Origin of the sequence: Lysobacter enzymogenes (assembly GCF_017168095.1) — a bacterium.
GTDB lineage: Bacteria > Pseudomonadota > Gammaproteobacteria > Xanthomonadales > Xanthomonadaceae > Lysobacter > Lysobacter enzymogenes_D.
Window position 1 is genome coordinate 1 of sequence record NZ_LXSD01000448.1, and the last position, 41,499, is coordinate 41,499.

The window sequence follows — 41,499 nt, forward strand, 5'->3', positions numbered from 1 at the left end:
CGCAAGGCGGCCGGGTCGAACAGGGCCAGCACCTCGGCGTCGCCGGGTTCGCGCCGGGCGGCGCGCAGCAGATTGCGCAGCAGCGCATCGTCGGCGCCCTGCCCGCGCTCGGCCGAGGCCGGCGGGGCACGCCGGCCGGCATCGCCGCGCACGTTTTCAGCGTTTTCGGATGCTGGGGAACGCACGGCTTCGCCACGCACGGGGGGCTCGGCGGCGCCCGTCGCGGCGCCCTCCTCGCCGGCCAGCGCCAGCACCGAGTAGCCCATCGCCTGCAGCCACTGGCGCTGCTGCGCGTCCCACAGCCCGCTCATGCCGCCCCCGCTCCGCCGGCCGGCGGCGGCTCGGGCGCGCGCCGCAGCCGGCGCCAGACCGCCTGGGCCGGGCCGGACAGCGCATACGGGGCGAAGATCGCCAGCAGCACCCGCGGCGGGTCGATGGCGATGGCCACCAGCACCGCCACCACCACCAGGATCGCCAGGAACGGCACCCGGTCGTTGCGCGGGCCGCTGCCCTTGAAGCTGACGTAGCGCATCCGGCTGACCATCAGCAGGCCGGCGACCACGGTCACCGCCAGCGCGGCGTAGCGCAGCTCCTCGCCGGACAGGTCGAAGCTGTGACAGGTCCAGACGAAGCTGGCGACCAGGCCGGCCGCGGCCGGGCTGGCCAGACCGATGAACCAGCGCTTGTCGACCTGGCCGACCTGGGAATTGAAGCGCGCCAGGCGCAGCGCCGCGCACGCGGCGTAGAGGAAGGCGCCGACCCAGCCGATCTTGCCGGGGATCACCCCGTCGAGCTTGGTCGCCTCCAGCGCCCAGTGGTACATCACCAGCGCCGGCGCCAGACCGAAACTGATCAGGTCGGCCAGCGAGTCGTACTGCACGCCGAACTCGCTCTGGGTGTTGGTCAGCCGGGCGACCCGGCCGTCGACGCCGTCGAGGATGGCGGCGACGAAGATCGCCATGCAGGCCTCGTCGAAGCGGCCCTGGGTGGCGGCGATGATCGCGTAGAAACCGGCGAACATGCCGCCGGTGGTGAACAGATTGGGCAGCAGGTAAATGCCGCGTCCGCGCGGGCGGGGCGAGGGTTGGGGTTCCATAACTGGGAAGTGTAGCGCTTGCCGTCGTCATGGCAGGATGCTGCAATTCCGTTTCCCCCCGCCGTACCGCGGCCTGGTCCGCGTTTTCCGACGTTCCGCTGCCCCGCTTCCGGAGCCATCCATGTCCCGCACCTCCCGCATTTCCGCCCGACGCGCCCTGCCGGCGCTGGGCCTGGGCGCCGTCCTGGCCGCCCTGGCGGCCTTCCCGGCCGCCGCCACCGACCTGTACCAGTGGAAGGACGCCCAGGGCGTCACCCACTACTCCGATTCGCCCCCGCCCGGCCAGTCCGGCAGCGGCCAGGTCAAGAACCGGGTGATCCGCAACAAGACCGGCACCGCGACCCAGACCGCCTCGGTGGCCGCCCCGGGCGAAAGCGCGCCGTGCGTGAACGCGCGCGCCAACCTCAAGCAGTTGCAGAGCTCGGCCCAGGTCGGCGTGGACAGCAACGGCGACGGCAAGCCCGACAACGTGCTCGACGCGCAGCAGCGCGCCGCCCAGGTGCAACTGGCCGAAGCCTCGATCCGCGCCTACTGCAACCCCGCGCCGACCACGCCTCCGGTCAACAACACCAATCCCAACCCCAACGCCGGCGGCGGCCAGAAGCAAGCCGACAGCTGAGGCCGGCGGCCGCGCCGCCGCGAGGACCGCCGCCCGTCCGCGGCGGTCTTTTTTTTTCCGCGCTTTATCGCGGCCTTGTCCGCGCGAGCGCGGCCGGCGCCGCGTTCGCCGCGCTCTACCCGCCGCTTGCGGAACCCGCCGCGCCAGCGCGCCGCCCCCGCATGGCACACTGTCGCCCTTTCCAGCCCACGAATCCCGACCGATGCGCCTGTCGCAGTTCCATCTCCATACCAGCAAGGAAACGCCCGCCGAAGCCGAGATCGTCAGCCACAAGCTGATGCTCAAGGCCGGCATGATCCGCAAGCTCGCCGCCGGCCTGTACACCTGGTCGCCGCTGGGCCTGCGCGTGTTGCGCAAGGTCGAGCGCGCGGTGCGCGAGGAGATGACGGCCGCCGGCGCGATCGAAGTGCTGATGCCGGCGGTGCAGCCCAAGGAACTGTGGGAAGAGACCGGACGCTGGGAGAAGTTCGGCGGCCAGTTGCTGAAGATGCAGGACCGCAAGGAAGCCTGGTATTGCTACGGCCCCACCCATGAGGAAGTCATCACCGACTTCGCCCGCAACGAGCTGGCCAGCTACAAGCAGCTGCCGGTCAACTTCTTCCAGATCCAGACCAAGTTCCGCGACGAAATCCGCCCGCGCTTCGGGGTGATGCGCGCGCGCGAGTTCCTGATGAAGGACGCTTACTCCTTCCACGTCAGCGACGAAGACCTCGGCCGCGAATACCGCAACATGTACGACACCTACGGCCGCATCTTCACCCGCCTGGGGCTGAAGTTCCGCGCCGTGTTCGCCGACACCGGCGCGATCGGCGGCAGCGCCTCGCACGAGTTCCACGTGCTGGCCGATTCGGGCGAGGACGCGATCGCCTTCTCCGACGGCTCCGACTACGCCGCCAACGTCGAGCTGGCCGAAGCGGTTTCGCCGGGCCCGCGCGCGGCCGCGGGCGAAGACCTGCGCAAGGTCGAGACCCCGACCCAGAAGACCTGCGAGGACGTCGCCGCGCTGCTCGGCATCGCGCTGCAGCGCACGGTCAAGTCGGTGGCGATTGTCGGCAGCGACGCCGACGGCGCCGCGCAGTTCGCGCTGGCGCTGGTGCGCGGCGACCACACGGTCAACGAGATCAAGCTGTCCAAGCTCGCCGGCCTGGGCGAATACCGCCTGGCCACCGAAGCCGAAATCCTCGAACACCTCGGCGCGCAGCCGGGCTTCCTGGGCCCGGTCAAGCCGGCCAAGGCGATCCGAGTGATCGCCGACCGCAGCGTCGCCGCGCTGGCCGACTTCGTGGTCGGCGCCAACGAAAACGGCTACCACCTCGCCGGCGTCAACTGGGGCCGCGACCTGGCCGAGCCGGCCGAGGTCGCCGACATCCGCAACGCGGTCGCCGGCGATCCCTCGCCGGACGGCCACGGCACCCTGAGCATCGCCCGCGGCATCGAGGTCGGCCACGTGTTCCAGCTCGGCCGCAAGTACGCCGAGGCGATGAAGCTGAGCGTGCTCGACGAGACCGGCAAGGCCGCGACCCCGGCGATGGGCTGCTACGGCATCGGCGTGTCGCGCATCGTCGCCGCCGCGATCGAGCAGAACCACGACGACGCCGGCATCGCCTGGCCCGAGGCGATGGCGCCGTGGCAGGCGGTGGTGTGCGTGATCAATCCCAAGAACGACGCGGCCGTGGCCGACGCGGCGCAGGCGCTGTACCAGGACCTGATCAAGGCCGGCGTCGACGCCGCCCTGGACGACCGCGGCCTGCGCCCGGGCGCGATGTTCGCCGACATGGAGCTGATCGGCGTGCCGCACCGCGTGGTGGTGTCCGAGCGCGGCCTGGCCGCGGGCAGTTTCGAATACCGCCACCGCCGCAGCGACGCGGCGGAGAATCTCGACCGCGCCGCGGTGCTGGCGCGCATCGCCGCCGCCTGAGCCGGCCCCGCAGGCCGCAAGGATTCGCCGGTGCCGCCCCGCTGCGGGGCGGCGTCGGCGTCCCGGCCGAACCGCGGCAAGCAGGTTTCGTGCCCGGTTTAGATAACCGCCGTCGCGTTGCGCGATATTCGCGCCGGTATTCCCTCGGCGCACCGGCGCCGCGCCCGCCGTCCCGCGCCCGCCTTGTTTCGCGCCCGCCTTGTTTCCGGCCGCCCGGCGGCGGCGCGACGCCCGCCTGCGCCGATTCGTGTCGATACGCGCCGGTTTATCCCGTCGCCCGCCCCTGCCGCCGCGCCGATTACCGCCGCGGCCTGTTAAATATGCGGGGGATATACCGTCGCGGCATTTACGCCGCGCGACGCTGCCCTTACTATGCTGCCGCGTGCCAGGGACTGGCCGTTATTCCGACCATACTCCCGGAGGCCCCATGACGATCGATATCTCTGCGTTGTCCGCGAAAGAACTCGAAAATCTCATCAGCCAGGCGAAAAAGCGCAAGACCACGCTGAACAAGCGCAAGCCGATCGCCGCGGTGCGCAAGAAAGTCGTCGCCCTGCTCAAGGCCGAAGGCTACGCGCTGGAAGAACTGTTCGGCGGCGCCGCTCCCGCCGCGCGCGCCGGCCGTCCGGCCAAGGCCGCCAAGAGCGCCGCGTCCGCCACCGCCGGCGCGCGCAAGGCGCGCAAGCCGCTGGGCAAGGTCGCGCCGAAGTACCGCAACCCGGCCAACACCGGCGAAACCTGGACCGGCCGCGGCAAGCAGCCGCGCTGGCTGGCCGCCTACACCGCCGGCGGCCGCAAGCTGGACGAATTCCTGATCAAGTAATCGGGACGAAAAAGCAAAATCCCCCGAAACCGCCGGCCTTGAGCCGGCGTTTTCATTTAGCTTTCCCGCTTTTATCCAATCGGGCAATTCCCCGCGCACCCGGAATCCCGCGCGGACGAATCAAAGCGCCCGATCCCCCATCCCGCGCCTTTACAGATTCCGCCGCGACGGCAACAGCAGATTGCCGAATATCAACCCGGCGATCAGCGCCAGCAGGATATTCACCACCGCCAGCACCGCGTCCTGCCCGACCTGCACGTCCTGCTGCTGCAGCATGTTGAGCAGGCCGCGCAGGCTGACGCTGCCGGGCACCAGCAGGATGATCCCGGGCACGCGGATGATCGCGCCCGGCCGGTTGCCCCAGCGCGCATACGCATTGCCCAGCGCGGTCATCACCAGCGCCGCCAGGAAGATTCCCGCCGGGCTGCCCCAGGCCAGGCCGACGAAACGCGAGATCAGATAACCGCCGGCGGCCGCCGCCATCACCTTGGGATAATCGGCGCGGTGGGCGCGGAACAGCACGGCGAAGGCATAGGAGGCCACCGCCAGCCCGCCCCATTCCACCCACGATTCCTGCGGCCGCCACGCCCGCACCACCGGCTCCAGCCCGACCAGGTCGGCCAGGTACAGCCCGATCACCGTGCCCACCGCGAGTTTCACCACCGTGGTCACCGCGCCGGCGAAACGCGCCGTGCCCGAGACCAGATGCTGGCTGGTCAGTTCGTTGACCGCGTTGGTCAGCGCCATACCCGGCAGCAGCACGATCAGCGAGGCGATGATGACCGTGTTCTGGTTCAGCGGCGCGACGAAGTTGGCCACCAGCACCACCACCGCGGCGGCGAACATGCCGGCGATGGCCTCCAGCGCCTCGCGCAGGCGCGGGCGCTGGCCGGACACGTCGACCAGCAGGCCGATCATCAGGCCGTTGATCGCGGCCACGCCGATGTCCAGCCACGGCAGCCGCAGCAGCGCCGCCACCGCGCCCGCGGCCAGGCCGTAGCCGAACACCTGCATCGCCCGCCAGCGGCGCGTGCGCGGGCGGTCCAGCGCCTCCAGCGCGGCGTGGCCGGCGGCCAGGTCCAGGCGCCCGGCCATCACGTCCTCGGCGATGCGGTCGGTCTCGCTGAGCCGGTACAGATCGTTCTCGCCCGGCGGCAAACGGATGACCCGGGTGGTGTCGCTTTCGCCGAGAGGGCGCTGCGGATCGCTGAAGGTCAGGATCAGGCCGGTCGGGTTCGACCAGGGTTCGCATTCCAGGCGCAGCCGCGAGGCGACCGCGGTGACCGCGCCTTCCAGCCGCTGCGAGGTGGTGCCGTAGCTGTGCAGGCGTTCGGCCAGCTCGACCACGAAGGCGATGCGGGCGGCGTAGCTGGTGGCGCTGAGCGGATGCGGGACGGACATGGCGGAAAGCATGGCACGCGCGCGCGTCGCTGGGCAGCCGGTCCGCGCAGGCCCTGCGCGCCGACGCGAACCGCCCGCGCGCGCGCCGCCGGCGCGCATCCGGCCGGCGCATGAATTGCGCGGTCCACGCGACACTCACCTCGCCATGCCTAGCCTGTATCCTCCCGCCCGAGGCCCTATGACCGTACCGACCACGCAAGCGCCGGAACTCACCGCCGAGGGCGAAGAGCCCTCGCGGCTGCGCCTTTCCGGCTGCTGGACGCTGGAGCACGCGCTGGCCATCGGCGAGGCGCTCAAGCGCGCGCCGGCGCAGGTCGAGGCGGTCGACGCGACCGGCGTAGAACGCCTGGATTCGGTCGGCGTGCTGCAGCTGATGCGCTACGCGCGCCGGCACCAGCTCGATTTCGACGGCATCTTCCGCTTCCACGAGGCCCACCGCGCCCTGGTCAGCGCGATCGAGGACGTCGCCGACGAACGCCCGAAGAAGAAGCGCGAATACGGCTTCCAGGCCGCGCTCGGCCGGCTCGGCTTCGCGGTCACCGACAACTGGAAGGAAGTGCTGGCGCTGATCGCCTTCTTCGGCGAAACGCTGGTGAAGATGCTGCGGCTGTTCAAGAACCCCGGCCGCTTCCGCCCCACCGCCACCGTCCACCACATGGAACAGGTCGGCCTGGACGCGGTGCCGTTGATCGCGCTGCTGTGTTATCTGGTCGGCGCGGTGGTGGCGTTCCTGGGCTCGACCATCCTCAAGGACTTCGGCGCGACCATCTTCGTGGTCGAGCTGGTCAGCATCGCCTTCCTGCGCGAGTTCGGCGTGCTGCTGACCGCGATCGTGCTGGCCGGCCGCACCGCCAGCGCGTTCACCGCGCAGATCGGCGCGATGGTCAGCCGCGAGGAAGTCGACGCGATCCGCACCCTGGGCATGGACCCGGTCGACCTGCTGGTGATCCCGCGGGTACTGGCGCTGCTGGTGATGTTGCCGCTGCTGACCTTCATCGCGATGATCGCCGGCCTGCTCGGCGGCCTCACCGTCGGCGCCTACGGCCTGGACATCCCGCCGCAGCAATACCTGGCGCGCATGCACGACACCATGCAACTGCGCCACTTCCTGGTCGGCATGAGCAAGGCGCCGATCTTCGCCCTGCTGATCAGCCTGATCGGCTGCCTGGAAGGCCTGCAGGTCAAGGGCACCGCGCAGTCGGTCGGCGAGCGCACCACCTCCAGCGTGGTCCAGTCGATCTCGCTGGTGATCGTGCTGGATGCGTTCTTCGCGATCTGGTTCATGGAGATGGGCTGGTGAAGCGGGGAATCGGAAATCGGGGTTGGGGAACCGGGGCTGCGCGCGACGCCGGCAGCTTCGTCCGCGCGCCGGAGAGGCCGCTGTGACGGTTCCCCACCATCCAACCCCCAACCCCGCCGCCGACGGCGGCAACGACGACGTCGTCATCCGCATCCGCGGCCTGGTCAACCAGTTCGGCGAGCAGACCGTGCACGACGGCCTCGACCTGGACGTGCGCCGCGGCGAGATCATCGGCGTGGTCGGCGGCTCGGGCACCGGCAAGTCGGTGATGATGCGGTCGATCCTGGGCCTGCGTAAGCCCAACGCCGGCGAGATCGAAGTGCTCGGCATCGACGCGCGCAGCCCGGATCCGCTGCTGCGCCGCGAGATCGAGCGCAACACCGGCGTGCTGTTCCAGGACGGCGCGCTGTTCTCCTCGCTGACCGTCGGCGAGAACGTGCAGGTGCCGCTGAAGGAGTACCACAGCGACCTGCCCGATTCGCTGCGCTACGAACTGGCGCTGCTCAAGGTCAAGTTGAGCGGCCTGCCGGCCGACGCCATCGACAAGCTGCCCTCGCAGCTGTCCGGCGGCATGCGCAAGCGCGCCGGCCTGGCCCGCGCGCTGGCGCTGGACCCGCCGCTGCTGTTCCTCGACGAGCCCACCGCCGGCCTCGACCCGATCGGCGCGGCCGCGTTCGACCGCCTGATCCGCACCCTGCAACAGGCGCTGGGCCTGACCGTGTTCCTGATCACCCACGACCTGGACACGCTCTACGCCATCTGCGACCGCATCGCGGTGCTGGCCGACAAGAAGGTCATCGCCTGCGCGCCGATCGAGGAAGTCGAGAAGCTCGACCATCCGTGGGTGCAGGAATACTTCCACGGCCCGCGCGCGCGTGCCGCGCAGGTCGCGCGCGACAACAACGAACGCCACGACGACGCGCACGGACGCGGCGGCCGCGCCGCGGACCGCCGCACGGACGAGGATGCCTCGGCCCGATGAACGCCGCGCTCGCCGATCCCGGCACGCTGTGGAGCGTGTCGATCTGGGGCCTGTTGTGCGCGGCCGCGGCGACGCTGTGGTGGCCCAAGGCGCGCGCGGCGAGCTTGGCGCTGCTGGCGCTTGCGCTGCTCGCCGGGTTCGCGCACGGAATCCTCGCTGCGTCGGCGCTGGCTTCGCTGGCGCTGCTGGGGCTGGCCGCGTGGCTGGTGCGGCCGGCGCGGCCGCGCGCGGCGCGCATCGGCGGCCACGTGTTGTTCGTGCTGACCGCATTCGCGCTCGGCCTGCATCTGCTGCCGGGCTTCGGCAATCCGCAACTGGTCGCCGATCTCGAGCTCAGCGCGGATGCGGCGCCGATGTCGCTGTACCTCAACTTCGACAAGCCGCTGGCCGGGTTCTGGCTGCTGCTGTGCTGGCCGCTGCTGCGGCTCTGCGCGGCCGGCGAGCGGCCGCTGGCGACGTCGCTGGGCGCGGGCCTGGCGGGCGCGGCCGCTGCGGCGCTGCTGTGCCTGGGACTGGCCACCGCGCTGGGCCTGGTCGCCTGGGCGCCGAAGTGGCCGTGGTTCGGGCCGCTGTGGGCGCTCAACAACCTGCTGCTGGTGGCGCTGACCGAAGAAGCGATGTTCCGCGGCTACCTGCAGGACAGCCTGCAGCGGCGCTGGCAGGCGCAGCGCTACGGCGCGCACGCGGCGATCGCGCTGTCGGCGCTGGCGTTCGGGCTGGTCCATCTCGGCGGCGGCTGGCGCTTCGCGCTGGCGGCGACGCTGGCCGGGCTGGCCTACGGCTGGGCCTATCGCAAGGGCGGCCTGGCCGCGGCGGTGCTGGCCCACTTCGGGCTGAACCTCGTCCATTTCACCCTGTTCACCTACCCCCTGCTGGCATGATGCCGGCCGGGCTCATGCCGTTCGAAGGTGCCTGATGGAAACCAAGGCCAACTACGTGCTGATCGGAGCGTTCACCATCGTGGTGACGCTGTTCCTGTTGCTGTTCGCGTTGTGGGCGGCCAAGTACTCCTCGGAGAAGAGCTGGCGCGAGTACGCGGTGATCTTCAACGAGCCGGTCACCGGGCTGTCGGAAGGCAGCACCGTGCAATACAACGGCATCGGCGTGGGCACGGTGCAGCAGCTGAGCCTGGCGCCGGACGATCCGCGCCGGGTCATCGCCAAGCTGCGCCTGCAGGCCGACGCGCCGGTCAAGACCGACACCCGCGCCAAGCTGTCGCTGACCGGCATCACCGGCACGCCGATCATCCAGCTCACCGGCGGCAGCCCCAACAGCCCGCGCCTGGCCGAATCCAGCAACGGCGACGTGCCGATCATCCAGACCGAGGCCTCGGCGCTGCAGAACATCGCCGACACCGCCAACCGCCTGGTCGCGCGCCTGGACCAGGTGCTCAGCGACGACAACGTCAAGCACGTCTCCAACACCCTGGCCAACATCGAATCGCTGACCGGCTCGATCGCCGACCAGCGCGGCGACCTGCGCGCGCTGATCGCCAACGCCAAGAAGTCCAGCGAGCAGCTCAACCAGACCCTGGCCACCACCAACCGCGCGGTGGAAAGCGTCGACCGCGAACTGGCGCAGAAGCTGCCGGGCATCATCAACAAGCTCGACAGCACCCTGACCAAGCTCGACTCGGCCGCAACCGGCGCCAACGGCATCCTCAACGACAACCGCGCCGCGATCAGCAGCTTCGCCAACGACGGCCTGGCCCAGCTCGGCCCGACCCTGGGCGAACTGCGCTCGCTGGTGCGCGACCTGCGCCGGATCAGCGACCGCCTGGAAGGCAACCCGACCCGCTACCTGCTCGGCCGCGACGCGGCCAAGGAATTCGAGCCGGAGAAGGCCCGATGAGCACCCGCACGCCCCGCCGCCACGCGAGCACCATTCCCATGACGACGACCCGCGCCCCCCGCCCCGCCGCGCTGCGCCTGATCGGCGCCGGCCTCGCCGCCGCGCTGGCGCTGTCGGGCTGTTCGATCCTCGACGAAAAGCCGAAGAACCCGACCACCCAGTACGCGCCCGACCCGCGCGTGCCGGCCGATCCGTCCTGGCCGCAGGCGAACTGGCAGCTGTCGCTGAGCGCGCCGAACGCCGCGCGCATGATCGACAGCCTGCGCATCGCGGTGCGCCCCAGCGGCGACGAGATCCAGGTCTACAAGGGCGCCGCCTGGGCCAAGCTGCCCAGCAGCATGATCGAGGACGCGCTGCTGCGCACGCTGGAAGACTCCGGCAAGATCGCCGCGGTCGCGCGCCAGGGCAGCGGCATCGGCGCCGACTACAAGCTGGTGCTGGACCTGCGCCGGTTCGAATCCGACTACGCCGGCAACGCCGTGCCCTCGGCGGTGATCGAGATCAACGCCAAGCTGTTCCACAACGCCGACCAGAAGGTGGTCGCCTCGCGCACCTTCCTGCAATCCACCCCGGCGGCGAGCGTCGAAGTGCGCGACGTGGTCGCCGCGTTCGAACGCTCGCTGGCGGCGAGCACGAGCGAGATCGCCGGGTGGACGCTGGTGTCGGGCGATGCGCACGAGAAGGTCCATCAGCGCTGAATCCGGCGCAGTCGTTCGCGACCGACATGGACAATCCCTACGCCGCCGCGCGCGCTCCGGTTCCGCAACCGCCGCCGCGCCGCGCGCTGTTTTCGGGCTTCGTCGCGGCGGCGATCTGCCTGCTGACATGGCTCATGGTGGTCGTGAACATGGGCGGCCAGTCGTATCGTTTTTCGAAGGCGGGATTCTTCGTCGAGCCTGCGCGCACGGATGAAATCGCAGGTGTGCAAGCGTTGTGGTATTACGGCCAGCAAGCCCTGATCGCGGCATCGGCGCTGTGCCTGCTGCTGAGCCTGCCGCGGATTCGCGCCGGCAAGTTGCGCTGGGCGCGCTACGCTACGATCTGGCTGCTGGCCGCCTGCTCGTACGCGCTGAGCGACTTCCTCTGGAGGTCGTTGCATTCCCTGATCGCCGGCATTCCCTGAGCCGGCGCCACAACGACAGCTTGCCGACAGCGTTGTAACCAGTGATCGCCGGCACGGCCCGCGACCGATCGCACTCCTAGACTGCGCGCCGATTCCCTCGTGCGTCCCGGAGTTCGCCATGCTCGTCCCTTATTCGAAACGCCGCCGCAACACGCGCCGCCGTGCGCTGCTCGCGCTGGGCCTGGAAGCGGCCGCCTGCCTCGGCCTGGCCCAGGCCACGCCGGAGGGCACGATCGATTACGAAACCGTCGGCGCCGCGCCGCTGCGCGCGATCGGCCGCGACCTGCAGGCGCCCGACGCGAGCCAGAGCGTGCTGTTCGGCGCGCGCCTGCAAAGCGCGCAGCCGGCCACCTACGAGCAGATCGTGTTCGCCGTGCGCGACGCGCAGGACCGCAATTTCGATCTCGGCCACCAGAGCAATTACAGCGTCGGCGCGAGCGAGCGCGAACTCACCGGCAGCGGCCGGTTCCCGCCGGGGCAGTACCGCTACTGGCTGTCGTATTACGCCGGCGGCCGCTGGACCAGCCTGGCGCCGGAACGCAGCTTCACCGTGTCCGCGGCCGCGCCCGGCGGCGACCCGGCGAGCACCCGCCCGCTCGGCGCCGGCAGCGACTGGGTCTACACGTTCGGCGACGAATTCGACGGCAGCGCGGTGGACTGGAACACGTGGGCCGACAACTCCTCGGCCGAATCCGACCACGGCCACGGCAATCCGGGCAATCAGCAACTGGAATGGAACCAGGCCGCCAACTGCTCGGTCGCCGGCGGTTCGCTGCGCATGCTGGCCAAGCGCGAACGCGTGCGTTCGCCTTCGGGCCGCACCTACGACTGGACGTCGTGCCTGCTGTCCTCGCACAAGCGCTACAACTTCCGCTACGGCTTCATCGAAGCGCGCATGAAGCTGCCGGCGCTGCCGGGCTTCTGGCCGGCGTTCTGGACCTTCCAGGCGCCCGGCGCGCAGCAGTGGAACGAGACCGACGTGTTCGAGTACTACTCCGACAACAAGCGCCGGCTGTATTTGAACCAATACGTGATGAAGAACGGCGTCGAGGATCTCGATGCGTATCCGCTCGATATCGATTTCGATCCCAGCGCCGGCTGGCATGTCTACGGCGCCGACATCGCGCAGGACGCGACGCGCTTCTACATCGACGGCAAGCTGGTGCGCACCACCCGCAACGCCAGCCAAATCGACAGCTCGATCCTGGTCGATCACTTCGTGTATTCGGTGAAGCCGCCGGCGGCGTCGACCCAGTCGGAAACGACGTATGTCGATTACATCCGCGCGTGGCAGCGGCCGTAAACGCGGCCGGCAGCCAAGCGGTTCGCGGCGCAAGCCATTCGAAGCCGCAAGCGGCGCCGTTCGAAGGAGGCCGTTGCGAGATCGGTCCGATCTGAGCCAAGAGCGTCGGGCCTGAAGGCCCTCCCACACCGAGGGCCTCATACCGGGCCGCGCCCGCTCGGTCGGGTGGGCCTTCAGGTCCGGCGCTTTTTGGCCATGCGGCACGGCCTTGAGCCCGATGCCTTTGTGGGAAGAGCTCCAGGCCCATGCCTCTGTGGGAAAGACCTTCACAGCCCGATGCCCTTGTCGGAAGACCTTCAGGGCCCGATGCCCTTGCGGGAAGACCTTCAGGGCCCGATGCCCTTGTGGGAAGACCTTCAGGGCCCGATGCCCTTGTGGGAGGACCTTCAGGCCCGACGCCTTCCGCTCAGATCGCCGCGCCTGCCCGCGGCGAGATCACCCGGAACGTCAGATTGATCCGCTCCCCCACCGGCCGCGCCGTGCGCGGCAGCGCGTGCCGGTAATTCGCCTGGGTCGGCCCGGACATCAGCAGCAAACTGCCGTGGCCCAACTCCAGCGTCGCCTTCAAACCCGGATCGCGCCGGTGCTTGAGGGTAAACCGCCGCCGCGCGCCCAGGCTCAGCGACGCGATCAGCGGCGCCGGCCCCAGCTCGGGTTCGTCGTCGCTGTGCCAGCCCATCGCGTCGCGGCCGTCGCGGTAGCGGTTGGCCAGCACGCTGTTGAACGCCACGCCGCACTCGCGCGCCAGCCGCTCGCGCACCGGCAGCAGCGCCGGCGGCCACGGATGCGGGCGGAACTCGGCACCCGAATAGCGATAGCGCGCGTCGGCATCGCCGATCCAGCTGCTCAGCCGCGGCGAATCGTGCTCGCGCCCGAACAGGCGGATGCGGTGCACCTCCCAGGCCACCTGCGCGCGCAGCGCCGCGAACAGCGCGTCGGCCGCGTCGGCGTCGAGCCAATGCGGGTCGTAGGCCAGTTCGGCGTCTTGCAGCGGCAGGCGGGTCGGCGGCATCGGCCGGCACGCTAGCACGCGCGGCGGCGCGGCCGCGATCCGATTCCTGCGCCGCGCAGCGCAGCCCGGCATTCCATACCCCACCGCACCGATCCGGCTGGAAACCGTTTCAAACACGGCGCGAACGCGCGTACTTTCGCGCCGCGGACGCGGCCGGGGCCGCGATTCGCGCCGGCGGAAATGGCGCCTGCCGGGCAAACCCGCGACAATGGCGGGATTGCACGCAAGAGTACCGCCAGCATGAGCGAACAGCCGACCGGCACGGTCCCGTCCGACACGCCAGCCATCGAGATCGAACGCGACGTCATGGAGTACGACGTCGTCACCGTCGGCGCCGGCCCGTCCGGCCTGGCCTTCGCGATCCGGCTCAAGCAGCTCAACCCGGAGCTGTCGGTCTGCGTGATCGAGAAGTCGAGCACGATCGGCGCGCACATCCTGTCCGGCGCGGTGATCGAACCCGGCCCGCTCGACGCGCTGCTGCCGGGCTGGCGCGACAACCCGCCGCCGATCTGCGTGCCGGCCAAGGACGACGAGTTCTGGTTGATGACCAAGACCGGCGGCTACAAGTCGCCGATCGTGCCGCCGGACATGAACAACCACGGCAACTTCATCGTCAGCCTCGGCGCGATGTGCGCGTGGATGGCGCCGCAGGCCGAAGCGCTGGGCGTGGAGATCTACGCCGGCTTCGCCGCCGCCGAAACCCTGCACGACGACGACGGCCGCGTCGCCGGCGTGCGCATCGGCGACATGGGCATCGCCAAGGACGGAACCCACAAGCCCGGCTTCACCGCCGGCATCGACATCCGCGCCAAGGTCACCGTGTTCGCCGAAGGCGCGCGCGGCCACCTGACCAAGCGCCTGATCAAGCGCTTCAAGCTCGACGCCGACAGCGACCCGCAGGGCTATTCCATCGGCATCAAGGAGCTGTGGCAGGTGCCCGAAGAGCGCACCAGCCCGGGCAAGATCGTGCACAGCGTCGGCTGGCCGGCCGACAGCCATACCTATGGCGGCAGCTTCCTGTATCACCTGGACAAGGGCCGCATCGCGCTGGGCTATGTCAGCGGCCTGGATTACCGCGACCCGGACTACAAGCCGTGGGAAGCGTTCCAGCAGTGGAAGAACCACCCGATGATCAAGCCGCTGCTGGAAGGCGGCAGCATCGTCTCGTCCGGCGCGCGCGCCATCGTCACCGGCGGCTGGCAGTCGCTGCCCAAGCTCGAGATGCCCGGCGCGCTGCTGATCGGCGACACCGCCGGCCTGCTCAACGTGCCCAAGATCAAGGGCACGCACCAGGCGATCCGCTCGGGCATGCTCGCCGCCGAACATCTGGCCGCGCAGCCCTCGCTCGACAGTGCCGGCTTCGACGCCAAACTGCGCGCGTCCGAGGCGATGGCCGAGCTCAAGAAGGTGCGCAACATCAAGCCCGGCTTCAAGAAGGGCTTCTGGTTCGGCATGCTCAACGCGGCCTGGGAAACCCTGGTCGGCGGCGGCTCGCCGTGGACGCTGAAGAACAAGGCCGACTGGTCCTCGCTCGACAAGCTCGGCCAGGCCGAGCAGCCCAAGCGCGACTACATCGACCGCAGCCTGGCCCCGCGCGACCGCCTGGCCGGCGTGTACTTCGCCGCCACCGAGCACGACGAAGACCAGCCGGTGCATCTGAAGGTCGCCGACACCAACGTCTGCGTAACCCAGTGCGCGACCGAATACGGCAACCCCTGCACCCGCTTCTGCCCGGCCGGCGTGTACGAAATCGTCGAGGAAGCCGGCGCCAAGCGCCTGCAGATCAACGCCGCCAACTGCGTGCACTGCAAGACCTGCGACATCAAGGACCCCTACGAGATCATCACCTGGGTAACGCCGGAAGGCGGCTCGGGGCCGAATTACCAGAACATGTAAGCGGCGCGGGCCCGGCCCTGCGTTCGGCGCCAAGGCGCGATCCTCACCGATCGCGCCTTTCGCGTTTTATCGGCAGCCTCCCTGTAGGAGCGGCGCGAGCCGCGACCGCGGCAGTCGCGCGACGGCGCAAGCTTGAAGCACTACAAATCCGAAGCCGTGCCGGATCGCAAGCCCACCCGGCAGCCGACCGACCGCGTCGCGGATTGCGCCGCTCCTGCAGTCACCCCGGCTTTCGACAGCATGACCGGCTCGAAACCATGAGGCCCGACAGCCTGCGCGCTTGATCGCACGCAACCAGCGCGGATCGGCCGCCGCAGCGGATCGGCGTTGCACAGGGACGAACCGGCCAGCCGACGGCCGGATCCGATCGTCCAAGCGCGTGCACAGGCCACGCACCGCATCGACGCAGCTTTTGGCCTATAGACTGCAGTAACTCCGCCGAACGCTGGCCGTTCAGCGCCCCGGCTGCCCGATTCATGTCGCCTCTCGGCGAGACCCCACGCCGCCGAACGCACCCGCCGCCCATCGGCGCCTCCACGAAAAAGCCGCCTCGCGGCGGCTTTTCCGGTCCCGCGCGCGGGGCGAAGGTCAGGCCGTGCGCAGCGCCACGCCGGTCTTTTCGCGCAGTTCGTCCTCGCCCACGCCGGGCGCGGCTTCGACCAGCACCAGGCCGTCCGCGGTCACGTCCATGACCGCCAGCTCGGTGATGATGCGGTTGACCACGCCCAGGCCGGTCAGCGGCAGGGTGCATTCGGGCAGGATCTTGTGCTCGCCGTTCTTGGCGGTGTGCTCCATCAGCACCACCACGCGCTTGACGCCGGCGACCAGGTCCATCGCGCCGCCCATGCCCTTGACCATCTTGCCGGGCACCATCCAGTTGGCCAGGTCGCCCTTGTGGGTGACCTGCATGGCGCCGAGGATGGCCAGGTCGATGTGGCCGCCGCGGATCATCGCGAAGCTGTCGTGGCTGCCGAAGTAGCTGGCGCCGGGGCGCGCGGTGACGGTCTGCTTGCCGGCGTTGATGAGGTCGGCGTCGACTTCGTCCTCGCTCGGGAACGGGCCGATGCCGAGCAGGCCGTTTTCCGACTGCAGCCACACGTCCATGCCGTCGGGAATGAAGTTGGCCACCAGGGTCGGCAGGCCGATGCCGAGATTGACGTAGGCGCCGTCGGTGAGTTCCTGCGCGGCGCGCTGCGCCATTTGGTCGCGGGTCCAAGCCATGGGAGTTCTACCTGTATTGAGAGGCCGCACACTGGAGTGGCGGCGATGAAAGCGGGTGTGCGCCGCAAGGCGCGTCGTTCGCAGCTCAGCCGGCGCGCACCGTGCGCTGCTCGATGCGCTTCTCGGGCGTGGCGTTGACCACGATGCGGTCGACGTAGATGCCCGGCAGGTGCACCTGGTCCGGATCGATCTGGCCGACCTCGACCAGTTCCTCGACTTCGGCGATGCACACCTTGCCGGCCATCGCGCAGGCCGGATTGAAGTTGCGCGCGGTCTTGCGGAACACCAGGTTGCCGGACTTGTCGGCCTTCCACGCCTTGACCAGCGACACGTCGGCCTTGAGCGCGGTTTCCATGACGTAATGGTGGCCGTCGAACTCGCGCGTTTCCTTGCCTTCGGCGACCACCGTGCCGTAGCCGGTGCGGGTGTAGAAGGCCGGAATGCCGGCGCCGCCGGCGCGCAGGCGCTCGGCCAGGGTGCCTTGCGGGTTGAATTCCAGCTCCAGCTCGCCGGACAGGAACTGGCGCTCGAACTCCTTGTTCTCGCCGACGTAGGACGAAATCATTTTCTTGATCTGGCGCGTTTCCAGCAGCAGGCCCAGGCCGAACCCGTCGACGCCGGCGTTGTTGGAGATCGCGGTCAGGCCCTTGGCGCCGCTGTCGCGCAGCGCGCCGATCAGCGCCTCGGGAATGCCGCACAGGCCGAAACCGCCGACCGCCAGGGTCTGGCCGTCGGCGACCACGCCCTGCAGCGCTTCGTGTGCAGAGGGATACAACTTGCTCTTGGCGGCGACCGCGTCGGCCATGGGACAGCTCCTGTGAGGGATGCGCCCAGTTTACCGCGCGGCCCCGCGCGGCAGCAGCGGACTTTCGGGCAATACCGGCACGGTGCCGTGGCGGTGCCTTGATGGCGCACCGACGCTAGACTTGCGGCATGAGCCGACTCGCCCTGGTCACCGCCATCGCCAGCGCCGGACAGGACGACGACCTGTCGCCGCTGCTCGACGCCTGCCTCGCCCGCGGCCTGCACGCCGAAATCCGCGCCTGGGACGACCCCAGCGTGGCCTGGGCCCGATACGACGCCGTATTGCTGCGCTCGCCGTGGGACTACACCGAGCGCTACCCCGAATTCCTGGACTGGTGCGAGCGCGCCGACGCCGCCAGCCGGCTGATCAATCCCTGGCCGGTGCTGCGCTGGAACAGCGACAAGCGCTACCTCGCCGACCTGGCCGCGCGCGGCGTGCCGGTGGTGGCCACCGCCTTCGTCGAACCCGACGCCGACGCGCTGCCGGCGCTGCAGGAGTTCCTGGCCGCGCACGCCGACGCCGAGGAGTTCGTGGTCAAGCCCACCGTCAGCGCCGGCTCGCGCGACACCCAGCGCTATGCGCGCTCGCAGGAGTTCGCCGCCGCCAACCACCTCGCCCGCCTGCTCGAAGAGGGCCGCAGCGCGATGCTGCAACCGTACCTGGCCGCAGTGGACCGCGACGGCGAGACCGCGCTGATCCATTTCAACGGCGTCTTCAGCCACGCCATCCGCAAGGGCGCGATGCTGCAGCGCGAGGACGCGCTGAACCTGCGCGCGGTCGAACGCATCAACGCGCGCGAAGCGGCCGACGACGAACGCACCGTCGCCCTGCACGCGCTCAACGCCACTGGCGCGCGGCTGGACCTGGAAGAACCGCTGGCCTACGCCCGCGTAGACCTGATCCGCGACGCGCAAGGACAGCCGCAACTGCTGGAACTGGAGCTGTGCGAACCCTCGCTGTTCTTCGCCCACGCACCAGGCAGCGCGGAGCGCTTCGCCCAGGTGCTGGAAGAGTTGCTGGCGACGGCGGGCGGGTAAGGCCGGCGAGCGCGGTCGTGTCGCGACCTGCGCAGATCGCCGCGATGGGGCGCCGAAGGCCCGCTGTAGGAGCGACGCGAGTCGCGACCGCGGGAATCCAGCTACGCCGAAACTTTCATCGTGGTTGCGTTGACGCGGTCGCGACTTGCGTCGCTCCTACAGGCAGATCGCGCAGATCGCCGCAATGGGGCGCCGAAGGGCCGCTGTAGGAGCGACGCGAGTCGCGATCGCGGGAACTCAGCTACGCCGAAACTTTCATCGCGGTTGCATTGGCGCGGTCGCGACTCGCGTCGCTCCGACAGGCAGATCGCGCAGATCGCCGCGATCGGGCGCCGAAGGCCCGCTGTAGGAGCGACGCGAGTCGCGACCGCGGGAACTCAGCTACGCCGAAACTTTCATCGCAGTTGCGTTGGCGCGGTCGCGACTCGCGTCGCTCCTACAAGTAGACCGCGCAGATCGCGGGGCGCTGAAAAAACGAAGACCGGCCTGGGCCGGTCTTCGTTGACTAGCGGTTTCGGCGTGCGCGCGACGCTTACGAGCGGCCGTACACGTCCTCGAGCCGGACGATGTCGTCCTCGCCGAGGTAGCCGCCCGACTGCACTTCGATCAGCTCGACCGGCTCGGTGCCGCGGTTGCGCAACCGGTGCACGCTACCGAGCGGGATGTAGGTGCTCTCGTTCTCGCGCAGTTCGAATACCTTGTCGTCGCAGGTCACTTCGGCCACGCCCGACACCACGATCCAGTGCTCGGCGCGCCTGTGGTGCTTCTGCAGGCTCAGCACGCCGCCGGGCTTGACCTCGATGCGCTTGACCTGGAACCGCTCGCCCATGTCGATGGAGTCGTAGTTGCCCCACGGTCGGTAGACCTTGCGGTGGAACAGGTGCTCCTGGCGCCCGGCCTGCTTGAGCTTGTCGACGATGGTCTTGACGTCCTGCACGCGATCCTTGCGCGCGACCAGGGTCGCGTCGGGCGTGTCGACGATGACCAGGTCTTCCACGCCGATGGTCGCGATCATGCGCCGGTCCGACGCGCGCACCAGGCTGCCGCGGGTGTCCACCGAGATCACGTCGCCGTCGTAGCGGTTGCCGTCGTCGTCGCGCTCGGCCACCGCCCACAGCGACGACCACGAGCCGATGTCGCTCCAGCCGCAGCTCACCGGCACGACCGCAGCGCGCGCGGTCTTTTCCATCACCGCGTAGTCGATGGAGTCGTTCGGGCTGGCCGCGAACTCGTCCTTGCCGACGCGGATGAAGTCGAGGTCGCGGCTGGCCTTGGCGTACGCGGCGCGCGCGGCGGCGAGGATGCCGGGCGCCAGCGCCTGCAGCTCGTCCAGATAGCGCTGGGCCTTGAACAGGAACATGCCCGAGTTCCAGGCGTAGGTGCCGGCGGCGACATAGCCTTCGGCGGTGGCCAGGTCGGGCTTCTCGACGAAGCGGCTGACCTTGAACCCGCCCTCGCCCAGCGCGTCGCCGCGGGCGATGTAGCCGTAGCCGGTCTCGGGATAGTCGGGGGTGATGCCGAAGGTGACCAGCCAGTCCTGCTCGGCCAGCACGGTCGCGCGCGCGACCGCGTCGCGGAAGGCTTCGACGTCTTCGATCAGATGATCGGCCGGCAGCACCAGCATGGTCGCGGACGGGTCTTCGCCGACCAGGTGCAGCGCGGCCAGGGCGATGGCCGGGGCGGTGTTGCGCGCGCTGGGTTCCAGCAGGATCGCGCCGTTGGCCACGCCGATGCCCTGCAACTGCTCGCCGACCATGAAGCGGTGGTCTTCGGCGCAGACCGTGACCGGCGCGCCGGTGTCGGGCAGCGCATTGGCGCGCAGCAGGGTTTCCTGGAACAACGAGTGGTCGCCGATCAGCGAAAGGAACTGCTTGGGCTGATTCTGGCGCGACAGCGGCCACAGGCGCGAACCGCTGCCACCACTGAGAACGACGGGGTGAAGCATCCTGGCTCCAGATTTCGGAACGAAAAGGGGCGACAAGAATAGCCGAACCCCCGTTCCCCCAGGCTTCACAGCGCCTAAACCGCCGCGGCCGGGCGCCCGGTACTATGACCGGCGTGCCAGCTTGGCGCGGCCCGTGCCGCCATGCTGGCCCCCCTTTCGCCGCCATGGACGGAACGATGAACGCGCCTGCCCTGCCCGCTAGCCTGCAACTGAACGGACCCGGCGACTCGCGCGTCGAGGCCAGCGCCTTCGGCGCGCACGTGCTGTCCTGGCGCTGCCGTGGCCGCGAGCGGCTGTACCTGAGCCCGAACGCGAGCTTCGGCGCCGGCAAGGCGATCCGCGGCGGCGTGCCGGTGATCTTTCCGCAGTTCGCGCTGCGCGGCGACGGCCCGCGCCACGGCTTCGCCCGCACCCTGACCTGGGAGGCCGACCCGCAGCCGACGCGGCTGTCGTTCCAGCTGCGCGACCGCGAGGAAACCCGCCGCCACTGGCCGCACCGCTTCGAGGCCGCGCTGGACGTCGAACCCGGCGAGGACCGCCTGCGCATCGCCCTGAGCGTGCGCAATACCGACCGCGCCGCGTTCGAATTCAGCGCCGCCCTGCACACCTACCTGGCCGTGGCCGACATCGAGGCGACCCTGGTGCACGGCCTGGAAGACCGCGGCTACGTCGATTCCGCCCACGGCGACGCCGCCTGCCCGCCCAGCGACGCGCCGGTGCGCTTCGACGGCGAGGTCGACCGCATCTACGCCGGCACCCGGCGCCCGCTGCGCATCACCGACGGCGAGCACATGCTGCGCTGCGAGGCCGAGGGCTTCGCCGACACGGTGGTGTGGAACCCCGGCGCCGAACTGGCCGCCGGCATGGCCGACCTGGAACCCGACGGCCACCGCCGCTTCGTCTGCGTCGAGGCCGCGCAGGTGCTGCAGCCGGTGCGGCTGGAACCCGGCCAGGCCTGGACCGGGGCGCAGATCCTGGTGGTGGAAAGCTCCTCGGCGCAGTACCGGATCGGCGGCTGAACCGACCGCGCACGGCGCGCCCGGCCCGCAACGACGGCCTCTAACGTCGGCGATCGGCGCCGAACGTCCGCGCCGGGGCGGGTCTGGCGGCCGACTGCGTCGGCTGGCCGTCTCCGCTACAATCGAGGGCTGCCGGCCGTTCCCGGCCGGGCACCCCCCACAAGGAAATCCCGCACGATGAAGATCCTCGTCGGCTACAAGCGCGTGGTGGACTACAACGTCCGCATCCAGGTCAAGCCGGACGGTTCCGGCGTGATCACCGACGGCGTCAAGCTGTCGGCCAATCCGTTCGACGAAATCGCGCTCGAAGAGGCCCTGCGCCTGCGCGACAAGGGCATCGCCACCGAAGTCGTGGTCGCCACCATCGCTCCCGCCGACGCCCAGGCGCACCTGCGCAACGGCCTGGCGATGGGCGCCAACCGCGCCATCCACGTGCTCAGCGACCAGCCGATCCAGCCGCTGACCGCCGCGCGCGCCCTGCTCAAGCTGATCGAGAAGGAACAGCCGGACCTCGTCATCCTCGGCAAGCAGGCCATCGACGACGACGCCAACCAGACCGGCCAGATGCTGGCCACGCTGTGGGGCCGCCCGCAGGCGACCTTCGCCTCCAAGCTCGACGTGGCCGACGGCAAGGCCACGGTCGTGCGCGAAGTCGACGCCGGCCTGGAAACCCTGGAAGTGGACCTGCCGGCGGTGGTCACCACCGACCTGCGCCTCAACGAGCCGCGCTTCATCAAGCTGCCGGACATCATGAAGGCCAAGAGCAAGCCGATGGAGACGATCGCGTTCGCCGACCTCGGCGTCGACGCCGGCGACACGCTCAAGACCACCCATTACGCGCCGCCGCCGAAGCGCAGCAAGGGCGTGATGGTCAAGGACGCGGCCGAACTGGTCGCCGCACTCAAGGCTAAGGGGCTGCTGTAATGAGCAAGGTTCTCATCGTCGCCGAACATCTCGAAGGCAAGCTCAACGCGTCCACCGCCAAGTGCGTGTCGGCCGCGCAGGCGCTCAAGCCCGAATCCATCGACATCGTCGTGCTCGCCGCCGACCCGGCCGGCGTCGCCGCGCAGGCCGCGCAGATCGCCGGCGTGGCCAAGGTGCTGGCCGTGGCCAACGCCGCCAACGCCAACGCCATCGCCCAGGTGCAGGCGCCGCAGATCGCCGCGCTGGCCAAGGGCTACAGCCACGTGTTCGGCCCCTCGACCACCTTCGGCAAGGACCTGATGCCGTGCGTGGCCGCGCTGCTCGGCGTGGCCCAGGTGTCGGACGTGATGGCGGTGGACGCCAGCCACACCTTCAAGCGCCCGATCTACGCCGGCAACGCCATCGTCACCGTCGAGGCTCCGGCCGACCACACCGTGGTCGCGACCGTGCGCACCGCGTCGTGGCCGGAAGCCGCCAAGGGCGGCAGCGCCGCGGTCGAAACCGCCACGGCCGAGGCCGCGCTGCCGGGCCACACCCGCTATGTCGGCCTGGCCGCCGGCAAGTCCGACCGCCCCGACTTGCAGAGCGCCAAGCGCGTGGTCTCCGGCGGCCGCGGCGTCGGCTCGCAGGAGAACTTCAAGATCATCTACGACTTCGCCGACAAGCTCGGCGCGGCGGTCGGCGCCTCGCGCGCCGCGGTCGACGCCGGCTACGTGCCGAACGAGCTGCAGGTCGGCCAGACCGGCAAGATCATCGCGCCGGAGCTGTACGTCGCCGTCGGCATCAGCGGCGCGATCCAGCACCTGACCGGAATCAAGGACGCCGGCACCATCGTCGCGATCAACAAGGACGGCGAGGCGCCGATCTTCGAGATCGCCGACATCGGCCTGGTCGGCGATCTGTTCAAGCTGCTGCCGGAACTGGAAGCGGCGCTGGGCTGAGGCCCCTCCCGCACCTGTCCGCTCCCTTGCGCCATCGCCGCCGCACCGCCGGCGGCGATGGCGCGGCGACGATCGATGACGCGATTCGACGCGCAGTTCCCCAAGAAACGCATCTCCGCAGGCTGCCTGATCCGCAGCGACGACGGCCGATTGCTCATCGTCAAACCGAACTATCGGGAGGGCTGGCTGCTGCCCGGCGGCATCATCGAGGCCGGCGAATCGCCCGCGCAGGGCCTGCGCCGCGAATTGATCGAAGAACTGGAACTCGATGTGGGCACCGGGCTGCGCCTGGTCTGCGTCGATTATCTTTGCGCCGATGCGAGTTACGCGGAAAGCCTGCATCTGCTGTTCGACGGCCCGGTTTTGGACGCCAGCGCACGCGCGCGCCTGCGGCTGGACCGCTCGGAACTGACCGAATTGCGTTTCTGCGCGCCTGCGCAGGCCTATGCATTGCTGGTGCCGAGCATCGCTCGCCGCCTGGCCACGATCGAGAACGGGCAAGGCCCTGTCTATCTCGAAAGCGGCGCCGCGCCGGGCTGCGCCGGCTGACCCGCCGGGGCGGCCTGGGTCAGGCGGCTTTGGTCAGGAGCATCACGCCGGCGAAGATCAAGGCCACGCCGACGCCGCTGCTCCAGGTGAGTTGCTCGCCCAGGATGAAGATCGCGCACGCCGCCGAAGCCGCCATCGTCAACCCTACCGCGATCGGATACGCCACGATCAGCGGAGCCCGGCTCAGGATCACCATCCAGGTCAGGAAGCTGAAAACGTACATCGACGCGCCCGCCGCCAGTTGCAGCGCCGGCAGGTTGAACAGCCCCTGTTGCGCATAGGCGAGCTTGAACGCCGGAAAGGTGTGCTTCACCAGCACCATCCCGCCCACGCTCATCACGGTGTAGATCGAGAACAGGAACGGAAGGCTGGTCAGGAATCGCAGCACGGTTTCGTACTCCAGGGCGCAGGATGCGGCGGCCGACGCGGGCGCGCCGGCTCAGAGCCGGTCGTCGAGGTTCTTGCCGGTTTCGCGGTGGGAAAAGTTGGGGATCGCCCGCTCTATCGATTCCACGATCACGCGCTTGTCCAATTCGCCCTCGACGCTGTTGACCGCGCGGTCGAGCATTTCGACCACGCCGTCCGACAGCGCCCGGCTCTTGACATGCTTCACCGCGCCCAACGAATCCATGCCGGTATCCATCGGCTCCTCGCCGAAACCGACGAACTCCTCGTAGGGCTTCTCCCCGCTGGTGTCCAGCGGCGTCAGCAGCAGCGGCCAGCGGCCTTCGCGGGCCAGCACCGGCAGCGCGTCGCGCGCGGCCTGCTCGTCGTCGAAGGCTTGCGCGCGCAGCCCGGCATGCTCGAGCACGCGCGTGGCCACGTCTTCCAGCAACTGCAGCTCGCCGACCGGGTCCAGGCGCGGGAACAGCACCTGGCCGTCGCCGCCGAGCAGCGCGGCCAGCGCGCAGATCTCGCCGGATTCGCGTTGGGATACGAAGTAGCGGCGCGTATCGCGCGGCACCGCCAGCGGTTGCGACTTGGTCAAGCGATACAGGAAGCCCTGCAGCAGGCTGCCGTTGGAGAAGGCGACGTTGGCGAAGCGCGCCGATACCGAGGTCGCGCCGTCCAGCGCGGCGACGTCGAACACGATGTCCTCCATCAACCGCTTGCTCGCGCCCATCAGGCTGGTCGGATTGGCGGCCTTGTCGGTGGACACGGCGAAGTAGCGCGCGCCGTGGCCGCCCTGGGTCAGCCAGCGCTTGAAGCGCACGTGCCGGACCACGTTGGTGTCGATCATCTGCAGCAGCGAGTAGACGTCCTTCTCCGAGCGCACGTGCTTGAGCGCGGCGAAGTTCATGACGATGTCGTACGGCGCCGAGTCGGCCAGGAAGCGGCCCATCACCGGCGCGCCGTAGTCGATCGGCAAGGTGCGGAAATCGCCCACGTCCAGGCCGCCCGGGCGGCCGCGCAGGTCGCGCACCAGTTCGGCCAGGTAGTTCTCGCTCTGGTCGACCACGTGCAGCGCGGCCGGGCCGAGGCCGGAGATCAGCATCGTGGTGGCCGAACCGATGGTGCCGCCGCCGCCGACCACCAGCACGCGCTTGCCGGCCACGGCCGCGCGCAGGTCGTCGCGGCGGCGCTCCAGGTCGTCGGCGAACTGCGAACGCTCGCGCCGCAACACCAGCCGGTCGAGGGCGGCTTGGTCCACCCGCATGGTTTCGTACATGTCAATCAACCTCGATAGCGCGCGGAAGCTCCGCGCCGTCTTGCGTTTTCGCCAGCGTCGCGCTGTCGGTGCGGATCAGGTAGCGCGGACGGCGCTTGACCTCATCGAAGATCTGGCCCAGGTACTCGCCGAAGATGCCCATGAAGAACAGCTGCAGCCCGCCCAGGAACGACACGAAGGTCATCAGCGAGGCCCAGCCGGCGGCGTCCACGCCGTGGCCGAAGAAATAGCCCACGACCTGCGCGGCGCCGGCCAGCACGCTCAGCGCGGCGACGATCAGGCCGGTGATCGTGCACAGCCGCAGCGGGGTCTTGGAGAACGAGCTGATGCCCTGGATGGCGAAGTTGATCAGCACCGACGGGCGGTACTTGGACGCGCCCTTCATGCGCGCCAGCGGCTCGAATTCGACGAAGGCGATGCGGTAGCCGACCCAGGCGACGATGCCGCGCAGGAAGATGTTGCGCTCCTGCACCTCGTCGCGGATCACCCGCACCACCGCGCGGTCGAGCAGGCGGTAGTCGGCGGCGCCGGGGTTGAGCTGGATCGAACCGATGCGCGAGATGACCCGGTAGAACATCGCCGAGGTGGTGCGCTTGAGGAAGCCGGTCTCGGCGCCGTCCTGGCGCATGGCCTGGACGATCTGCGCGCCGTTTTCCCACTGCTCGACCAGCTGCGGGATCAGCTCCGGCGGATGCTGGCCGTCGCTGTCGAGCATGATGAGCGCATCGGCCTGGCAGCTGTCGATGCCGGCGATCAACGCGGCCTGGTGGCCGAAGCGGCGCGACATCACCAGCACGCGCACGTCCGGATCGCGCTGCGCCAGCGCCAGCAGGATCGCCTCGGTGCGGTCGGGCGAGGGGTCCATCGCGTAGACGAACGACACCCGGTAGCGCTCGCCCAGCGCGGCCACGGCCGCGCGCAGGCGCGCGTGGAATTCGAGGATGACCTCTTCCTCGCGGAACACCGGGCACAGGATCTGCAAGCTCTTCATGGCGAACGTCCTTCCAGCATGCGCGCGATGCCTTCGGCGAGGCCGACCCGGGCGCTCCAGCCGCAGGCCTGGCCGATGCGCGCGCAGTCGGCGCGCACGTCGGGAATTTCGTTGGGCCGCTGGCGCTGCAGGTCGACCACCGGCTTGCGCACGCCGCTGACCGCCATCGCCGTTTCGACCACTTCGGCCACCGAATGCGACTGGCCGCTGCCGACGTTGTACAGCGCGTAGCCGTCGACCGCGCGCGAACGGATCAACGCGTCGACCGCATCGTCGACGTAGAGATAATCGCGGCGCGGCTGCAGGTCCATCAGTTCGATCGCCGGCGTGGCCGGGTCCAGCACCTGGTCGACGATCTTCGGGATCAGGAAGCGGTCGCTCTGGCCGGGGCCGTAGGTGTTGAACAGGCGGATCGCCACCACGTCCATCGCGTACAGGCCGGCGTACCACTCACAGGCCTGCTCGCCCATCCACTTGGAAAACGCGTAGGGGTTGTTGGCGTCGACGCGGTGCCGCTCGTCGATCGGCAAGGTCTGCGGAACGCCGTAGATGTACGCGCCGACGTAGGTCAGCGAACAGCCGGCGCGGCGGCACTGGTCGAGCACGCGCACGGTTCCGTGGGTGTTGACCAGATGGAAGCGCACCGGGTCGTTCCAGGCGTCCGGCACACCGGTTTCGGCGGCCAGGTGGAACACGTGGGCGACGCCGTCCAGCGGCAGCGCGTCGGCGAGCAGGTCGAAGCCGTCGCCGCGCCCGGCGGTCAGCACCTCGATGCCGTCCGCGCGCAGGCGCTCGACCAGGCGGCGGCCGAGAAAGCCGCCGGCGCCGGTCACCGTTACGCGGTCGCCCGCCTGCAGGGCCGTCCTCACGCCAGCGCCAGCTTCGCCGACAGCTGCGGCCATTCGTCGACCGCGCGCTGGTAGTCCTCGGGGCGGCCGATGTCGAGCCAATAGCCTTCGTGCGGGGCGATCTCGACCTGCTTGCCGTCGCGCAGATAGCCCAGCACCAGATGGTCGAAACCGAACGCCTGGTTTTCCGGGATCACCTCGAGCACGCGCCGCGACACCGCGTACACGCCCATGCTGACCAGGAACGGAAAGCACGGCTTTTCTTCGAAGCCGACCAGGCGCATGTCCTCGGAAGCGTGCAGCACGCCGTAGTCGATGCGCTGCTCGCGCTTGGCCGCGGAGATGGTGAACAGCGCGTCGGCGCGCGCGTGCGCATCGAGGAACTCGCCGTAGGCCACGTCGCTGAGGATGTCGCCGTTCATCACCAGGAAATGCTCGGGCAGGTCCGGGATCAGCTTGAGCGGGCCCATCGTGCTCAGCGCCATGTGCTCGAGCGAGTAATCGATGGTGATGCCCCACTTCTCGCCGTTGCCGAAGAACGCCTTGAACAGGTCGGCCTGGTGGTTCACCGCCAGGGTGATGTGGCCGAAACCGGCCTGGCGCAGCTGGCGGATGATGACTTCCAGGATCGGGTACTCGCCGATCGGCATCAGCGGCTTGGGCAGCGCCACGGTGTAGGGCTTCAGGCGAGTGCCCTTGCCGCCGGCTAGGATTACGGCACGCTTCATTTCTTGCCTGTCTGTGTGGGGATGGAAGGTCGGGCGTGGGAGGAGCGGACCTGCGGGCTGCGCGCGGCTCCGCCGAATGGATCGTCGCGGCTGGGCGAGCCGGGGTGGCCCGTCGCGCCCGGCGAGGGCGCATCGCCGCCCCGTATCGCCGGATCCATGTCAGCGTCGGAGCGCCGCGACACCCAGCGGGACGTGCTCCCGCCGGAATTGGATTGTGCGGACGCAAAGACCGGCGCGATTATAGTCGCGCCCCTGGGGGGCGGCAAACCACGCAAGTCGTTGCTGGCGAACGCTTTCGGACGCGTTTGCACGGCCCGCACCGGACTGCGGCGCGAACCGTCGGCACGCCCTCGGGACGCGCCTGCGCTCATCGGGCCGCCGCCCCGCTCGCGCGCCGGCGACGCCACGGCACCAGCAGCAACACGCAAACCGTTAGCGCCAGCGCCGCCAGGATCAGGCCGTTGCGATAGCCGCGCGAACGGTAGCTCAATTCCAGCGTATGCCGCCCGGCGGGCACCGCTACTGCCATGATCGTGCCGTCGGCGACCAGCACCGGCGCGCGCTCGCCGTCCACGCGCGCGACCCAGTCGCGGTTGTAGCGCTCGCTGATCACGGCCAATGCGTCGCCGTCGGCCTCAACCTGCAAGCGCCAGCGGCCGTGCGCACGCTCGAGCACCTTCACCGCTGGCGCGTTACGGCAACTCAATGCAGGCACCGCGCGGTCGGGTTCGAGCAAGGCCAGCACGAACGGGTCGAAACGGCCGTCGGGCGCGTTCTTGTACTGCGCGCCGACCAGCGCCGCGGCGATGTCGGCATCGTTGGCGCCCTCCGCGCGGCATACGCCCCAGGCCATACCGCGGAAGCCGCGGCGTTCGGCGAACGCGGTCATGCCGGGCACTACGCGTTTGGGCCCGAGCGAATCGCCGCCGCCTTGCGGCGCGATCGGTACGGCCACGACGCGGCCGCTGCCTTGTTCGATCGCCTCGACCTTGTCGATCGTGACCAATGCACCGCCGGTGTCGCCCACTTCGATCTGGATCTGCCGCGCCGACGTAGCCGCGGCCACATCCGGCAGCGGCAATTCGCCGAGGAAGTGCAGGCTGGTGGACTGCTCCTGCGCCACGGGCGGCCGCTGGTGCTTGATCTGCGCGCGCACGTCCTCGCGGTCGTAGGCTTCCTCGGCGATCTCCTCGCCGGCGTCGATGGTCAACGCCGGTCCCAGGGGGCGTTCGTGGGCGTCGAGCAAGGCCACCCGCGCCATCGTCCGGCCCTGGTCGATCAGCACCGAGCAGTTCATGTGCGAAGTGATCCGCAACGCCTGGATCGCCACGCCGGCGGGCAGCGTCGCGCGCATCCGCGCCGGCAACGCCGCCGTGCCGCAGCCGCGGCCGAGCGGTTGCGGGTAATCGTTCTGCAGGGTGCCGGCGATCCAGCGCACGCCCAACACGTCCATCAACGGCGCATCGGGATTGCCGACCGGGAACATGCCGACGGTGTCGGTGCCGGTGTAGGCGGCATACCGCGCCGCCAGCAACGGACCGTAGCCCACCACGCTGTCGATGCCGAACAGCATGTTGATGTTCGGCCGCAGCGGCTCCATGCCCATCTTGTGCGCGTTCAGCGGCAACACGCGACCGGGACCGCGGCGCAGATCGTCCACCGCCAGCCTGGCCTGCGGCGTGGCGACCTGGCTCAAGCCTACCGCGGAGGAAAAGCGCCACTCATAGAACCAGCCGAAGCTGCCCAGATCGACCACAGTCACTGCGACCAACAACAGCGCGGCCCAGCGCGAGCGACGCCAGGCGAGCAGCCCCACCACGAGCAGTCCCGCACCGAAGAACAGCAGCGCCGGCCACGCGCGCAGGCTGCTCCACAGGCCGTGATCGAGCAGCGGCGACTTCGGGTCGAACGCCACCGACGCCAGCGCCGCCGCGATCAGCGCGACGCTGCCGCCCAGCAGCGCAGCCAGGCGGCGCTTGCTCAGCGGCTCGCGCATCAGCGCCGACACGCCGTAGGCGGCCAGCACCGCGACGGCGATGATGACCACTATGCCGAACCGCGCCTGGGCGCGGAACTTGCCCAACACCGGCAGGTGATACACCGCCTCGCCGAGCGGCGTGCTCGCGCCCAGGCACAGCAACAGGCCCACGACCACCGCGCCGACCCAAAATCCGTACGCACGCTGCGGCCGCGCGCCCAGCAGCGCGGCCAGCGCCAGCAGCCACGGCGCCACGCCGGCGTAGATCGCCAGTTCGGTCAGATTCCATGGGCCGCCGTAGCTGCCGTAAATCCCCGGCGCGTACGCACCGTAGAGATTGGGGAATGCCAACAGGCGCAACGAACCCCAGGTATGCGAGTAGGTGTCGAAGTCGCTGAGCGACCAAGACGCGCGTGCGCCTTCGCTGGAGGCGTGCGCCAGCGGCAGCAGCGCCGGCGCGGCCAGCATCAAGCCCAGCGCGAACATGCCCGACACCCGCGCCAGCATGCGCAGGCCGTCGCCGCGGCCGCGCGCTGCGACCACGGCGATTTCGTGCACGCCATAGCAGCCGGCCAGGATCAGGCCGATGATCGATACCTGCGGATGGCCGCCGTACACGCACATGGCCGTCGCCGCCGCGCCCAGCGCCACAGGCCAGCGGCTGCGCGCATCGCGCATGCGGGCCAGCGCCCACAGCATCGCCGGCACCCAGGCCGCGGCGTGGACGATGCTCAGGTGGCCCAGATGGCCGACCATGAAGCCGCTGCCGGACACCACCAGCGCCGCCAGCAGCGCGCCCAGACGCGAGCCGGTCAGACGCAGCGCCAGACCGAACATGCCGAACGCGCAGATCGCGTAGCCCAGGATCACGAGCGCGTTATAGCTCGGACTTATCCAACGTAGCGGATACAGGACCTGCGACTGGATGTCGGAGACGACCGAATAGCCCGACAGCAGACTGCTGTTCCAGGTCTGGCCGATCGGAAGGTCGAAGAACGGCAGGTAGAACACCTCGCCGTCGCCGGGCGCCAGATAGAAGCCGCGGACGAGCACGGGCGCAAAATAGGCTACATAGAACGCGACGAAAAAGACGGCCAGCGCGATCCACGGCGTGGCCGTCGCAAGCAGTGTGCGCCGCTCGCCCGGCAGGTGCTGCATGTGCATCCCTTCTCCCTAGATCGTCTGTGCCACCGGCGACCCGGCTTACGGCAATTCGTGGTCCCAGCCGCCCGAGCGCATCAGCGCCAGCATCCGCTGGGCGGTGTCGCGCCAACCGGTGGTCCAGCTCAGCGAACCGGTCGAGGCATCGGCCGGCTCGCGCAGGCGCTGCGCCAACGCGGCCGCGTCGCCAGCCGGGAAATAACTGGCCTTGTCTCCGGCGATTTCGCGGAAAACACTGATGTCGCTGAGCAGCAACGGACAATGGTAACGTGCCGCCTCGATCAGCGGCAGGCCGAATCCCTCTGCATCGGAGGCCTGCACCACGCGTTCGGCGCGGGTATAGGCGTAGCTCAGATCGGCGTCGGACACGCCCTGCAACCAGAACAGCCGCTTGCCGTACTGCGGATGCGAGGCGATGCGCTGCGCCAGCGCGTCCACGTTCCAGCCCTTCTTGCCGATGATCACCAGGTGGCGCGGATCGCCGTGCGCCCATAGCCGGTCGAACGCATCGAGCGCAAGGTCGTGGCGCTTGCGCGGCTCGAGCGTGCCGACCATAAGCACCGCCTGCCGCTCGCCGCTCATCGCTTCGCGCATCGCCGGGCTGACCTCTTCGCCGGATCCGGCGCGGCCCTCGTCGATCTCGCCGCCCAGGTGGGCATGGCCAATCCTCAACCCCGGCCGGTGCTGCGCCTTGGTCTGGCGGATCCATACCCGCAGGTCATCGGCGGTAGCGCGCGAAACGCAGATCAGGCCATCGCAATGGGCGACCACATAACGCAGCCACTGTTCGAACACGCGCGGCATGAAGTCCACGCAATACTGCGGGAAGCGCAGCGGTATCAGATCGTGCACCAGCGCATAGACGCGACCGCCGTTGGCGTGGACGCGCTCGATGCTCGCGGTGAACCGCTCCGGGCGCTCCCAGGCCGAATCGAGCAGGAAGTAGGCATCGCCCAGCTCCGGCGCCAGCTCGCCGTTCGCGGCCATGCCGCGCACGCCGAGCTTGGACTGCAGATAGTCGGCATCGACCGGGATCAGTTGGCCTTGCTCGTCCACCGTGGTCGGAACGCAGCGGTAGCGCTCGCCTTCGCCCAGCGACAACTCGCGCGCCAGATTGCGCACGACCCGATGCACGCCGGTACCGTGATCGACATTGACGACCTCGCTGAGATCCACGAACACGCGCGGCGGCGCGTCCTCGGGAAAACGTTCCAGCGCATGCCGCACGGCCTGAAATTCGGATTCGACCGCCCCGCCGCCGAGCGCGAACGCATCGGTCAGGCGTCGCGCAAGTTCCTTGCCCGCGCGTTCGCGACGGCTGCGCATCGACAGCGCCACCGCACGTTCGTACTGCCCCGCCACCGCGAACGGCGAATGCGCGTGGGCGACATAAGCGCGCCCGGCCTCGGCCTGAGCGCGGCGCTGTGCGGGATCGGCCAGCCAGGCCGCCAGCCGGTCGGCGATCCGCGCCGGCTCGACCCGCGCGGCCACCTTGGCCACCGCGGTATCGGGCAACTCGGCGAAAGAGCCGTAATCGTTGACGATCACCGCCACGCCGTGGCTCATGCAGTCCAGCACCGACTTGGAGGTCTCGCCGCGGCTATGCTGGCGCAATTGGATCGCGATGTCCGCGGCGCGTTGGTACAACTCGTACTTTTCCGCGCTGACGAAGTCGGTGATCAGGATCCGCGCGCGCAGCGGATGCGCGGCGATCGCTTCGTTGATCGCGCGGCCGTAATCGTCGCCCGGCATACCGCCGACGAAAGCGAAACGCAGGTCGGCGCGCCCGGCCAGGCGCGGATCGGCCAGCGCCTGCAGGGTTTCCAGGTTGAGCTTGGTGTCGGCTATGAAGCCGAAAGTTACAACCAGAATCTCGTCGGCGCCGATGCCGAGCGCCTCGCGCGCACGCGCGCGCTCGGAATCGCTCTGCGCCGGCCGCGCGATCTGCGGCATCGCCGCGCGCAGCAACGGGCCGCGCCCGACTCCCGGAAAGAAGCGCTGGGCCATCTCGATCGCATGAGTGGAATGCACCACCACCGCGTCGGCGCGCTCGACGATGCGGCGCGAGGCCGGAAACGCGCGACGCGCGTCAAGCACGCCGTCGCGGTCGAGCAGCGCTACCGCGCCGCGGCCGTGCGAACGCTCAAGCTCCTGTGGGAACAGCCCGCTCGTGGCGCCGATCTCGTCCATGTTCGACAACATCGAGCTGAGAAAGAAATCGTGCAGCACCACCATGCCCGGCACTTGGTCGAGCAGCTCGACCATGTGTGCGTGGAACGGCGAATTGCCGAACTGATAGATGACCTGATCGTAGTTGGCTGCGTTCGCAGGCAGGCTGCGCCACGACAGCACCCGACCTGCGCTGGCCTGGTCGGATACCGCACTCAGTTCGGCGCTGGTGTAGATGTCCACGTCCATGCGCATGGTCAGCGCGGGCAGCAGCTCGGCGATGTAATCGGCGATGCCGGTCTGCTCCGGCCGCATCGGCGTCACCAGCGCAACCTTTAGCCGGCGTTCTACCGGCACGGTCGCGTCGCGGCGCGCGCGGCGCTCGACCGCTTGGCCCCAGGCCTCGCGGGTCAACTGCGCGGTGCGCTCCCAGGTGAACTCGCGCGCGCGCTGCGGGCCGGTTTCGCGCAGGCTGGCGCGCAATCCCTCGTCGCCAAGCACGCGCGCCAGGCATTGCGCGGAATCGGCCACCGAGGACGCGTCGAACAAGGCGTCCTTGCGTCCGACGACCTCCGGCAAGCTGGAGTTGTCCCCGGCGATGGCCGGCGCGCCGCAGGCCATCGCCTCCAGCACCGGCAGGCCGAAGCCTTCGTACAGCGACGGGAAGAAGAAAACGTCGCAGGCGCGGAACAACTGCTTGAGCGCGCGATCGCTGATGCGACCGGTGATGACCACGTCCTCGGCGCTCAGGCCGGCTTGTGCGGCTGCCTGGCGTACCGCGCGCTCGTCGCCGACCTGATTGAGCACGAGCTGCACGCTGCGGCGCTGCGCCTTGGGCACCGCGGCGAAGGATTCGACCGCGCCGCGCAGGTTCTTGCGCACGTCGCCGTTGCCGGTGTAAAGCACGAACCGATCGCGGATGCCGAACTGATGTCTGACCGCCGCGCCCTGATCGGCCGCGGGCGCTTCGAAGAAGTGCTCGTCAACGCCGGCGTAGATCACCGCCAGCTTTTCCTCGGGAATGCCCAACAGCCGGATCGCATCGGCCTTGGTCGCCTCGGAGATGCACAGGATCACGTCGAACTGGCAAAGATCCAACAGCTTGCGCCGGTACCACCAGCGCTGGTCGGCGTTGGACAGATACAGCTGCGGAAACAGTTCCGGAATCAGGTCGTACAACGTCACCGAACTCACCGTGCCGGGCATCTGCGCCAGTTGGCCCAGCCCGCCGGCGTGCTCTATGTAACCTTCGAACAAGCTGTTGACGTGGATCAGGTCGGACGAGACGGCGCTGTAGCGTTGGCGGATCAACGCTTCGGCAGCCGGCCGCAGCGTGTCTTCCGGCCCGTGCGCGCGGGTCGGTCCGGGATAGGCGTAGCCGAGCAGGCCGGCATAACCCCCAACCGGCTCCAGTTCGCGATGGATATCGCCGATCGTCGCGGGATAGGTCTTGTCGACGCCGAGCAGATACTCGTCCTGCTCGCGCCGGCCGGCCAACAACGCCTTGGTCAACCCCATGGCGTACCGGCCGATGCCGCGGAAACGCGACTCAGTCTGGCACGCCTGCAGATCGATGGTGATTCGCATCCTCGAGCTTCCCTTCCTGACCGGCTTACTTGCGCAGGCGACGCAGATCGGCGTCCACCATCATCGTGATCAGTTCCTGCAGGCTGGTCTTGGGCGCCCAGCCCAATTTGGCGCGCGCCTTGGCCGGGTTTCCGAGCAGTACGTCGACTTCCGCCGGACGGAAGAAATTCGGGTCGATCACCAGGTGGTCTTCGACCTTCAGGCCGACGTGGCCGAAGGCGATCTCGCACATGTCGCGCACCGTCGTGGTCTGGCCGGTGGCGACCACGTAGTCGTCGGCTTCTGCCTGCTGGGTCATCAGCCACATCGCCTCGACGTAGTCGCCGGCGAAGCCCCAGTCGCGCTTGGCGTCGACGTTGCCCAGGCGCAGCTCCTTCTGCTGCCCCAGCTTGATCCGGGCGACCGCGTCGGTGACCTTGCGGGTGACGAACTCGATGCCGCGCAGCGGCGATTCGTGGTTGAACAAGATGCCGCTGGAGGCGTGGATCTTGAAGCTCTCGCGGTAATTGACCGTGGCCCAATGCGCCATCAGCTTGGCCACGCCATAGGGGCTGCGCGGGTAGAACGGAGTTTTCTCGTCCTGCATTTCCGCCTGGATCAGGCCGAACATCTCGCTGGTCGAAGCCTGGTAGAAGTGCGCCTGCGGATTGACGATGCGCACCGCTTCCAAAACGTTGAGCGCACCGACGCCGTCGACCTGCGCGGTCAGCAGCGGCTGCTGCCAGGAGCTGCCGACGAAGCTCTGCGCGCCCAGGTTGTAGACCTCGTCGGCCTTGGAGGCCTGCATCGCGCGGATCATCGACGACAGGTCGGTCAGGTCGCCGTCGAGCAGGCGCACCTCGCCTTCGATGCCGAGCTCGCGCAGGCGCCACAAGGTATCGGTGCTGCGCCGCGCCAGCACGCCGTTCACCTCGTACCCCTTGTCGAGCAGCAGCTTGGAAAGGTACGCGCCGTCCTGGCCGGTGATGCCGGTGATGAGTGCTGCCTTGTTATTGCTCATGTTTTGCCCTTGCTTCTTCAAGTATGTCGAGGAGGGTTGCGTTCATCGCGATGGTGGGCGCCCAGCCCGTATCGCGCAGCAGCTCGGCTGAATCGGCGGCCATCCGGCGCTGCTCGGCCGGGCGCAGCCTGGCCGCGTCCTGGTGGATCCGCGGGTCGATCTTCGCCAGCGCGCACAGTTCGGCCAGCAGGTCGCGGACCCGCCGCTCGATGCCCGAGCCGATCACGTAGGTGGCCCCGGAACGGCCGCGGCCGAGCATCGCCGCGTAGGCGGCGACCACGTCGCGCACGTCGGTGAAGTCGCGGGTGACGTCGATATCGCCGGCTTCGATCACCGCGGGCTGGCGCCCGCGCTCGATCGCCACCACCTGCGCGGCCAGCGCGGGCAGCACGAAGCGTTCGTCCTGGCCCGGGCCGACGTGGTTGAACGGACGCGCGATCATCACGTCCAGGCCTTCCGAGCGGCTCCATTGCAGGCACAGCTCTTCGGCCGAAATCTTGCTGACGGCGTAGGGATTGCGCGGCTGCGGCCGATAGTCCTCGTTCACCGGCAGCGCCTCTTCGGGCACGCGGCCGTAGACGTCGCCGCTGCTGACGAACACCATGCGCCCGGCGAAACCGCCGCGGGTCAGCGAGCGCACCAGGTTCAGCGTGCCCAGCACGTTGATCTCGAACGTCTCGCGCGGATTCTCGAACGAGCGCGGCACGAAGCTCTGCGCGGCCAGGTGCAGGACCGCGTCGGGGCGCGCCTCGGCGACGACGCGCTGCACCGCCGCTTCGTCGCGGATGTCCCAGCCCGACGGCGTCGCCACGAATTCCCAGTCCGCCAGCGCGCCGCCCGGCGCGCAGGCCGCGCGAACGTGGCCGCCGACGAATCCGCTGCCGCCGGTGACCAACAGCCGCCGCGTCGCAGCGGTCATGCGCGCCTCCCGATCACGGCGTAGTCAGGCGCGTTGCGCTGTTGCTGCAGCAGGAAATTGATCGCGATCGCGCCCGGCACGTCGTCGCCGACGAGTTCCGGCGCGTACAGATCTCGCGCGATGGTCCAGCGCTTGATCTCCACGTCGCCGAATCCGCGCGCGCCCACCAGCCATTGCAGGGTCTGCGGCGGCAGCGGATTGCGGTGGGTCGGGTCGTTGTAGAAGTAAAGCGCCGCGACCTGGATGTTCTCGGGATTCGGCGTCTCCAACGCGATCACGCCGCCCGGGACCAGCACCCGCGCGCACTCGTCGAGCAGTTCGACCAGCACCGTGAACGGCAGGTGCTCGGCGATGTGCATGCCGGTGACCGCGCCGAACGAAGCGTCCGGGAGCTTGCGGATCTCCTCGAGCACGTCGCCCTCGATCACCTTCAGCCCGCGCGAACGGCAGCGTTCGAGGAAGGTGGTGTTGGAGTCGATGCCGGTACCCATCATGCCGTGCTCGCCCAGCAGCGCCAGCCAGTCGCCGTCGCCGCAACCCAGGTCCAGGACCGGCGCCTGCGCGCCGCCCACCCCGGCCTGCTTGAGAATTTCGATGTACGGCATGGCCCGCTCCCTGATCAGCTCGATCGGCCCTCGGAAGGCCTTTTCGAATTCGACGTAGAGCGGATCCAGCGAGCGTTCGAACGCGTGCTGGCGCTTCTTGACCCTCTCGCCGTCGCCGAGTGTAGATTCCAGGCGTGCGATACGGCCGTGAAGCTCGCTGGTGGCGGCGGACAGCATCGCGTCCAGCTCGTCGGCCTGGCGGGTGCGGTTGGCGTCGACGCTGTCGATGCGCTGCTGCACCGAGCCCAGCCGGAACGCCCCGTGCAGCCAGCCGATCACCGGCCCGATCAGGCGCCGGCGGCGCCATTTGCTCAAGGTGAACGGGACCAGCAGGCCGTCGACGTGGACCCCACGCGAGCGCCCCTCGGCCGACCAGCGAAGATCGCCGAGCACGCCGACTTTGCTGATGGCGCCGGCGCGCAGCTGCGCCAGGCGGGTGCTCAGGCCGTGTTCGTCGGCCGGGCGGCGCAGGATCGCGAGGTAGGCGTTCTCGACGAAGGTGCGATCCGAGAAGGCCAGCAGCTCGGCGAGCACATAGGATTCCTTGATCTCCAGGCTCCGCTCGGCGCGGCGCCCGCCCTCGTCGAAACGCACCAGGCCCGCAGCACCCGACCGCGGCGCCCCCGCGGCGCGGTCCTGCAGCCCTTCGCGCACTTCGCGCATGATCGAATCGGCATCTAACTTCACACTGAACCCCTTTCTGGAGCGCTGCCGGCACTGCACCCGCATCGTTGGCGAGCGCTCACCGCGCGCATTCGTTTTCCGTCAGGCCTGCGGCACCGCGGCCTGGACGCGCCGCGAGCCATCGGCTCCGAACTGCTGTATGCCGATCCTCGGCGGTAGGTAGGCGACGCCCGCGAACTTGACCTTGTCGGCATTGGCCACGGTGAACACCAGGGCCAGATCCTTCCACTGGTAGTTGTTGACCAGGTGGGTTTCCGAGCTGTGCAAGGCCAACGACACCGAGTAGGTGCCGGCACCTACGTCCATCGAGAAAGCGGCGTCGAACTGGACAAGCTCGCCGGCGCGCACCTCGCGCAGTTCCTGCCCGGTGTAATGGGTGTTGGTGCCGAACACCGCCTGCCCCAGGCGGTCGCGCAGCATGTAGCCGAATACCAGCCCGTCGATGTCCCGGTGCGCGCGCGCGCGCACCCGCAGGGTGACCGGCGCGCCGACCGAGAGGTATTCGACTTCGTTGCCCGCCGCGTCGAGCAACTGCACCGACTCGAACGCCGCCTCGCCGGTGCCCGACTGGGTGGCGACGAATTTTTCCTGGCGCTCGACGTTGATCGTGGAGTTCTCCTTCTCCGCGATCAGCGCGTTGTAGTAGTCGAAGATCTCCTGCGGATTGCCGTCCAGCAGCACCCGCCCGCGCTCGAGCAGGATCGCCCGGTCGCACATCGACTGGATCGCCGCCGCGTCGTGGGAAACGATCAACAGCGTGGTGCCGGCGTTGCGGTACTCGCGGATGCGCTGGAAGCTCTTGTGGATGAAGTAGGCGTCGCCCACCGCCAGCGCTTCGTCGACGATCAACAGGTCCGGGCGCACCGCGGTGGCGACGCTGAAGGCCACGCGCATCTGCATGCCGCTGGAGTAGGTGCGCACCGGCTGGTCGAAGTATTCGCCGATCTCGGCGAAGCTCTCGATTTCGGGCATCAGCTGCGCGATCGAGGCCTGGTCGTGGCCCATCAGGCCGGCGGAGTGGAAGGCGTTCTGGCGTCCGGTCAAATCCAGGTTGAAGCCCATGCCCAGTTCGAGGATCGCCGCGACCCGGCCGCGCGAGGTCACGCTGCCCTCGGTGGGCCGCGCGGTGCCGGTGATCAGCTTCAGCAGCGTGCTCTTGCCGGCGCCGTTCTGGCCGACGATGCCCACGCTCTCGCCGGCGTTGACGCTGAAGTCCACGTGCCGCAGCACCCAGTGCTCCTCGGCCGCGGCCACCGGAACGCCGAGCCAGGACAGCACCCGCAGCCATTCGCTGCCCCAGCGCCGGTAGGCCTTGCCCAACGCACGCACATGCAGTTCGCCGCTCATAGCACGTCCACCATTTCCGGGCTGGCCTTGCGGAACAGGAACAGCGCCAGGATCGCCACGCCGACCGCCACCAGCGCCATCCAGCCCAGTTCGGTCCACAGCGGCGGCTTGTTGAACACCAGTACGTTCTGGTAACTGGTCACCAGCGGGTACAACGGATTGAGCTTGAACCAGGCCTGGTAGGCCTGCGGCAGCACGGTGATGCTGTAGACCACCGGCGTCAGCCAGAACAGCGCCTGCAGGATCACCGGCACCACCTGGCCGACATCGCGCATGAATACGTTGAACACGCCCAGCACCAGCCCCAGCGCCATCGCCAGCAGCAGGTTCAGCGCGATCAGCACCGGCAGCCACAGCGCTTCCGCGCCCGGGTAATGGCCCAGCGCCGCGAACACCGCGAACACCGCCGCCAGCAGCAGCAGGTTGTTGACCAGCAAGGTGCCCGCGGCGATCAGCGGCAGGCAGATTCGCGGGAACGCCATCTTCTTCATCAGGTTGCCGCTGTCGACGAACAAGGTCAGGCAGCGGCCGATGGTTTCGGCGAACAGGTTCCAGCTCATCATCCCGGCCATCAGGTACAGCGCGTAGGCGTACTTGTTGTCGATGCCCGGCAGTTTCGCCGCCAGCACTTCCGACAGGATCAGGGCGAAGATCAGCACCTGCATCAGCGGATGGATCACCATCCACAGGCCGCCGAGCTTGCTGCGGATGAAGCGCACGCGCAGCTCGTTGCGCACCGAGGAGGCAATGAAGTAGCGGTATCGCCAGATGGCGAGGAAGAGTTCACGCATAAGAGCCACCCGTGATGTAACCGGAGTAAACGATCGCGCGCGCAGCACACTGCAAGGTCGCCGGCGTCATGGTTGCGCTCCATCGGCGCTCGCGCCGCGCGCGGTTGCGGGCGGCGCGTCCAGGCGCTGCGCCAGCAACGAGGCCGCCAGCGCCGGGCTCAGCCGCTGTTCGATGTCGCGCTTGGCGCGCGCGCCGAGCTCGCGCGCGAACTGCGGCGAACCGGCGAGCTTGCGCATGTGCGCCGCCGCCTCGTCCACGTTCGCCTCGGCCCAGTGCGCGCCCTGCGGATGCGGGTACTCGCCCTCGCCCACCGGCACCAGCCGGTAGCCGACCAGGCAGCTGTTGTCGGCGTCCATGAAATCCAGGTTGCCCGACCAGGCGGTGCCGATGATCGGCTTGCCCATCGCCATGCACTCGGCCAGGCCCAGGCCGAAGCCTTCGGCGCGGTGCAGCGACACGTAGACGTCGGCGCAGCGCTGCAGCGCGCACACGTGGGCGCGGTCGATGACCTCGTCGCGCACCACGATGCGCGGATCCTGCGCGCTGGCGGTCAGCAGGCGCAGGAACTTGTCCGGATGGCGATGCGCGTTGCTGGTCTTGACCATCAGCCGCACGTTGTCGCCGGCGTCCGGGAACGCGCGCCGGAACGCTTCGATGACCGCGAACGGATTCTTGCGGTCCACCCACGAATTGAAATCGAAGCTGCACAGGAACACGAAGGCGTCCTCGGGCAGGCCGAAATCGCTGCGCTGCAGGCCGCTGTCGGGCACCGGGCTCAGCGGCAGCGGCACCCGGAACACCGGCTTGTCGGTGACGCGTTCGAAGGCTTCCTTGACGAACTCGGAGGCGACCATGATCTCGTCGACCAGGTCGATCGACTCCAGCCAGTCGTGCGGAATGTCCTGCAGCTCCCAGAACCAGCACGCGATCAGGCGCTTGCCGCGCAAGCGCTCGGCGCCGATGTGCGCCAGCGCGGGCTGGAGGTAATCGGGATTGACGAACACGATGCTGGTCGGATGCGGCGTGCCCTCGCCGATATGGGCATCGACGCTGCGGTCGTCGACGCCGTGCGGAATGGCGATGGACACGTCGAACAACGCGACCGGATAGCCGGCGCCGATCAGCGCGCGCGCATACATGCGCGCGCTCTCGGCCAGACCGAACTGGCCGCGCAGATAGCCCAGGATGTTGACCCCGGCGCCGGCGACGGCCGCCGGCGCCGCGGCGGCCGCGGCGGCGAGCGGCGGAATCGGCCG

Annotated in this window: 35 protein-coding genes and 2 pseudogenes; 17 read left to right on the forward strand and 20 right to left on the reverse strand. The window is 69.2% G+C overall.

Annotation, left to right across the window (positions count from 1 at the left end):
• A pseudogene (locus A7A76_RS19115) lies at positions 1-311 on the reverse strand (hypothetical protein); the annotation flags it as partial.
• Positions 308-1,096, reverse strand: a complete 789-nt coding sequence (gene pssA / locus A7A76_RS19120; RefSeq protein WP_206412699.1) for a CDP-diacylglycerol--serine O-phosphatidyltransferase — start codon at positions 1,094-1,096, stop codon at positions 308-310. The pseudogene A7A76_RS19115 and the gene pssA, both read right to left, overlap by 4 nt.
• 121 nt (positions 1,097-1,217) lie before the next feature.
• Between pssA and A7A76_RS19125 the strand changes: the two genes are divergently transcribed.
• From A7A76_RS19125 to A7A76_RS19135, 3 genes and pseudogenes are all read left to right on the forward strand, one after another.
• Positions 1,218-1,715, forward strand: a complete 498-nt coding sequence (locus tag A7A76_RS19125) for a DUF4124 domain-containing protein (RefSeq protein ID WP_206412700.1) — start codon at positions 1,218-1,220, stop codon at positions 1,713-1,715.
• A 202-nt stretch (positions 1,716-1,917) separates the two neighbouring features.
• A complete protein-coding gene (locus A7A76_RS19130) occupies positions 1,918-3,633 on the forward strand; it encodes a proline--tRNA ligase (RefSeq protein WP_206412701.1) in 1,716 nt (571 codons plus the stop codon).
• Between the two features lie 427 nt (positions 3,634-4,060).
• Positions 4,061-4,450 (forward strand): annotated as a pseudogene (locus A7A76_RS19135) (H-NS family nucleoid-associated regulatory protein); the annotation flags it as partial.
• 156 nt (positions 4,451-4,606) lie between these two features.
• Here the strand turns inward: A7A76_RS19135 and A7A76_RS19140 are convergent.
• On the reverse strand, positions 4,607-5,869 hold the full coding sequence (locus tag A7A76_RS19140; protein ID WP_206412703.1) for a threonine/serine ThrE exporter family protein: 1,263 nt from the start codon (positions 5,867-5,869) through the stop codon (positions 4,607-4,609).
• Between A7A76_RS19140 and A7A76_RS19145 the strand changes: the two genes are divergently transcribed.
• The 7 genes from A7A76_RS19145 to A7A76_RS19175 all read left to right on the forward strand — a co-directional run bounded on the left by A7A76_RS19145 (position 5,868) and on the right by A7A76_RS19175 (position 12,416).
• Positions 5,868-7,157 (forward strand): ABC transporter permease, encoded by a 1,290-nt coding sequence (locus A7A76_RS19145; RefSeq protein WP_428995195.1) that lies wholly within the window; start codon positions 5,868-5,870, stop codon positions 7,155-7,157. The two genes, A7A76_RS19140 and A7A76_RS19145, sit on opposite strands and share 2 nt — an antisense overlap.
• An 82-nt stretch (positions 7,158-7,239) precedes the next feature.
• Positions 7,240-8,139 carry an ABC transporter ATP-binding protein gene (locus tag A7A76_RS19150; protein WP_206412705.1) on the forward strand — a complete coding sequence of 300 codons (900 nt, stop codon included), beginning with the start codon at positions 7,240-7,242 and terminating at the stop codon, positions 8,137-8,139.
• The gene (locus A7A76_RS19155) at positions 8,136-9,020 is read left to right on the forward strand and encodes a CPBP family intramembrane glutamic endopeptidase (RefSeq protein ID WP_206412706.1); all 885 of its coding nucleotides are present in this window, start codon (positions 8,136-8,138) and stop codon (positions 9,018-9,020) included. The genes A7A76_RS19150 and A7A76_RS19155 overlap by 4 nt, the downstream gene beginning before the upstream one ends.
• Before the next feature lie 34 nt (positions 9,021-9,054).
• The gene (locus A7A76_RS19160) at positions 9,055-9,990 is read left to right on the forward strand and encodes an MlaD family protein (protein ID WP_206412707.1); all 936 of its coding nucleotides are present in this window, start codon (positions 9,055-9,057) and stop codon (positions 9,988-9,990) included.
• Positions 9,991-10,028: 38 nt separating this feature from the next.
• Entirely contained in the window at positions 10,029-10,688 is a 660-nt protein-coding gene (locus A7A76_RS19165; protein ID WP_206412708.1) for an ABC-type transport auxiliary lipoprotein family protein, read from the forward strand.
• A gap of 26 nt (positions 10,689-10,714) precedes the next feature.
• The gene (locus A7A76_RS19170; protein WP_206412709.1) at positions 10,715-11,113 is read left to right on the forward strand and encodes a hypothetical protein; all 399 of its coding nucleotides are present in this window, start codon (positions 10,715-10,717) and stop codon (positions 11,111-11,113) included.
• A 118-nt stretch (positions 11,114-11,231) separates the two neighbouring features.
• On the forward strand, positions 11,232-12,416 hold the full coding sequence (locus tag A7A76_RS19175) for a glycoside hydrolase family 16 protein (protein WP_206412710.1): 1,185 nt from the start codon (positions 11,232-11,234) through the stop codon (positions 12,414-12,416).
• A 406-nt stretch (positions 12,417-12,822) separates the two neighbouring features.
• Here the strand turns inward: A7A76_RS19175 and A7A76_RS19180 are convergent, their stop codons facing one another.
• Positions 12,823-13,428, reverse strand: a complete 606-nt coding sequence (locus A7A76_RS19180; protein ID WP_206412711.1) for an alpha-ketoglutarate-dependent dioxygenase AlkB family protein — start codon at positions 13,426-13,428, stop codon at positions 12,823-12,825.
• Between the two features lie 240 nt (positions 13,429-13,668).
• Between A7A76_RS19180 and A7A76_RS19185 the strand changes: the two genes are divergently transcribed.
• Together A7A76_RS19185 and A7A76_RS25945 are read left to right on the forward strand one after the other, a co-directional pair.
• The gene (locus tag A7A76_RS19185; RefSeq protein WP_206412712.1) at positions 13,669-15,324 is read left to right on the forward strand and encodes an electron transfer flavoprotein-ubiquinone oxidoreductase; all 1,656 of its coding nucleotides are present in this window, start codon (positions 13,669-13,671) and stop codon (positions 15,322-15,324) included.
• Between the two features lie 132 nt (positions 15,325-15,456).
• The gene (locus A7A76_RS25945) at positions 15,457-15,585 is read left to right on the forward strand and encodes a hypothetical protein (protein WP_277425856.1); all 129 of its coding nucleotides are present in this window, start codon (positions 15,457-15,459) and stop codon (positions 15,583-15,585) included.
• 327 nt (positions 15,586-15,912) lie between these two features.
• Here A7A76_RS25945 and A7A76_RS19190 read toward each other — a convergent pair whose 3' ends face one another.
• Both A7A76_RS19190 and A7A76_RS19195 read right to left on the reverse strand, forming a co-directional pair.
• Positions 15,913-16,545 (reverse strand): CoA transferase subunit B, encoded by a 633-nt coding sequence (locus tag A7A76_RS19190; RefSeq protein ID WP_206412713.1) that lies wholly within the window; start codon positions 16,543-16,545, stop codon positions 15,913-15,915.
• 85 nt (positions 16,546-16,630) lie between these two features.
• Positions 16,631-17,350 carry a CoA transferase subunit A gene (locus A7A76_RS19195; RefSeq protein ID WP_206412714.1) on the reverse strand — a complete coding sequence of 240 codons (720 nt, stop codon included), beginning with the start codon at positions 17,348-17,350 and terminating at the stop codon, positions 16,631-16,633.
• 128 nt (positions 17,351-17,478) lie between these two features.
• On the opposite strand from A7A76_RS19195, the gene A7A76_RS19200 reads away from it, so the two are divergent.
• On the forward strand, positions 17,479-18,387 hold the full coding sequence (locus A7A76_RS19200; RefSeq protein WP_206412715.1) for an ATP-grasp domain-containing protein: 909 nt from the start codon (positions 17,479-17,481) through the stop codon (positions 18,385-18,387).
• Between the two features lie 532 nt (positions 18,388-18,919).
• On the opposite strand, the gene A7A76_RS19205 is transcribed toward A7A76_RS19200, so the two are convergent.
• Complete coding sequence (locus A7A76_RS19205) at positions 18,920-20,332, reverse strand: mannose-1-phosphate guanylyltransferase/mannose-6-phosphate isomerase (protein WP_206412716.1); 1,413 nt, start codon at positions 20,330-20,332, stop codon at positions 18,920-18,922.
• A 176-nt stretch (positions 20,333-20,508) separates the two neighbouring features.
• On the opposite strand from A7A76_RS19205, the gene A7A76_RS19210 reads away from it, so the two are divergent.
• The 4 genes from A7A76_RS19210 to A7A76_RS19225 all read left to right on the forward strand — a co-directional run bounded on the left by A7A76_RS19210 (position 20,509) and on the right by A7A76_RS19225 (position 23,765).
• Positions 20,509-21,351, forward strand: a complete 843-nt coding sequence (locus tag A7A76_RS19210) for a D-hexose-6-phosphate mutarotase (protein ID WP_206412717.1) — start codon at positions 20,509-20,511, stop codon at positions 21,349-21,351.
• 177 nt (positions 21,352-21,528) lie between these two features.
• A complete protein-coding gene (locus tag A7A76_RS19215) occupies positions 21,529-22,275 on the forward strand; it encodes an electron transfer flavoprotein subunit beta/FixA family protein (protein WP_206412718.1) in 747 nt (248 codons plus the stop codon).
• Positions 22,275-23,216, forward strand: coding sequence for an electron transfer flavoprotein subunit alpha/FixB family protein (locus A7A76_RS19220; protein WP_206412719.1), 942 nt, complete (start codon positions 22,275-22,277; stop codon positions 23,214-23,216). Before A7A76_RS19215 ends, A7A76_RS19220 begins: the two co-directional genes overlap by 1 nt.
• A gap of 75 nt (positions 23,217-23,291) precedes the next feature.
• A complete protein-coding gene (locus tag A7A76_RS19225) occupies positions 23,292-23,765 on the forward strand; it encodes an NUDIX domain-containing protein (protein ID WP_206412720.1) in 474 nt (157 codons plus the stop codon).
• Positions 23,766-23,784: 19 nt separating this feature from the next.
• Here the strand turns inward: A7A76_RS19225 and A7A76_RS19230 are convergent, their stop codons facing one another.
• From A7A76_RS19230 to A7A76_RS19290, 13 genes are all read right to left on the reverse strand, one after another.
• Positions 23,785-24,153, reverse strand: coding sequence for a hypothetical protein (locus tag A7A76_RS19230; RefSeq protein ID WP_206412721.1), 369 nt, complete (start codon positions 24,151-24,153; stop codon positions 23,785-23,787).
• A gap of 51 nt (positions 24,154-24,204) precedes the next feature.
• Complete coding sequence (locus A7A76_RS19235) at positions 24,205-25,434, reverse strand: polysaccharide biosynthesis protein (protein WP_206412722.1); 1,230 nt, start codon at positions 25,432-25,434, stop codon at positions 24,205-24,207.
• Between the two features lies 1 nt (position 25,435).
• A complete protein-coding gene (locus tag A7A76_RS19240) occupies positions 25,436-26,425 on the reverse strand; it encodes a glycosyltransferase family 2 protein (RefSeq protein ID WP_206412723.1) in 990 nt (329 codons plus the stop codon).
• On the reverse strand, positions 26,422-27,294 hold the full coding sequence (locus A7A76_RS19245; protein ID WP_206412724.1) for a GDP-mannose 4,6-dehydratase: 873 nt from the start codon (positions 27,292-27,294) through the stop codon (positions 26,422-26,424). The genes A7A76_RS19240 and A7A76_RS19245 overlap by 4 nt, the downstream gene beginning before the upstream one ends.
• Positions 27,291-28,001, reverse strand: a complete 711-nt coding sequence (locus tag A7A76_RS19250; protein WP_206412725.1) for a sugar phosphate nucleotidyltransferase — start codon at positions 27,999-28,001, stop codon at positions 27,291-27,293. The genes A7A76_RS19245 and A7A76_RS19250 overlap by 4 nt, the downstream gene beginning before the upstream one ends.
• A gap of 367 nt (positions 28,002-28,368) precedes the next feature.
• Positions 28,369-31,032, reverse strand: a complete 2,664-nt coding sequence (locus A7A76_RS26080; protein ID WP_206412726.1) for a YfhO family protein — start codon at positions 31,030-31,032, stop codon at positions 28,369-28,371.
• Between the two features lie 150 nt (positions 31,033-31,182).
• Complete coding sequence (locus tag A7A76_RS19260) at positions 31,183-34,896, reverse strand: glycosyltransferase (protein WP_206412727.1); 3,714 nt, start codon at positions 34,894-34,896, stop codon at positions 31,183-31,185.
• Positions 34,897-34,921: 25 nt separating this feature from the next.
• A complete protein-coding gene (locus A7A76_RS19265) occupies positions 34,922-35,896 on the reverse strand; it encodes a GDP-mannose 4,6-dehydratase (RefSeq protein WP_206412728.1) in 975 nt (324 codons plus the stop codon).
• Positions 35,886-36,815 (reverse strand): GDP-mannose 4,6-dehydratase, encoded by a 930-nt coding sequence (locus tag A7A76_RS19270; protein ID WP_206412729.1) that lies wholly within the window; start codon positions 36,813-36,815, stop codon positions 35,886-35,888. Before A7A76_RS19270 ends, A7A76_RS19265 begins: the two co-directional genes overlap by 11 nt.
• Positions 36,812-38,149, reverse strand: a complete 1,338-nt coding sequence (locus A7A76_RS19275; RefSeq protein ID WP_206412730.1) for a class I SAM-dependent methyltransferase — start codon at positions 38,147-38,149, stop codon at positions 36,812-36,814. Before A7A76_RS19275 ends, A7A76_RS19270 begins: the two co-directional genes overlap by 4 nt.
• Positions 38,150-38,185: 36 nt before the next feature.
• Positions 38,186-39,451: an ABC transporter ATP-binding protein gene (locus A7A76_RS19280; protein ID WP_206412731.1), complete on the reverse strand. Its 1,266-nt coding sequence runs from the start codon at positions 39,449-39,451 to the stop codon at positions 38,186-38,188.
• Positions 39,448-40,242 carry an ABC transporter permease gene (locus A7A76_RS19285; RefSeq protein ID WP_206412732.1) on the reverse strand — a complete coding sequence of 265 codons (795 nt, stop codon included), beginning with the start codon at positions 40,240-40,242 and terminating at the stop codon, positions 39,448-39,450. Before A7A76_RS19285 ends, A7A76_RS19280 begins: the two co-directional genes overlap by 4 nt.
• 66 nt (positions 40,243-40,308) lie before the next feature.
• Positions 40,309-41,499, reverse strand: a 1,191-nt coding sequence (locus tag A7A76_RS19290; RefSeq protein ID WP_428995196.1) for a glycosyltransferase family 4 protein, incomplete at its 5' end; no start/stop codon positions are given.

Coding starts and splice junctions, on each gene's coding strand:
- A7A76_RS19200 (WP_206412715.1), top strand. CDS start 17,479: ATGAGCCGACTCGCCCTGGTCACCGCCATCGCCAGCGCCGGACAGGAC.
- A7A76_RS19275 (WP_206412730.1), bottom strand. CDS start 38,149: ATGCGGGTGCAGTGCCGGCAGCGCTCCAGAAAGGGGTTCAGTGTGAAG.
- A7A76_RS19225 (WP_206412720.1), top strand. CDS start 23,292: ATGACGCGATTCGACGCGCAGTTCCCCAAGAAACGCATCTCCGCAGGC.
- A7A76_RS19190 (WP_206412713.1), bottom strand. CDS start 16,545: ATGGCTTGGACCCGCGACCAAATGGCGCAGCGCGCCGCGCAGGAACTC.
- A7A76_RS19265 (WP_206412728.1), bottom strand. CDS start 35,896: ATGAGCAATAACAAGGCAGCACTCATCACCGGCATCACCGGCCAGGAC.
- A7A76_RS19160 (WP_206412707.1), top strand. CDS start 9,055: ATGGAAACCAAGGCCAACTACGTGCTGATCGGAGCGTTCACCATCGTG.
- A7A76_RS19180 (WP_206412711.1), bottom strand. CDS start 13,428: ATGCCGCCGACCCGCCTGCCGCTGCAAGACGCCGAACTGGCCTACGAC.
- A7A76_RS19165 (WP_206412708.1), top strand. CDS start 10,029: ATGACGACGACCCGCGCCCCCCGCCCCGCCGCGCTGCGCCTGATCGGC.
- A7A76_RS19155 (WP_206412706.1), top strand. CDS start 8,136: ATGAACGCCGCGCTCGCCGATCCCGGCACGCTGTGGAGCGTGTCGATC.
- A7A76_RS19220 (WP_206412719.1), top strand. CDS start 22,275: ATGAGCAAGGTTCTCATCGTCGCCGAACATCTCGAAGGCAAGCTCAAC.
- A7A76_RS19195 (WP_206412714.1), bottom strand. CDS start 17,350: ATGGCCGACGCGGTCGCCGCCAAGAGCAAGTTGTATCCCTCTGCACAC.
- A7A76_RS19240 (WP_206412723.1), bottom strand. CDS start 26,425: ATGAAGAGCTTGCAGATCCTGTGCCCGGTGTTCCGCGAGGAAGAGGTC.
- A7A76_RS19285 (WP_206412732.1), bottom strand. CDS start 40,242: ATGCGTGAACTCTTCCTCGCCATCTGGCGATACCGCTACTTCATTGCC.
- A7A76_RS19260 (WP_206412727.1), bottom strand. CDS start 34,896: ATGCGAATCACCATCGATCTGCAGGCGTGCCAGACTGAGTCGCGTTTC.
- A7A76_RS19250 (WP_206412725.1), bottom strand. CDS start 28,001: ATGAAGCGTGCCGTAATCCTAGCCGGCGGCAAGGGCACTCGCCTGAAG.
- A7A76_RS19235 (WP_206412722.1), bottom strand. CDS start 25,434: ATGTACGAAACCATGCGGGTGGACCAAGCCGCCCTCGACCGGCTGGTG.
- pssA (WP_206412699.1), bottom strand. CDS start 1,096: ATGGAACCCCAACCCTCGCCCCGCCCGCGCGGACGCGGCATTTACCTG.
- A7A76_RS19270 (WP_206412729.1), bottom strand. CDS start 36,815: ATGACCGCTGCGACGCGGCGGCTGTTGGTCACCGGCGGCAGCGGATTC.
- A7A76_RS19125 (WP_206412700.1), top strand. CDS start 1,218: ATGTCCCGCACCTCCCGCATTTCCGCCCGACGCGCCCTGCCGGCGCTG.
- A7A76_RS19210 (WP_206412717.1), top strand. CDS start 20,509: ATGAACGCGCCTGCCCTGCCCGCTAGCCTGCAACTGAACGGACCCGGC.
- A7A76_RS19205 (WP_206412716.1), bottom strand. CDS start 20,332: ATGCTTCACCCCGTCGTTCTCAGTGGTGGCAGCGGTTCGCGCCTGTGG.
- A7A76_RS19280 (WP_206412731.1), bottom strand. CDS start 39,451: ATGAGCGGCGAACTGCATGTGCGTGCGTTGGGCAAGGCCTACCGGCGC.
- A7A76_RS19215 (WP_206412718.1), top strand. CDS start 21,529: ATGAAGATCCTCGTCGGCTACAAGCGCGTGGTGGACTACAACGTCCGC.
- A7A76_RS19140 (WP_206412703.1), bottom strand. CDS start 5,869: ATGCTTTCCGCCATGTCCGTCCCGCATCCGCTCAGCGCCACCAGCTAC.
- A7A76_RS19185 (WP_206412712.1), top strand. CDS start 13,669: ATGAGCGAACAGCCGACCGGCACGGTCCCGTCCGACACGCCAGCCATC.
- A7A76_RS19130 (WP_206412701.1), top strand. CDS start 1,918: ATGCGCCTGTCGCAGTTCCATCTCCATACCAGCAAGGAAACGCCCGCC.
- A7A76_RS19145 (WP_428995195.1), top strand. CDS start 5,868: ATGGCACGCGCGCGCGTCGCTGGGCAGCCGGTCCGCGCAGGCCCTGCG.
- A7A76_RS19175 (WP_206412710.1), top strand. CDS start 11,232: ATGCTCGTCCCTTATTCGAAACGCCGCCGCAACACGCGCCGCCGTGCG.
- A7A76_RS19170 (WP_206412709.1), top strand. CDS start 10,715: ATGGACAATCCCTACGCCGCCGCGCGCGCTCCGGTTCCGCAACCGCCG.